Consider the following 56,586-nt stretch of genomic DNA (forward strand, 5'->3'; position numbering starts at 1 on the left):
CTGGGCCGCAGCCCTGGTCATGGCCGGCCTGGCAGCGGCCGGGCTCGTCGCGGGCGCGATCGGATACCGCCGCCGCGACCTGCACGCCTGAGCGCCTGCGACACGGTCTCGGCCCTGCGCCGACGGTTGCGGTGACGCGCGGGGCGGCCGGAGTCGGGCATCCGGCCGCCGGTGGGCAGCCGGCCAGGTCGTGCTCAGCGGACGGCGCCGCCGCGGGCCCGGCAGGTGTCCCGCACGTGCCAGAAGTCGCGCAGGTACTCGTCGTGCATGCCGCGCCCCATGATCCGCAGCAGGGTCTCGTCGGCCTGTCGCAGGGCCGAGACGGCGTAGTTGTGGCTGCCGGTGAAGACCCGCGGCACGATGTCGTCGTCGTACGCGCCGTCGATCAGCATGTACTTGTTGTGGGTCCGGATGTCGCGCCCCGGGCCGACGTTGAAGTTGCACCTGGTGAGCTGGATGTTGCCGCCGAGCGCGTTGAGCACGGCGGTGTTCGCCTCGGTGTAGACGACGTCGACCCAGCAGCCGGCGTTGCGCAGGGCGGTGAGTCGCTTGGCCACCTCGGGCCGGTTGAACGAGTACATGTTGACCCGGATGTCGGTCTGCCGGCGGGTGCCCGCGTCGTCGTAGCTGCACGAGGTCACGGCGTTCAGGATGCTGACCACGGTGTCGGTGGCGGGGTCGGAGAGCGGCTGACCGGAGCGTTCGCGGCGGGGGAAGAAGTGCGCCTTGTAGGTGCTGCCGGTCGGCGTCACCCAGTAGTAGTCGTTGTCGCCGGTCGAGCTGTACCGGTGGGAGCGCAGGTCCGCGAAGTACGTCCGGTAGGCGTTGTAGGTGGTGGCGTCGCTGAACGTCACCCCGTTGTTGTACGCCTCGTTCGCGTCCCACCACGTCAGGTTCGCCGAGCCCTGAAAGACCACGTTGGACACGCTCGCCCCGGTGCCGAGCACGATCCGCGAGGCGGTCAGGAACTTGTTGTGGTTGTACGCGGTGACCGTCGAGTCGGTGTACTGGATCGCCCGGGTGCCGATGCAGCCGCGGTCCTGGCTCGGAAAGCGGTCCGCGCAGTGCACGATGTACGAGCCGGCGGTGTCGGTCGAGCCGAGGACCGGTTGCAGCCGTTGGAACGGGCGCCCGGTCGCCGAGGACTGGTCCACGATGATCTTCACCCGGACGCCCCGCTGGTACGCGGAGACGAGGCGGCCGGGGATGTCCGGCGTGGTGGCGGAGTCCGTCACGTCCGAGAACGAGAAGTGGAACCACGACATCTGGATCTCCTCGCCCGCTGGAACCCGGTCGATGATCCCGGCCAACTGCATGAAGATCGTGTTCTGCTCGGCGACCGAGCCGAGCGGCCGGCTGAACACCGGCTTGTCCAGCACCGGGTCGGGCCCGGCGGCGCTGGCCGGCGCGGGGCGGAGGGCGGGGACGCCGCTGGCGGCGAGGACGGCCACGAGGACCAGCGCCGAACGGGTCGCGAGTCGCGTCATGAATCGATTGGCATCCATCAATGGAGGATCCCATCGGCGCCGGTCGGCGGGCTACCCCCCGCCGTAGCGGCCGGAAAGGGCGCGGACCGCCCTTCCCTGCTGCTCCCGCGAGCGTCCACGCGCCCACCGCCGTCCACGACGCCCAGCCAAGGTGTATCAGGACCTCCTGGACCCTGAAGCAGCCGGGCGACGTCCATGGCGTCCTGATCACCATGCGGGACTCCCGCGTTGGCGCTGTCGGTGCGCGGCGGCGGAGGAGGTGGACAGGCCGGTGGGCGGCCCGCGCCGTGCATCTCCCGTGGCAGCGCGGAGGCCCGACGAAAGCCGATGTCCTAGGACGCTTAAGGGGGTGTGCCGGCTGTCGCCGGCCTCACCCGACGACGCCTGCCACGCCCGCGCCATCCGGCGGTGGCGCACGGCGGTAGCGGCGCAGGTCGCCGGTGGGTGGGGGTGCCATGCGGACCCCACCGCAGCGCATTCGCCGGCAAATGCGATGGCCATGCCGAAACGGCGGGTGCGATGATCGACACCTGGGTCGCTAGCTCAACTGGCAGAGCATTCGACTGAGTAGCGCGTCCGCTCTCCGCCTGTGCGGGCATGGAGGCGCTTCCTTCTCCTTGTTGGATCGAAGGGTTCGGGGTTCGAGTCCCCGGCGACCCACTGTGCCGCGGCTGCGGGTTGGCAACCGCCGGAGTCGAGCGGAACGGGGGACCACGTGCTCGAGAAGCTGATCATCCAGAAGACACTGCGGGTACCGGCCAGCACCGGCGCGGCCGGCGACGGCGGGCCGGTGGCCCGGCAACTGGACGCGGCGCTGCTCGACGTCGGGTTCTCGGCGTCAAGGGCGCTGCTGGAGCACATCGGCGCCTTGGCGCCCGCGCCGGCGATGGACCTCGCCGCCACGGTCGTCGGGGCGGTGCGCGAGCTGGTGGGCGACCACGTCCAGCACAACGCCTATTTCATCGGCTTCCCCGACGACGTGCCGGACACCATCGAGTTCTGGACGGACCGCCTGCGGGCGGCCGTACTCACCGGCGGAGGCACGGCGAGCGACGCCCAGCTGCGCGACGCCGTGGCCTCGGGCGGCGTGAACCTGCTCGACCTGCCGGCCTACGGGACCTACCAGCACACCTGGGCCGAGCTCCTTGCCGCACACGACGATCTGATCAGCGCAGCCGGTGACCGGGTGACGGTGCTGCGTCTCGGCGACGCCGTCGACGTGGAGACAGAGCGGCTCTATCTTGCCCTCGCCGGCAGCGCGACGCCGCACGGCGAAGCGGACCTCGCGATCCTCAGCGAGCTGGCGGTCGCCTGCGTGGACGGCACGCAGCCGGCCGAGATCCCGGTACGCGAGAACCGGGCCGTGCTCAACGGGATCCGGCTCGTCCTCGGGCGGCCGCTGGTCGGCATCGACACGACGACCGACGTGCTGCGCCTCGCCTGCCAGGTCTCCGGCGGCGACGCCTCGCTCGTGGCACCCACGCGCTTCCGTGCGTTCCGGCGCCCGGAGCGGCGGATGCTGCTGGCCGCGCTGGACGAGGTCGTCGGCGCGAGCCCGGCGAAGCTCGCCGACGTCGTGCGCCACGCGGAGCGGTGGAAGCGGCTGGGGGAGCGGCTGCACCCGCACGAGTACGGCCAGTGGCCGCACGCGCAGGCGGTGTTCGCGGTCGCGCGCGGCGAGCGGCCGGTCCGCACCATCGCCGGCCGCGCGGAGGCCGCGATCCGCGCCGGAGCCGTCGGTCGGGCCGCATCGGTGCTGTCGGCCGCGCCGGGCCTGCTCCTGCGCTCCGCCGACCGGCTGTTGCGGCTGGCGCCGCCGGCGCAGCGAACCGCTGTGGTCGAATCGGTCACCGGTGCGCTCGCCTCGGCGTCGGGCCGGGTCCTCCTCTCCTTGCGCGAGCATGTCGACAACCGGCTGACGCCCGCGTCCGCCCGGATGTACGCGAGCCGCTCGCGCAACGCGTGGGTCGGGCCCGACGAGCGGCCACCGCTGCCGGCCGGGCTGGTGGCCGAGCTGTCGTCGTTGCTGGACGCCGAGATCAGCGCCCGGCTGCCGGAGCTGGAACGACCGCTGGTGGTGGATCCGGAGGTGCTCGACGTCGCACTGCCGCTGTCCGGCAAGGCCGCCGAAGGCGGTTTCGCGGTGCTGCCGAGGGGCTCGCGCGCGGCGGTCTCCGGCGAGCTGCTCCGCTTCTTCACGTACTGGCGTCAGAGCAGTCGTCGCACCGACTACGACCTGTCGGTGCTGCTGCTCGACGACGGGTTCCACAGCGCGGGCCAGGTGTCGTGGACCAACTACCACCACGACGGCGTGGTGCACTCCGGCGACATCACCGAGGCGGGGAACGGTGCGACCGAGTTCATCGACGTGCCCCTGACGGTCGGTGGGCGCTACGTGGTGCCGCAGGTCAACATCTACGCGGGCGAGTCGTTCGACGAGGTCGCCGAGTCGATGTTCGGGTACCAGACCCGTTCGCGCGACCAGCTCGGCGCCCCGTTCGACGCGCGCACCGTGCGGGCGCGTTCGCACCTGCGGGGCCAGGGCCGGGTCGCGCTGCCGATGGTGTTCGTCAGGGGCGAGGAGGGCTGGCAGGCCGTGTGGCTGCACCTGTACCTGCGCGGCCGGCCCTCGTTCAACCGGGTGGAGGGGAACACGTTCACCACCGCCGACCGGGTGCGAGCTCTGCTGGAGCGGCGATACCTCACGGTGTCGTACCTGGTCGACCGCTGGCGGGCTGGGGCGGAGGTGACGATGTGGGACGGCCAACTGCCGGAGGAGCCGGTCACCTTCGTCGGCATCGAGGCCCCCGAGGGGCTGCCGGACGGGTCGGAGGCCTATACGCTTGATCGGCTCAGTGAGTTGATCCCTGAGTAAGCGGCGAGAGCCGAGGCCATGCGGGCGCTTCCTGCTATCCCGTTCGATTCGGTACCTCCGCCACGCGGGGGATTGGTATTCAGCACCCGCGCTCTCCTCGGCCCTCGCCCGCTCAGGCGGTGTCCTCAGGCCAGCAGGCCCTCACGCATCCGCGCGCCCAGGTTGATCGCACCCACCGCCCGGGGGCTGGTCGGGTCGTACACGTCGTAGGTGTTGTTGCGGCGCATCAGCTCCCGGACGGCAGGCGGCAGCCGGGGCGGGTCGTCCATGGCCGCGAGGACCTGCGCGGTGCTCGAGATCAGGCGATCGGCCAGGGTGGCGGCGTCGGTGTCCAGCCGCACCCGGCCGTACTCCCAGCCGGCCGTGGTCAGGTCGAGCACCTCGAACATGCGGGTCACCAGCGGGTCCGGGTCGGTCACCCGGTCGAGCCGGGACGCCTGGCTGCCGAGCACCGTGACGGCGGCGGCCACCTGCGCGTACGGATGAAAGCCGCACGGCAGCGCGGACAGCGGCCATCGCAGGGCCTGGCCGGCTTCCTTCCACAGCGGCCGATAGTTGCGGCGGTTCACCAGGAGCCGCCGGCCGGTGCGTCGGTGCACCTCGTGGGCCTGGCCCTGCAGGTCCGCGTGGGCCTCGTCGGCGACCTGGCTCACGATCCGGGCCGCCACCACCAGGCCGTCGTCGTCGCCCAGTATCGCGGTGACCGCCTGGGCCTGCTCGCGGAACGGGATTCGCGCGTGGGCGCCGTAGCGGTGCTGGACGTCCCGCAGCAGCGCCTGCTGCCGACCCTCATCGAGTTGGATCCGCCCGCCACCGCCCAGTAACCCCCGGAGCCACCGCATTTCGCCTCGTTTCAGCAGAGCCGTCCCGGACCGCGGCAATGCTAGTGCGTCAGACCTTTCCCGTACGGATCGGGTGGCTTGATCGCCACGGCGCCCGTGATCCCCGCCCCGGGCGCCCGTCGTGGCCCTTCGCGCGGCGGGCCAGGAGCACCCGTGGCTCTTCGCGCGGCGACCATGAGCACCGTGGCCCTCCGCGCGGCGGGCCAGCGGCAGACGTGCGGGGACGCCGCCGTCGCAGCCGTGTTCGCGTGCCGTGGCCCGTCGCCGGCTGGCGGCCTGGCGACGTTACGGCTTGACGAACGGCATGTTATCGCTGACAGTCGATGACTAGGGACGGCGGCGGTGTGGTTCACCGGGCGGCCACGCTCGCCGCCTCGGGCCAGGCTTCACCAGGGCGTGCACGAAAAGTGTTAACGCTAACTAGCGCGCGCCCGGCGCGCCGCCACGCGTCGCGGTGCGCCCGTCCGTACGCCATTTCCCTGTGTTTGAGGAGGATCATGTCTGCCTTTCGTCAGGCTCCATCGATCGCGCCGCCGTCGCGGCGGCGCGGGCTGCTGCTGCGGTTCGTCGCCGCCGGCGTGGCCCTGTTGGTCGGCGGTGCCGCCGCGGCGGTGGTGTCGTCGACGCCCGCCGCCGCGGCGACGGTCGACACGAGCGCGTGGTACGTGTTGATCAACCGAAACAGTGGCAAGGCCCTGGACGTCTACAACCTGGCCACGAATGACGGCGCGCGCATCGTGCAGTGGGCGCGCAACGACGGCAACCAGCAGCAGTGGCAGTTCGTGGACTCCGGCGGTGGCTACTACCGGTTGCGGTCGCGGTTGTCCGGCAAGGTGCTGGACGTCTACAACTTCTCGACCGCCAACGGTGGCAGCATCGTGCAGTGGGCCGACAACAACTCGGTCAACCAGCAGTTCCGGTTGGCCGACTCTGCCGGTGGCTACGTCCGCCTGATCAACCGCAACAGCAACAAGGTGGTGGAGGTCCAGGGCGCCTCGACCGCCGACGGTGGCAGCGTCGTGCAGTACGACGACTGGAACGGCAACAACCAGCAGTGGCAACTCGTCCGCGTCGACGGTGGAGGAAACCCCACCACGCCGCCGCCTGGTACGTGTGCTCTGCCGTCGTCGTACCGGTGGTCGTCGTCGGGTGCGTTGGCGCAGCCGCGGGCGGGATGGGTGTCGCTGAAGGACTTCACCCACGCCCCCTACAACGGCCGCCACCTCGTCTACGCCACCACCCACGACACCGGCACCACGTGGGGTTCGATGAACTTCGGTGTCTTCACGAACTGGTCCGACATGGCCTCGGCCAGCCAGAACCCCATGCCCTTCGCCGCCGTCGCACCGTCACTGTTCTACTTCGCCCCCAGAAACATCTGGGTCCTGGCCTACCAGTGGGGCGGACCCGCCTTCTCCTACCGCACCTCCACCGACCCCACCAACGTCAACAGCTGGTCGTCGCCGCAGACGCTGTTCTCCGGCAGCATCTCCGACTCCGGCACCGGCCCCATCGACCAGGCGATCATCGGTGACAGCACGAACATGTACCTGTTCTTCGCCGGCGACAACGGCAGGATCTACCGGGCCAGCATGCCCATCGGCAACTTCCCCGGCAGCTTCGGCTCCACCTCGACGGTGATCATGAGCGACACGACGAACAACCTGTTCGAAGGCGTTCAGGTCTACAAACTCCAGGGCCAGAACCGGTACCTCATGCTCGTCGAGGCGATCGGCGCGCAGGGTCGCTACTTCCGCTCCTTCACCGCCACCAGCCTGGGCGGTACGTGGACACCGCAGGCCGCCACCGAGAGCAACCCCTTCGCCGGCAAGACCAACAGCGGCGCCACCTGGACCAACGACATCAGCCACGGCGAACTGATCCGCAGCAACGCCGACCAGACCATGACCATCGACCCCTGCAACCTCCAACTGCTCTACCAAGGCCGATCCCCCAACTCCGGCGGCGACTACGGCCTGCTGCCCTACCGACCGGGCGTGCTGACGCTGCAGCGCTGACGACGTGACACCGGTTCCGCTCGGCTGTTCCTGACGTCCGCGGGCGCCGGCGAGTGCCGGCGGTCAGCGTCAGGGTGCGGGGCCAGGATCGGAAAGTCGCCAGGGGCGGGCTCGGCGTGACGCCGAGCCCGCCCCGGGCCACGCAGAGGGTACGTGGCGCGTGAAACGATCGATCTCGTGCCGGACGCCCGGCGCGCGGGTTTCCTGCCGGCCAGCGGCATCCGCTTGACCCTGGCTTCGATGACACGACAGATGTCGACTGCTACCCGAGTTCGGATAGCGACATCGATCATCGCCGACAGGAGAGGGCCGCGCGGCGACGGTCGAGCGTCACCGCACAGCCCTCTCCCGAGGCCGACCCGGGCGCGGGACCACTGCACGCTGGCGGCGGAGGTCGCAGGTGCCGGAGGCCCCGCTGACCGCGCAGGTGGAGGTGGTCCACGTCTGCCAGCCGCCGGCACACGTGCCCGCGAGCGGGCCGGTGACGCTGTCGAGTCGTACCTCGATCCGACCGCCGGCCGCTCCGGAGGCCACCCGGGCGCGGAGGAACTCGCGTCGGCGCCGAATCGCCAGCGCCCCGGTCACCGTCGCCAGCACCCGGTCGCGGTACAGGCCCCGGCCGGAGGTCTCCGGCGGGCGGATCTGGGTGCTGGCCAACGCCGACATCCGACCCGGCTCGGGGCGGCAGGAGAGGTTCTCGTACAGCACCGACGGGGTCACCTTCGTCGCGCTGGGCAACGCGCTGACCCTCAACAACGCCTGGCAGTTCTTCATGGGATACCGGTTCGGCATCTTCAACTACGCCACCCAGTCCCTGGGCGGCGCGGTGACGGTGCGCCGGACCGGACGGCTCAGCCGCACTCTGGGCGACGGGACGGCTGGCGTAGACTGTCGACGTTCCAACCTCGGTCACCCGGCACACGTCGCCGTGGCGGATGGGAGGGCGGCTTCAGCACCACGAAGGCCGCTCCTGTCGACGTCGGCGTGCGCGATCGCCGACGGGCGGGCGGGGGAGGTGAGGTGGCCGTGCGGAGTCCCGCGATGACAGACGTTGCTCGCCTCGCCGGCGTCTCCCACCAGACGGTGTCCCGGGTGCTCAACGGGCACCCGAACGTGCGTGAGCAGACCCGGCTGCGGGTCCAGGCGGCCATCGCGGAGCTCGGCTACCGACCCAACCGGGCCGCGCGGGCGCTGGTGACCGGTCGGTCCCAGGTGATCGGTGTGGTCGCGCAGAACACCACCCTCTACGGTCCGGCGTCGTTGCTGGCCGCGTTGGAGCAGGCGGCCGCCGAGGCGGGGTTCGCGGTCAGCGTCGGCAGCGTGAGCGACCTGGACCACCGGTCCATCTCCGCGGCGGTGGAGCGGCACCTCGCGCACCGGGTCGCCGGCATCGTCGTGATCGCGCCGGTCGAGTCGGCCGGGGAGGCCCTCGAACGACTTCCTCAGGACGTGCCCCTGGTCACCGTCGACGGTGACCCGCGCCGACCGATCCCGCTGGTGACGGTCGACCAGGTCGCCGGCGCCCGGGCGGCCACGCAGCACCTCCTAGACGCGGGGCACCGGACGGTCTGGCACGTCTCCGGCCCGTCGGACTGGTTCGACAGCGCGGGGCGGATCGAAGGATGGCGGGAGGCCCTGCGACTGGCCGGCGCCGAGGTGCCGCCGCTGGTCCCGGCGGACTGGTCCGCGGCGGCCGGCTACCGGTGCGGTCAGATGCTCGCCCGGATGCCGGAGGTCACGGCGGTCTTCACCGCCAACGACCACCTGGCGCTCGGTGTGCTGCGGGCGTTGCACGAGCACGGCCGACGGGTGCCCGACGACATCAGCGTGGTCGGCTTCGACGACGTGCCCGAGGCGGCCTACTTCATCCCGCCGCTGACCACCGTGCGGCCCGACTTCGCCGCCGTCGCCCGGGCGAGCCTGGACATGTTGCTCGCCCAGATCGGGTCCCCGGACCTCGCCGGCCCGCTGCGGCAGACGGTCGCACCGAGCCTGGTCGCCCGCGCCAGCGTCGCGGCCCCGCCGCGCCGCTAGCCACCCCACCGCGCGTGGGCGCGGTGCGACGGGCTTGTGGCGTACGCCTTCGCGGCCAGCGGGCACGCCAACCACAGGTCGCGGCAGGCCGCGTCCCGACCGCCGGAGCGCCCTTCCGCGGCGTCGATTTTTCGGCGCGTGGCCTTGTCCCGGCATGCGGTCGTGGTGGGCGAGCGGGGTCGTCCGGTGGGTCGCGGGCCGGGTCGACTGACCTGCTGATTCTCGGCCGAATACTCCCTAATCGCCGCAGGCGCCACTGGTCGGGCTGTCCGGACCCAAGGTATGAGAAGTGGCTGAGTCCGACCAACCATCACTCTTGCAACCAATATGAGATCTATGAATACCGCGCTCTTCAGCGGAAGTACCGCCCTGGGCCTGACCTCCGGTGGCAGCGGCAACTGTTCCTCCGGCGGAACCACCTACTTCCAGCCGGTCACCGAGGCGCTGAGCGTCTACGGGGTGGAGATCGTCTGAGGGACGGCACACCAGCGGGGCCGCCGGGACACCGGCGGCCCCGCTGGTGTGCCCGCGCCCGAGCCGCCGACCCGGCCGGGGACGCCGGTAAAGGTCATCGATATTGACGTTCGGCGACGGCACGGACAGAATCACGGCACCCACCATGATCCCTCTGGGAGATGCCATGACCCGTCCCCGCCTGCCGTTGCTCCGGGCGGCCAGCCGGCTCGCCGCGTTCGCCGCGGCCACCGCCGGTGTGCTGCTCGCCTTCGCCGTACCGGCCACCGCCGCCGCACCCACCGGGCGCTACGTCGCGCTCGGTGACTCGTACACCTCCGCCCCGCTGGTCCCCACCCAGGTGGACCTGAACTGCCTGCGCTCCAACCGCAACTACCCGTCGCTGGTCGCCGCCTCCGCCGGTTCGTCGTCGTTCGCCGACGTGAGCTGCTCCGGCGCCACCACCGAGGACATCCTCGTCGGCGGCAGCGGCGCACTGGGCATCTCGCTGCCGCCGCAGCTCAGCGCCGTCACCTCGAACACGAGCCTGGTCACCGTGCAGATCGGCGGCAACGACATCGGCTTCTCCGGCATCATCAGCGACTGCGCGGAGGCGAGCCTCAAGAGCCCGCTCGGATCCCCGTGCAAGAACCGGTACACCGCCGGTGGCGTGGACCAGTTGCAGGCCAGGATCGCCGCCACCGCGCCGAAGGTGACCGCCGTGCTGCAGGCGGTCCGCCGGGCCGCCCCGGGCGCGCGGGTCGTGGTGCTCGGGTACCCGGCGATCCTGCCCGACAGCGGCTACGGCTGCTGGCCGGTGGTGCCGATCGCCTACCAGGACGTGCCGTACCTGCGCAGCGTCCAGAAGTCGCTGAACACGATGCTCGCCGCCACCGCGGCCGCGAACGACGCCAGCTACGCCGACGTCTACGCCCCGTCGGTCGGCCACGACACGTGCAAGAGCAGCGGCACCCGGTGGGTCGAGGGGCTGATCCCGCAGAACGCCGCCGCCCCGTTCCACCCCAACGCCAGGGGCGAGCAGGGCATGGCCAACGCGCTGCTGGCCAAGCTGAACAGCTGACCGACCCGTCGGCCCACCGGGCCGCGCTCTGCCCGGTCTCCGGACCGGACAGGGCGCGGCCGCCGCCTCACGCGCAGGGCCCGCGGACCCGACCGGTTTCGGGCCGGGGTCACGCGATGATGTGATGGCCCGCCTTGACGACCTGGTCGTACTCGCTGCGCCGGGCGTCGTAGGCGGCCTCCAGGAAGGTCTCCGAGTCCGGTCCCACCGGCAGCCGTAGCGGCGGCGACTCCATCTGACCGAGCCGCCAGACCACGTCCGCGAAGAGCGCGGGGGAGTTCACCTCGACCTTGGTGTTCATGCCGCGCAGCGCGCCGAGCAGGCCGTCGCTGATGGGCGTGTAGTCCGCGATCCGGTGCTCCGGCATGACCAGGTTGGCGCTGTAGCCGGTGGCGAAGCCGCCCGGCTGAAGGATGGTGACCTTCACCCCGAGGTGCCCGGCCTCGGCGGCCAGCGACTCGGCCGCTCCCTCCATCGCGAACTTGCTCGCCGTGTACGCGGCCAGCCCGGGAAAGGGGACCACACCGGCGACCGAGCTGACGAAGACCGCGTGCCCGCGGCGCTGCGCCCGCCACACCGGCAGTACGGCCCGGGTGAGCCGCCACGGCCCGAAGACGTTGGTGTCGAACTGCGCGGCGACCTCCGCGTCGGAGACCTCCTCGAAGGTGCCGAACTGCCCGTAGGCGGCGTTGTTCACCAGGACGTCGACGCCACCGAAGGCGTCCACCGCCCGCTCGACCGCCTCCGCGCACTGCGCCGGATCCCGTACGTCCAGGGCGGCGGCCACCAGGTTGCCCGGATGCCGGGCCACCAGTTCGTCGAGGGTCTCCGGCCGTCGGGCCGTCGCCACCACCTCTTCCCCCTCGGCGGCGAGCCGGGCCGCGAGGGCCCGACCGAGTCCGCTCGAACATCCCGTGATCAACCAACGCTTCGCCATCGCTCTCGACCTGCCCCATCCGAAGGGTCACCCATCGGATGCAGAGTGTCAGGATCGCCGACGCGGGTGAAGGGACACCGGCTGTCGCCAACCGGATTCGTCGGGTACCCGGCGCACCGTCCTGATCCATCAGCTGACTCGTTTGGATCGATCAGCTGCGCCCGTCAGGCGGCGAAGTCGCACGGGAAGCAGCCGTCGTAGGGTTCAGCGTCCGTTCGCCCGCGACCACGGCGGACAGCCAGCGATCCTCAGCAAGGAGCTCCGCCGGCGGGCCGTGCGCGACGACCCGGCCGTCCCGAACCACCGCCAACGCGTCCGCATCCAGTGCCCCCAACAGGTCGTGGGTCACGACGATCGTGGTGCGTTCGAAGCGCAGCAGGCGGGTGGCCTGCTGCACGGCTCGGTCAGTCTCGACGTCCAGGCTGCTGGTCGCCTCGTCCCAGATCAGCACCGCCGGGTCCGCCATCCACGCCCGTAGGATCGCGACCACCTGACGCTGACTCGCGGACAGCGCCGCCCCGCGCACGCCCACCTGAGTGCCGAGGCCACCGGACGTGGCGGACAGGACCGGCCAGATCCCCAGCTTACGGGCGGCCGCCTCGATGTCGGCGTCGGTGGCCGTGGGATCACCCCACCGGATGTTGTCCCCGACGGAACCGGTGAAGAGGAACCCCTCCTGCGGCACGTAGGCGACCGCCCGGCGCAGGTCCGCGTGGGTCAGCCGGCGCAGGTCCACCCCGTCGAGGGTGATCCGGCCCCGCCGCGGGTCGTAGAAGCGCAGCACCAGCTTCGCCAGCGTCGACTTGCCGGCGCCGCTCGGGCCGACGACGGCGAGGGTGCTGCCGGCCGGCACGGTGAGGTTCACCTCGTGCAGCACGTCGGGTCCGGTGACGCCGTCGGCGTCGGGGTAGGCGAAGGTGACGCCGGACAGGACGACCCCTCCACGCGGCTTCACCAGCCGTACCGGAGACGCCGGTTCGGCCACGGTCGCCGGTGTCGCCATGATGCCGTTGACCCGCTCTGCGCCCGCGACTGCGGCCTGCACCGTGTCGTACACGGTGGACAACTCGTAGATCGGGCTGAAGAAGCCGCGCAGGTAGAGCAGGAAGGCGGTGAGGGTGCCGATCTCCAGGCCGTCGGTGACGACGGAACGGGCGCCCATGGCCAGGACGGCGACGGTGGCGAGCGTCGAGCAGAGGTCGATGGTGGGGAAGTAGACGCCAGCGCTGCGGACTGTCGCGGCCTTGGCCAGCCGCTCCTCGGCGTCCACCGCGGCGAGCCGGGCCAGTGTGGCCCGTTCGTGGCGGAACGCCTGGATGACCGGCACGGCGGTGAGCATCTGCTGCACCTGAACGGTCACCGCCGTCGCGGTCTCCCGCACCTGTCGCCAGGCCACCGCGGACCGGCGGCGGAACCATCTGGTGGCCAACACCAGCACGGGCACCACGACCAGGCAGGCGAGGGCCAGCCCTGGATCAAGTAGTACGAGGACGACCGCCGTGCCGGCGAAGGTGAGCGTACTGACGAAGAGGGTGACGAATCCCTGGGTCAGCAGCCCCGTCATCGCCTCGATGTCGGCGGTGAGGCTGGCCACGAGCCGGCCGGGGCGACTGTGTTCGTGGTACTGCATGGGCAGCCGCTGGAGGTGCGAGAACAGCGCCACCCGGGCGGTGCACAGCATGCCGTGTCCCGCCCGCGCGACCGCGCGGACCTGGGTGCGGGCCGCGAGCACCTCGATACCAGCCAGCGCGATGCCGGCTATTGCCGCCAGGGACAACACCCCGGCGTTCCCGGTCAGGATCCCGTCGTCGATGGCGACCTTCACCAGGTACGGGATGGCGAGCGCGGCGGCGGTCTGGACGACGGCCGCCGCGACACCGAGCAGGACCTGCCCTCGGTGCGCCCGCGCCAACGGGCGCAGCAACGCGACCGTGCCCCCACGCCGCGCGGTCACCGATGACCACCGCCCGCCTCGGTGGCCTCGCGCAGAACGCCTGCGTCGGTCAGCGTCACCACCCGGCCGGCTTTGTGTCGCGCGGTGCCGGGTCGTGTCAGGTGCAGCACCGTCACCGTGCCGACCAGTTCGCCCAGCCGGTCGTGCACGCGGCGTCCGGACTCCATGTCGAGCTGGGTCAGCGCGTCGTCGAGGACGAGGATCCCAGGTTCCGTCAGGAGCGCCCGGGCGAGGGCCAGGCGTTGGCGTTGCCCGCCGGAGAGAAGGTGTCCCTGGTCACCGACCACGGTGTCCAGACCCTCGGGCAGCGATCGGATGACCTCGTCGGCAGCGGCGAGGCGCAGGGCCCGCTCAAGTTGCGCGTCGGTGGCCATGGAACGGCCGACGAGCAGGTTGTCCCGGATGGTGCCGTGGAACAGGGTGGCTTCCTGCGGCACGTAGCCCACCGTGCCGCGCAGGGAGGCGAGCGTGACGTCGGAGACGTCGACGCCGTCGACCAGCAGGCGGCCGGAGTCCGGCGGCCAGAGCCGTACCAGGAGCCCGGCCAGGGCCGACTTGCCGCAACCACCGGGGCCCTCGATCGTCACGTGCTCACCGGCCATCACGTGCAACCGGATCCGGCGCAGGCCCGGCCATGTCCCGCCGGGATGCCGGAAGCAGAGGCCGTCGAGGGTGACGGAAGCCCCGCCGGAAGGTCGGGGCAGGTCGACCGCGCCAGGACGGTCGGTCATCGTCGGGCGTTGGTCCAGCACCTCGAAGACGCGTACGGCGCTCGCGGCGGCCCGCCGGGCGGAGCCGAACAGCCCGACCATCGAGGCGACCGGCCAGACCAGCAGCGCCATGTAGGTGCTCAGCGCCACGAGGGTGCCCACAGTCAGCGATCCCCGGATCGTCAGGTACCCGCCGAACCAGACGATGAGCACCAGCCCGATCTCGGGCAGCCCGATCGTCCAGGGCAGGTAACGGGCCTGGAGAGCGGAGGCGGCCACGTTCTGCTCGCGAACCTCGATCGACCTGCGGGTGAACGCCCGGATTTCCTCGTCCTCCCGGCCGAGCCCCTTGACGACCCGGATTCCCGCCGCGTTCTCCTCGGCGTGCGTGGCCAGCGCGGCCACCCTCTCCTGAAGGGTGGCGGAGACGGCGAACGTCTTGCGGCCGTAGCCCACGGTGACCAGCCCGAACAGCGGCAGGACGCAGGTGGCGGCGAGTCCCACCGGCCACGACAGCACCCAGATCTGGGTCAGTGCGGCGGCCGCGGTCAGCGAGTTGAGGATAATGAACAGAGCGGAGTAGGAAACGAAGGCGCGGATGATCCGCACGTCGGATCCGACGAGGGAGAGCACCCGGCCGCTCTCGACGCGGCTGTGCCAGCCAACGTCGAGCGAGAGCAGGTGTCGGAACAGCCGGGCCCGCAGGTCGGCCTCCAGTCGCAGCCCGACGCCCCCGCTGGCCTCCCGACGGACGACGTCGCAGAGCCAACGCAGGGCGGCCAGGCTGAGCAGGAGCCACAGGCCGTCGATGGTGGCGTCGCTGTCACGGGGCACCAGTCCGTGATCGATGATGTGCCGGATCACCAGCGGCAGTGCGTTGGTGAGGAGGATGACCAGGACGCCCAATCCCACTGCCGCCGCGGCCGCCCGCCACTGGGGCCGCAACAGTGCCATTACGCGGAGCAGGCCATCCCGCTCGTCGACGGTGTCGGTCGGCATAGGACTGCTGGTCAGCCGCGCAGGGAAAGGGCCGGCCGGCGGGCCTGCTCCGTCATGAAGTCGAGCATGGTGAATCCGTCGGGCAGCACGCCCCGGTATCGGATGAAGATCTCCCGGTACAGGTTGAACACCAGCAGGTCGGACTTCTGGTCGAAGTACGCGCCGTACTCGTCGTCGCGCAGGTAGTCCGCCGGCAGCACCTGCTCGCAGAGGCGGATGAACCGCTCCCGGTGCCCGAGTACCGAGGTGGGTGCCCCGATCTTGCGGCGCAGCACGCTGCCCACCAGGTTGACCTCGTCGCCCCAGGTGGTCAGGACGGCATGCTTCAACAGTCGCTTGGCGATGCCCAACTCCCAGTCGACCCGGTACGCAAGCGGCTGACGGAAGGCGAACTCGACCACTCGGTGGTCGAGGAAGGGCACCCGCATCTCCAGGCTTGCCGCCATCGAGGAGGCATCGAGGAGCTCCAGGTGGTCCCGGGTGAGCTGTTCCCGCATGTTCTCGGCGAACAGCGTCCGCAGGTACTCGGGGAATGGCTGGTCGGCCGTGAGGGAGTCCAGGAACTGCCGGCCCCGACTGCTGACGCTGTGGCCCGACGTTTCGAGGGCGGCGAGTCGGTCGAGCATGCGACGGGTGCGGAACCGCCGGTCGACGTACTCGCCGTAACCACCGAAGACCTCGTCCGCGCCCTCGCCGTTGAGACACACCTTGACATCGCGGCCGATGCGTCGGCAGAGGACGTTGAGTGCGATCCCGCCAAGACCGGCGGGCTGCTCGGCGGCGGTGAGGTAGCGGGGGATGGCGGCGACGAAGTCCTGGAAGCTCAGGATCGACACATGGTGGTCCAGTCCGAACTGTCCGGCCAGCCGTCGGGCCTGCACCACGTCGGGATGGTCCGGACGGTCCCCGATCGTGTACGCGCGGATCGGGCCGTCGTGCAGCTCGCGCATGAGCCGTGCCAGGAGCGTCGAGTCCAGCCCGCCGGAGAGCGTGACGCCGACCTCGACCTCGGCCATCAGGTGCGATTGGACGGTGTTCCGCAGCAGGTCCATGAGTTCGGCGGCGGCCTCGGGTAACGGGACCGGATCGGGGTCGACGTCCGGCAGCGTGTGGTAGCGGGTGAGCGCGGTGACCAGCCGGCCCTCTGCCACGACCGCGCTGAGCACGTGGCCGGGCGGCAGGCTCACCACCCCGCGCAGCAGGGTGCCCGGGCCGGCGGGATGGCCGAGCACGACGGTGTCCACCAGCGCCTCGCCGTCGATCTCGGGCGTCAGCGAGGAGTTCTGTAGCAGGGCCTTGACCTCGGAACCGAACAGCAGGGCGCCGTCGACCTCGGCGTAGTGCAGCGGCTTGATGCCGAATCGGTCGCGGGCCAGCAGCAACCGTTCACCGTCGACGACCGCGAAGGCGAACATGCCCTGGAGATGATCGACGCAGCGGTCGCCGTACTCCTCGTACAGGTGCACGATCACCTCGGCGTCCGAGTCGGTACGGAAGTCGTGTCCCCGCCGCCGCAACTCGTCCCGGAGTTGTCGATAGTTGTAGATCTCGCAGTTGGCCACCACGTACACCTCGCGGCGGTCGCCGCGGATCGGTTGGGCGCCGTTGTCGATTCCTATGATGCTCAGGCGTCGATGACCGACGCCCACGACGCCCGCGTCGTACCGGCCCTCGTCGTCGGGGCCGCGGTGGCGCAGTACGTCCGTCATCGCCGTCAGAGCCGACCGGTCCTGACTGCCGAAGATTCCGGTGATGCCGCACATCCTCAGCACGTCCTTCCGGTCGTCAGCGCGATCGCCCCGAACCGGTGCAGGGCGCGGAGCGCCTCGACGACCGGGCGCGGGTCGGGATAGGCGGAAGCGATCTCGTCCACCGTGCGGACGCCGTCGCACCGGCGCCACACCGACTCCATCGCGACGTTGAGCCGACAGGTCTGTACGAGGGCCTTCAGCGGCCGCTTGACGAACAGGATCCGTACCGGCTCGGCCAACGGCGGCACGTGCTCGGGCACATCACCGGACTGCAACCTTGGCAGAAGGGCGGTCAGGTCGTGTCGGAAATGGTCGACGAGCACATGGGGGCCGGTGATCGGCACATGGTCGCCGAACGACCCTGGCGGGGTCGTCCGGTGCGCGAACTCGGCGGCGCTGGCACAGGATGCGACACCGAACCCCTGCACCAGCAGGTGTTTCTCGTACCGGAGCAGATCCCAGGCGTACGCGGGCCGCAACTCGCCCTCGGCGAACAGCTTCTCCGCGAACTCGCACAGCCGGGTGGTGGCCAGGATGACGGCGCTCTCCGCGACCGGGATCGGGGGATACTCCCGACAGAAGCGGACCAGGTGGCGGTCCAGTTGGGTGTGCAGGACCAGCGCCGACAACGGCGTCGACTTGAGCGCCAGGCCCAGCCGGGCGTGCGCGAGGTTGCCGGCGTGCAGCCGCAGTCGCTTCCGGTCCATCCGCCGCAGGCTGTCCAGCTCCCGTTCGGTGAGGTCGTATCCTGGCGGCCGGTCCGCGCCGTCGGCGAAGAACTCCCGCTGGAAGTACGGGTCGGTGAGTAGCCGGCTGAACACCCGTTGCATGTCGAGCAGGCTCATGAGCCGGCTTCCACCCGGTCGGGCAGCAGGTCACGTGCGCGGTCCAGGTGGTCGAGCAGCTCTGCGAACTCCGGCCAGTCAGAGTCCCACTCGAGCAGGATCGCCTTTACCGGCGCGCGTTCCACCACGTGGGCCGCCAACTGCCAGACATGCTCGTTGACGGGGCTGCTGTGGGTGTCGACGATCATCCCGGCCATCTCGACCCCGCCGGCGATGTGCATCTGCACCACCCGCTCCAGAGGTATGGAGTCGAGGAACTCGTACGGGTCGAAGGCCAGGTTCACCGAGTTGATCCACACGTTGTTCACGTCGATCAGTAGGCCGGTGTCGGTTTCCTCCAGCACCCGGGTGAGAAACTCGCCCTCGCTGAGGTCGTTGCCGGGGACGGGAAAGTAGTAGGTGACGTTTTCCAGCAGGAAGGGCGGATCCGGAATTCGCGCCTTCAATTGCCGGACATTCCGGCACACGGCGTCGAGGCTCTCTTCGGTGAACCATACCGGAGTGAGCTGCTCAACATCGACCTCGGGCACCTTGGTGAAGCTGAGGTGGTCGCTGAACCAGTGGCCCTTCGTGGCCTCCACGAACTGCGCGAGCCTATTCAGGTAATCGTCGTCGAGAGGCGCGGCCGTGCCCACGGAGAGGCCGACGCCGTGCGGAATCAACGGGAAGGTGTCGCTGAGTTCCAGAAGCCGAAGGAGCTTCTCCGGCGGGGCGTGGAGATATTGGTCGGAAATTACCTCGAGAAAGTCGATTCGGTCCGCGTTGGCGACAATGTCGTGGTGCAGCGCCGTGCGGTACCCCAGGCCGGCGCCGAGCCGTGGTAGAGCCTTGCTCATTGCATCCTCCTGTGGAAAATTGTGAGGAGTGCGGGCTGCGGTGCCGGCCTAGGGCATCAGCGGCTTGGGTCAGAAGGCGGTCAGGCCTCCATACCGCAGCCCGTGCACCCACCGCAGCTCGAGCAACTCGCGCAGCCGGGGGCGTCGGTGTCGGGGACGTTGCTGAGCGAGAGCTCCTCCATCTCGAACACGATGTCCTCCTTGGTCTCCATGTGGTTCACCTCCCTTCGTGGTCGAGTGGCCGACCGACGGTGCGGACGCACTGCCGGGGTCTCAGGGAGTGCCGTCTGGGGCGGCTTCCTCCAGCACCACCGCGCCCTCGCCGCGCAGGCGCACGAGGGCGCCGATGACGTCGGCCTCCGGGGCCGGGGCCAGCGCGGCGACGATGTCGCCCACGGTGCGGGTACCGTCGCAGAGGCCGAGCAGGCGACGGGTGCCGTCGTTGAGGCGCAACTCGCGGTGCTCGAGGTTGGGGTACCGGACGAAACAGACGACGCAGCCTCTGCCCGCCTCCCCGGCAGCGGCGCGGACCGGGTCGGAAGGCTGGCAGAACAGCTCGGTCACGTCGTGGTCGAACGACTCCACCAGGGTCGTGCGGGTGCGGCGCGGTACCATCCGCCGCAGGACCGGCGTCGGGAACCGGGTGCCGGCGTGCACGTCCCGGTCGTACGGGCCGTCCTGACTGGCCCAGAGCCGGCCCCGCTGGTAGCGCAGCACGTCGGCGAGGTAGGCCGGGGTGACGGCGGCAGCCGCCGCGGCCCGGTCCAGGTGCCGGGCCAGGTGGTCACAGAACGCCTCGGCGACGGCGAACTCGTCGGCCGGCGGTGTGGCGTCCCGCGTCGCCACGAACCCGGCGACGACGTCGGACCAGGCTGTGCCGAACAACGCGGCCAACTTCGGCGTGAGCTCGGCCAGCAGGTCGGGCAGGTGCGGGGGTGCGGGCATACCCCGGGCCGACGAACCGATGTCGACCAGCGATTCCCAGGCGTCGGCGAAGACGTCGAAGGTGTCGAACTCGGTGCCGAGCATCCCTCCCGCCGCGCCGATGCGGGCGGCCTTGTCGGGGTCGCGGATGACCAGCTCGAGTTGCGCAGCCAGCTTCTCGTGCTCCTTGGGGTCAGCGACAGTCAGGACGTTCTCCTGGTCGATCAGGCGGTGGGCGTACGACTGCTTCTCCAGGATCTCCCCGGACAGCACCAGGCAGGTGCCGCAGGAAAGCACCTCCCGCGGTACGACCGGACCATGGATGCCGATCGGAAAATCCCGCTCCAGGAAGCACACCGCCGTGCAGGTACGGATGAACCGGGCCACCCGCCACGGCGGCACGAACCCGAGGATCGTGCTCCGGTCGGCGAGACCGGCGGCGCGGATCTCCGAGCGCATCCGGTCGAGCTGGGACTCCCCGCTGAGGAAGAGCGCGTTGAAGCGAAGTCCCCGGCCGGCGAGGACGGCCATTGCCGCGATCAGGTCGAACGTGCCCTTCCGGTCGCCGGGTTTGCCGTACATGCCGATGGTCGGTAGCGCCGGGTCGAACTGGACGCCGAGACCGTCGATGGATGCGGCGGCGATCTCGGCGGGGCTCATCGGCTCGGCTTCGGGTGAGAACGCCGATCGCGGCAACGGGTAGGGCGGGCCGGCCCGCAGCGCGTTGCGCTCGACACCCATGCCGAGGAACCGGCGTACCAGGGAGGGTTTGGTCGCGACGGCGGTGGCCGAGCGCAGGATCTCCTTGTAGACCGCCGCCAGTTCGGGCAGGCGCATGAGCCGGTCGAGGTCGCTACCGGCATGCTCGACCAGCATCGGCGTGCCGGTGAACGTCGACGCGAGGTGTCCGGCCACCACGTACGGCTCGAAGTAGTAGGCGACGATGAGTTCGCAGTCGTGTTCGCGAATCGTCGCGGTGGCCAGGCCGGCGAGCTTCGAGACGAATGGGTTGCTCAATGGGATGTGTGTCATCCGGCGCGGCGTCATCGGTTCCGGGTTTAGCACCCTGACCCCGCCGCCCGAATCGGGGAATTGCGGTTCGTAGTGCTCCGCGTCCCCGTCGTCGAGGCGCTGCCGGAAACGCGCCTCGACCTCATTCGCGTTCGTTACCACGAATACTTGGTGACCACGGGACGCCAAAGCCCTCGCGGCCCAGTAGTTCTGGGCACTGACTCCGCCCTCGATCGGAGGATACTTGCCGATAAAACATATCCTCAAGGATCCGCTCCTCTGGGTGAGGGGAGTTGCGAAGCGAGCGTATGGGGAGGTCGAGTTTTCCGTCAACGGATCGGAGAATCCTGGGCCGGGTTGAAGGTGCATCAAATGGCGGGTAGACCCCGGAGGGGTGTCACGCTCGGTCATGTCTGGCCCAATGGATCAACAGTCTGGCTGCCGGAACGGGAAAGGCTCCTGAAACCGCCGGCCAACGGGAATCGCACAGCCTGTCGGGCATTCGCGTCGAGGCCGCCGGCCAGCTCCGCCCCGGGCTGCCTGTCCGACATGCGTGACATCGGCCAGTGATGCCTGGGCCACGCATCGTGACGGTCGTGGCTGGAGAATGCAAAGCATTGGTAAGCCGTTGACCAAACAGGTCATCAGGGAACAGGAGGAGCCATTCCCTGCTAGCCCGAGCCCATTTTTAGCCTGTTCGGCGCTCGTTGCGCAGTGCGGGATACCGGACAAGACGCCCCGCCGGACGGTGCGCCCGGGGGTCTTCCCACGTCCGTAGCGCGGCGCGACGCTGGAGAAAGCTGGGCCTTGAAGATCTTCCCGTACGAGGAAGCGGGACGACGAGCCAGGGGTGCGCGCCGATCGGACGGACCGCCGGGCGGCCCACCAGGACGCCGCCACCACCGTCGGCAGCCCGCCGATCCCGCCAGGGCGGCGTGCGTTCCGTGCCGACGAGACGGTCAGGTGGCGACGGTACGGTGCAGCCGGAGGAAGGACTCGGTGAATCCGAGGGCCGGCCAGGCGCGCGACGCGAGCAGGTTCGTCACCCGCCAGTCGGTCGCCACGCTGTCGAATCCACTGTCGGCGGCCCAGTCGATGACGGCCTCGCCGAGCGCCCGGCCCGCGCCCCTGCCCCGCGAGTGGGGGAAGACAGCAGCGAAGCCGAGGAATCCGGCGTTGTCCGGGCGGGCCAGACCCAGATGCGTACTCGACTTCTCCAGAGCGCATCCGATGGCCGAACCGACGACGTGGCCGTCCGACTCGGCCACGAACGTGACGAGTCCGGTGTCGGCGATGCCCTCCTCCCACTCGGCCAGGTTCTCCTTGACGGTCGACAGCACGCCGGGGGAGAACGTCGGGGACGATCCGTGCTGCCGGGGAAGTTCCAGGTCGAGCTCGGCGAGTGCCGGGATGTCCCCACGAACAGCCCGACGCACCGACAGCCCCGCGACGTCGACGGTCCGCGTCCTGACCGCAGGCCTGACGGCGTGCGCCTGCTGCTGTCCGAAACCGAGTCGGAACCAGGCCCGGACGAGGTCGGCGTCGTGCGCCGGCACCAGCACGTAGTGGGCCGTCCGGCCTTCTGCGACCCATCGGGTCGCCGCCGCCGCGTACAGGTCCCGTGTCACCTCTGCGTCGGTCACCGCCTGCCCCGCTGCTTCCACCCAGATGTTCGGCCCCCACACCGGTGACGATTTAGGCGATCCGAGGACGAAGCCGACCGCAACGGCGTCGCGCAGTGCCACCGCGCCTGACGCGCCGGTCGTCTCGAACGCGACGGTCAGCTCGCGCAGTGCGGCGTCGACCGCACAGAACCGCGCGGACAGCAGCGGCTCGGCCATCCGGTGCCGGCGGTGCCGTTCGGCCAGCAGCGCGCCGCACGCGGCCAGATCGGCGGACTCCATCGGCCGTACTCTGACTCGGGACATGTCCCGCAACGGTAGCCACCGGCCCGTCCGCCGGCATCGGATTTTCCGGGACGGGCAGCGACAGGCACGTCACGGGTCACGACTCAGGACCCTGCGTCGGATCCCGCCTACGCCGGTACCGCCTGCGGATCCTCGGCGGCGTCGTGCGTGGCCATGGTCTCCTGCCGCAGGGGTTCCTCGCGCAGGATGGCGCAGTGCAGCCACGCGTCCGGGATGCCGAAACCGTCGACGAGGGTCCGCATGTGCGGGCGCAGCTCCTTGAGCAGCCCGTTCACCACGCCGGTGATCGCCTTGCTGCGGGCCGGCGTGAGACGGCCGTGCTCCAGGAACCATCCCTTGTGGGCCTCGATGACGCTGAGCGCGTACAGGTCGCAGACCCGGGACAGCAGCGCCCGGACCGCCGGGTCCGGGGTGTCCTCGATGCCGGCGACGAACGCCTCCAGGGTGACCCGGTCGACGTGCGCGGCGGCGACGGCGAGGACGTGGTCCTGGACGTCGTTGAAGATGTCGAACGGGCGGTCCTGCTTCGTGGCCGCGCCGTTGCGCAGGCGCCGGACGGCGCCGTCGAGGAGGTGCCTCTCGCGGTCGTCGAAGACCTTGAGCTGCCAGCCGCGGTCGGTGACGGCGACCTCGTCGTCGCGGCCGGGCACCGCGCTGATCATCCGCTCGATGAGCGAGCGCGCGGCGGTGCGCTCGAGCACCATCTCGCGGACCTGTTCGGCGACGAACGAGGCGCGCCCCCAGCCGTCCAACGAGCCGAACTCGTCCCGGTAGCCGGTGAGCAGCCCCTTGGCCACCAGTTGCAGCAGCACCGTGTTGTCGCCCTCGAAGGTGGTGAAGACGTCGGTGTCGGCCTTGAGGCTGGGCAGCCGGTTCTCGGACAGGTAGCCGGCGCCGCCGCACGCTTCGCGGCACATCTGGATGGTGCGGGTCGCGTGCCAGGTCTGCGCGGCCTTGAGACCGGCGGCCCGAGACTCCAGCTCCCGTTGCCGGTGCTCGTCGACCGGCTCGTCGCCGCCCTGCGCCTCGCTCAGCGCGACCACCAGCTCGGCCTGGGCGAAGTGCAACGCGTACGTGGTGGCCAGGGCGGGCAGCAGCTTGCGTTGGTGGGCCAGGTAGTCGTTGAGCAGCACCTCCCGCTCCGCGTCGGGCGTGCCGAACTGGCGGCGGATGTCGCCGTAGCGCACCGCGATGGCCAGCGCCGACCTGGTGGCCGCCGACGCGGCCCCGCCCACGCTCACCCGGCCCCGGACCAGCGTGCCGAGCATCGTGAAGAAGCGCCGGGAGTCGTTCTCGATCGGGCTGGAGTACGTCCCGTCCTCCGCGACCTGACCGTAGCGGTCCAGCAGCATGTCCCGGGGCACCCGCACGTGGTCGAAGCTGAGCCGTCCGTTGTCGACGCCGAGCAGGCCGGCCTTGGCTCCGGCGTCGCCGATGGTCACGCCGGGCAGCGTGTTGCCCTGCGCGTCGCGGATCGGGACCAGCCACGCGTGTACGCCGTGCCGCCGTCCATCGGTGATCAGTTGCGCGAAGACCACCGCCATCCGCCCGTCCCGAGCCGCGTTGCCGATGTAGTCCTTGCGGGCCGCCTCGTGCGGGGTGTGCAGGTCGAAGGTCTGCGTCTGCGGATCGTACGTGCAGGTGGTGCGCAGCTGCTGGACGTCGGAGCCGTGGCCGGTCTCGGTCATCGCGAAGCAGCCGAAGATCTCGCCCGAGACGATGTCCCGCAGGTAGGCGTCGTGGTGCCGCCGGGTGCCGAGGGCCGCGACCGCGCCGCCGAACAGGCCCCACTGCACGCCCGCCTTGACCATCAGCGACAGGTCGACCTGCGCCAGCATCTCGCAGGCCACGATCGAGCCGCCGATGTCGCCCCTGCCGCCGTACTCGGTGGGGAAGGCCGACGCGATGCCCAGTCCGACGGGGAGCTCGGAGAGCAGCCGGGTGATCCGCTCACGTGCCTGGTCGCCGGTCTCGCCGTACACCGGGAGGAAGCGCGCGTCGAGGTGGTCGCGGTGCGCGTTGCGGACGTCGGCCCACGGCCCGTCGAGCGTTTCCCGCAGGCGGGCGGGGTCGATGCGGTCGGACGCGTGATCGGCCATGGTCACCCCTCGAAATGGCGGACATATCGGTACGTCTCTGCCCAATCAACACTACCCGCCACCTACCATGGCCCGGCGAGCGAGATCGCGGTGAGACGGGACACCATCGCCGTGTCGTAACGTCGGCGGCCCCCGCACGGTCGTGCTCGTCGCCGGCCGCTCCCGTCGTCCCCGACAAGGCACCTACCCGCACGACGGCAGGCGCACACGTCCGATCCTCCCGTCGCCATGGCTCGTCACCGTCCCGGGCGTGAATCGTCACGAGGCTGTCGTATTGCGGCGGAGCCTGCGGGGTAGGGCTCTCCGGGAGACGCCAAGACGTGAGGAGCGAGTCGTGACGTACCCCTGGTTGTTCCCCGACGGCCTGCCGTCGCAGTTCCGTGCCGAGCCCACCTCGGCGGACGCCCGGCTGGCCTGCCGGCTGCTCGACCGGATGCAGCGCGATCCGCTGCTGCGTCCCGAGCGCATCTGTATCGAGGTGCAGAACCGCGTGGTGATCCTAGAAGGAACGGTCGGCGAGCCCGACCTGAAAACTCGTGCCCACGCCCTCGCGTGGAGCACCCCTGGCGTGCACGACGTGAACAACCGGCTGTGCCCGCCCTCCGACGCGTGATCGCACAGACCTGAGAAGAATCTCCACGGCGATGTCGAGAATCCGGGACTGGCTCCGTCCCTGCCATGAACGCGACCACAATGGTCGGCGCCAGCACCGAGGAGAGACATCATGGCCAAGTACCTGCTTCTCAAGCACTACCGTGGCGCACCGGCCGCGGTCAACGACGTGCCCATGGACCAGTGGACGCCGGAGGAGATCTCGGCACACATGCAGTACATGGACGACTTCGCGACCCGGCTCGAGGGCACCGGCGAGTTCGTCGACGGCCAGGCCCTCGCCCCCGAGGGGACGTTCGTCCGGTACGACGGTGAGGGGCGCCCGCCCGTCACCGACGGCCCGTTCGCCGAGACCAAGGACCTCATCGCCGGCTGGATGGTGATCGACGTCGACAGCTACGAGCGCGCCGTCGAACTGGCCGGGGAACTGTCGGCGGCCCCGGGGGCCGGCGGGAAGCCGATCCACGAGTGGCTGGAGCTGCGTCCGTTCCTGACCGCACCGCCCACCATCACCGAGTGACCTGATGGACGAGGCGCTGCTCCGGAGCCTCACGCCGGCGGTGCTCGGCGTCCTCGTCCGCCGCGGAGCCGACTTCGCGGCGGCCGAGGACGCCGTTCAGGACGCGCTGCTCGACGCTGTCCGGACGTGGCCGGCCGACCCGCCGCGCGACGCGAAGGGCTGGCTGGTCGCCGTGGCCTGGCGCCGGTTCCTCGACGCGACCCGCTCCGACGTGGCCCGCCGCCGGCGGGAGGACCTGCTCGACGAGGAGCCGACGCCCGGGCCCGTGCCCGCGGTCGACGACACGCTCCAGCTCTACTTCCTGTGCGCCCACCCGACGCTGACGCCGTCGTCCGCGGTCGCGCTCACGCTGCGCGCCGTCGGCGGACTGACCACCCGCCAGATCGCCCAGGCGTACCTGGTGCCCGAGGCGACCATGGCGCAGCGCATCAGCCGCGCCAAGCGCACCGTGGCCGGCGTACGGTTCGACCAGCCGGGCGACGTCGCCACCGTGCTGCGCGTGCTCTACCTGGTCTTCAACGAGGGCTACTCCGGTGACGTCGACCTCGCCGCCGAGGCCATCCGGCTCGCCCGGCAACTCGCGGCCGCGATCGACCACCCTGAGGTGGCGGGGCTGCTCGCCCTCATGCTGCTGCACCACGCCCGGCGTCGCGCCCGGACCGCGCCCGACGGCAGCCTGGTGCCGCTGGCGGCACAGGATCGCGGCCGGTGGGACACCACGTCGATCGCCGAGGGCGTCGCCATCCTCCAGGCGGCCCTCGCCCGCGACCGGCTGGGCGAGTTCCAGGCCCAGGCCGCCATCGCCGCGCTGCACGCCGACGCGCCCACCGCCGAGGAGACCGACTGGGTGCAGATCGTCGAGTGGTACGACGAACTCGTGCGCCTGACCGACAGTCCGGTCGTCCGGCTCAACCGCGCCGTGGCGGTCGGCGAGGCCGACGGGCCGCGCGCCGGACTGGCGGCGCTCGCGGCGCTGGACGATTCGCTACCCCGCCACACGGCGGTGGCGGCCTACCTCCGCGAGCGCGACGGCGACCTGACGACGGCGGCCCGGCTGTACGCCGAGGCGGCCCGGAAGGCACCCAACCTCGCCGAACGCGACCACCTGACCCGCCAAGCCGCCCGGCTCAACACCCGCCGGTGCCCCTGACAGCCGGACCGGTGGTGACACCGGCAACGGTCCACCGGTCGCGCGGACAGCAGCGCCGGCCCGCCCCCTGGGGGGACGGGCCGGCGTACGCGCTGCGCGTCAGCGAATCCGACGGCGACCGTAGGCGCCCGCGACGACGGCCACACCGATCGCGGCGAAGATGACCTGGATGGCCAGCTCGATCCAGTCGATGCCCCTGGTGTCGTCGACACCGAGGGCGCCGGCGACGAGGGTGCCGAGGATCGCGGCGACAACGCCGATGAGCAGGGTCAGCCAGATCGGGATGTTCTGCTTGCCCGGTACGACCAGCCGACCCAGCGCGCCGATGATCAGGCCGATGATGATCGCGGTGAAGAAGCCGGTAACTTCCACGAGAGTCGTCCCTCCAGAGGGGTTGTCGTCGGTTCTGATCTTGCCCAGCCCCGTCGGCGTCGAAACCCTCGCCGTGTCGGCCGTCAGGCACCTCAGCAGGTACGGAGGACGCTCCGCACCGGCGGCCGGCGGCACATGATCACGGATAGTGAGTCAATGCCTACCTCACCGTAACCCGAACCGGACCCGGCGGGCCGGAACACGCGCAACGCCGCCACACCGTCCGCCGTCGGCGGGAACCCGGCCGGGTGCCGCGGTGCGTACGGCACCCGGCCGGGTTCCGCGTCAGGCCGCCTTGACCCAGTCGAGGGTGAAGCGGGCGAAGTGGATGCCTCCGGTGTTGCCGACCTCGTACAGGTTGCCGATCCTTCCGTCGGACAGCACGGCCATGGTCGAGTAGCCCGCCCCGCCCGGCTTGATCAGCGCCCGGGCCGGCCAGCTGGCGCCGTCGTCGGTGGACAGCCGGACGGTGAGGTCGTTGCGCGCGGTGGGGTGGGCGTTGTTGCTGAACAGCGCCGTACGGGTGCGCACCGGCGCCCCGTTCGCGCCCACGTCCGACGGGCGCAGGTAGGACAGTTCGTCTGCGTTACACAGCGGATCGGTCAGCGCGGCGCTGGCTGTCGCCGGGCCGAACGTCGCGCCGCCGTCGGTGGACGTGGCGTAGAAGCGGCTGCGGGTCGAGTTGTGGCGCATGTTCTGCACGACGGCTCCGGTGCCGCGCTCGATCGCCTTGCTCTCGTTGATGTTCCCGCCAGCGGAGCCGCCCCGCCGCCACGTCACGCCGTGGTCGTCGCTGTAGATGTTGCCGGCGTGGCTGGTGCCGGCCGCGTCCCGGTAGGCGATCGGCTGGACCAGGCGCCCGGTGCTGGTCTGGATGCCGTGGCCGGAGGAGAAGAACACCTGCCGCCACGCCGGGTCCTTGATGGCCGGGTTCAGCTCCACCGGCGCGCTCCAGGTGGCGCCGTCGTCCCGGCTCGTGATGTACCGCAGGTGCATGCTGTTCGGGTCGTCGGCGGTGTTGAGTCCGGAGCTGCCCGACCAGAAGCTGATGCCCGGCCTGGGGGAGTACGTGAAGAAGCAGTAGACGGTGCCGGTGGCGCGGTCGACCAGCAGGCTGGGATCGCCCGCCCCCTCACGGGTGGTGGCGGGGGCGTGGATGACGCGCGGCTGCTCGAAGGTGCGGCCGCCGTCGGTGCTGCGGATCATGGCGATCTGGATGTTGTTGGTGCCGCCGCCGAGGTCGTACGAGCCGTCGACCCGCGCGTCGGCCACGGCGATGACGGTGCCGCTGTTCGTGACGGCCATCCCGGGGATGCGGACCGAGGCGACGGTGCCGTCGTAGCGGCCGCCCGCGCCGTTGAGGTTGCGGATGACGGTCTGCGTGGTCAGCAGCGTCGTCGTGGTCAGCTGCGGGTTGCCGGCGGCCATGTCGCACGCGGTGGTGCCCCGCAGTGTGGTGTCGAAGCCCGGGGCGGTGACCCGCAGGGTGTACGGGGTGCCGCTGCCGACCGTCCAGTAGTGCAGGAAGTTGCCGCCTGCGGCGACCGTGCGGGTCCATGGCGAGCCGGTGCGCCCGGGCCACGTGACGGTGAAGTCGCGGGCGGTGGTGGTGCGGTTCTCCAGGATGAGCTGGAGACGGCCGGCGGTGCAGTCGAAGCCGGTCTGCGCGGACATGCCGGTGCCGCAGTGGAACACGCCGGCGGAGGTGTCGTCCAGACCCGTCGGGGTGGTCGTGCGCAGCGTGTAGGCCGTGCCGGCCGCCAGGGTCCAGTAGAGCTGTGCGCTGCTGCCGGCGGTGACCGTCCTGGTCCACGGGGAGTTGGCGCGCCCGGGCCAGGTGACGGTGAACGTCTGTGTGGTGGTGCTGCGGTTGTCCAGTAGCAGGAGCAGTCGGCTGGTCGTGCAGTCGGCGCTGACCGTCGCGCCCACTCCGGCGGGAGCGGCGTGGGCCGGCGTGGCGGGCAGGAGCGCGGCCAGGCCGAGGAGGGCGGCCACGACGGCTGTCACTCGGCGCGGTATGGCGCGGGCAGGAGGCACGGGGATTCCTTCCGGGGGAGGTGGGGAATCGGAGAGCCGAATCAGCCATAAGACGTCGGATGTCCGATGTCCTGACGCTAAGGGGCGCCGCGCCGGCCGTCAAGAAGTCGATCGATGGGCAGGCGTCGGCGCCGGCGCGGGAGGTGTCCACGTGCCACCGCCCCGGAGCTGTCCGGTCGACGGCGGGTGATGGCGGGTCTGGCCGCCGGGCGCAGGCCGGGCGGGCGCGGGAGCCGGCCGGACGGCACGCTCCGCCACGGCGGGCATCCTCGTGCCCGCCGGTGGGCCGGGGCCGTCGGCCGGCGCGGCGACGGTGCGGCGTACGCCATCGGTCGGGTCGCCCGCGAGCGCGTGCCGGCCGCGAGCCTGGTGCTGCGGGCGCCGTCGCGGGCGTGCGGGGTGGGGGGAGGTGGGCCGCCGTCTGCCGGCTCAGGGCTGTACGGCGCGCGCGATGCTCGCCCGGATGGGCGCGTAGTGCTCGGCGATGGCGGAGCGCAGGCCGGCGGGGTCGCCGGCCGCGACCGCGTCCACGATCGCCCGGTGCCGCTGCGCGGTGATCACCCGGTCCTCCGGCTCGGTGCGCAGCGTGGGGGCCACGATGGCCTGGACCTGCCAGAACGCCTCGGTGAGCTGGAGGATCAGGTCGTTGCCGAGGGGCTCCATCAACTTGAGGTGGAACGCCCGATCGACCTCGAGGAAGTCCTTGCCCTGGGCGGCCAGGTTCTCCATCTCGTCGGCGAGCGCGGAGAGTTCCGCGCGGTGCTCCTCGTCGAGGACGTCGATGGCCTGGGCCGCCAGCCCCTGTTCGAGGGTCTGCCGGACGTCCACGACCTGCCCCAGTACGTGGTGGTCCTCCTCGCCGCTCAGCAGGCCACGGAAGGCGAGGCTCTCCACGAGGGCGTTGAGGGACATGCGCCCGACGAAGGTGCCGTGACCGTGCCGCACCTCGACGATGTCGAGGGCGGAAAGGATCTTGACTGCCTCGCGGACGCTGGAGCGGCTGGCTCCCACCGCCTCGCACAGCTCGATCTCGGTGGGCAGGAGGTTGCCCGGCTTGAGGCGGTTGCGCAGGATGTACTCCTTGATCCTGGTCGCGACCTCCTGCCGGCGGGGACCCGGGCGCTCCGTGCCGCGTAGCGGAGTCGCGTCAATGGTCGTCATCTGCCCCTTGCCCTTCGTTCATGAATCTGACACGCTCAGCCTATCGGCATCAGACGTCAGACGTCATACCCATAACTTCGAATCCCCCAAGCGCGAGCGGTGACGCGAGCGCATGAAGAGCCTATGGAGGCATCTCCGTGAGCACCACTGGTAAGCCGCCGAGGAGCCGGCGCGTCCCCGCGCGCCGAGTCCGCCCACTGGCCATCGCGTCCGTCGCAGCGACCCTGGCGATCGGGCTGGCGGCGTGCAGCGGCGGCCCTGCATCGACCAACGCCGTCGGCGACGGTAAGGGGGGATCGTCGATCGAGACCACGTTGGCGTTCACCCTCTCCAGCGGGTTCGATCCCGCCAACGCCTCCTCGGCGGTGGCGACGGCGGTCAACCAGCACATCTTCGAAGGCCTCGTGGATCTTGACCCGGTTACCCGGGAACCCTACCGGGCGCTGGCCAAGGACGACCCGACGGCCAGCGCCGACGGGCTCACCTACACCGTGTCGCTGCGTGACGGCGCGAAGTTCTCCGACGGCACCCCCGTCACAGCGGAGGACGTGGCCTGGTCCTTCACCCGGGTGCTCAAGCCGGCGGACCCCAAGACGCCGCCGCTGATGCAGGGGTTCGTCTCGTTCATCGACTCGGTCGAGGCCAAGGACGCCACGACGGCCGAGTTCACGCTGAAGTACCCGTTCGCCCTGTTCGCCGAGCGCATCTCGGTCATCAAGATCGTCCCCAAGGCGAAGACGGCGGACGCCGCCGCCGCGAAGGCCTTCGACACGGCACCGATCGGCTCCGGCCCGTTCAAGATGGACAGCGCGTCCAAGGAGTCGGGCATCAAGCTGAGCAGGAACCCGAACTACGCCGGCCCCCGGCCCGCCAAGGTGGACACGATGACGTGGAACACCACCACCGAGGCCTCGGCCCGGGTGTCGGACCTGCAGGGTGGCCGGGTCCAGGCCATCGAGTCGGTGCCCTACCTCAACGTCGACGCGCTCAAGGGCAAGTACACCGTCGACGTGAAGCAGGCCTTCAACCAGGTCTTCCTCATGTTCAACTCGGCGGCGGCGCCGTTCAGCGACAAGCGGGTGCGCCAGGCCCTGCACCACGCGATCGACAAGGACGCGGTCATCAAGACCGCGCTCAACGGCTACGGCAGCCCGGCGACGAGCTACCTCGACGAGGGCAACAAGGACTACCAGAAGGCCGCCACGGTCTACGACTACGACCCCGAGAAGGCCAAGGCCCTGCTCGCCGAGGCCGGCGTCACGAACCTGTCCTTCCGGCTCGACACGACGGACAACTCCGTGGTGAAGGACGTCGCCCCGCTGGTCATCGAGCAGTGGAAGAAGATCGGCGTCAACGCCAGCCTCAACACGGTGCCAAGCTCGGCCATCTACGGCGACATCGTGCCGAAGGACACCTTCCGGGTGCTGATGGCCACCGGGGACCCCAGCGTCTTCGGCGTCGACACCGACCTGCTGATGCGCTGGTTCTACTACGGCGAGACGTGGCCGGGACAGCGCTACCGCTGGAGCGACGCGAACCGTAAGGCCATGGCCAACCTGCTCGACAAGGCGGCCCAGACGTCCGACGAGGCGGCCCGCAAGGCGCTGTGGAAGCAGGCCCTCGACCTAGCGGCCGAGGAGGCCGCGCTGTACCCCGTCCTGCACACCAAGGTCGTCACCGCGTACGACCCCGCCAAGCTCACCGGCTTCTCGGGCGCCGCGACCACCGGCCTGTACTTCCTGGGCGCCAGCCGGAGCGGCTGAGCCCGCCCCGGGGGCCCGGCCCCCGGCCCTGCGCGTCCCGCCCGGCCCACGCCACCCGCGGACCGGGCGGGACGCCTCGGCGGCCCTCGACGAGAGAAAGACACCATGCTGAGCGTTCTGAGCCTGGTCGCGCGACGACTCCTGACCCTGGTTCCCCTGGTGCTGGGCATCACGCTGTTCGTTTTCGTGATCATGCAGTTCTCCCCGATCGATCCCGCGCTGTCCGTGCTCGGTGACCAGGCGACCCCCGCGCAGGTCGCGGCGTTCAAGGCCGCCAACGGCCTCGACGACCCGCTTCCCCTGCGCTACCTGCACTTCCTGGGCGACCTGGTCCGGGGAGACCTGGGCATGACCTTCCCGCCCTCGGTGCCGGTCGCCGACAAGATCGCCACCGCGCTGCCGCTGACCATCCAGCTGACCGCCCTGGGCGTCGTCGGCGCGCTGGTCATCGCGTTGGCCCTCGGCATCCCCGCCGCGCTGTACCGGGACCGCTGGCCCGACCAGGCCATCCGGTTCGTCTCCATGGCGGGCATCGCCACGCCGTCGTTCTGGCTGGCGCTGCTGCTCATCCAGGAGCTCTCGGTGCGGCGCCCGGTCTTTCCGACGGGCGGCTACGTCAACCCCGCCGACTCGGTCGGCCTCTGGTTGCAGTCCCTCGCCATGCCCGCGCTGGCCCTCGCGGTTCCGGTCGGCTGCTCACTCGCCCGGATCGTGCGCACGTCGATGGTGGAGGAACTCGACAAGGACTACGTCCGTACGGCCGTCGGCGCCGGGCTGCCGCCCCGGGTGGTGATCGGCCGCAACGTGCTGCGCAACGCGCTGGTCAACCCGCTCACCGTCCTGGGCCTGCGGATCGGCTACCTCATCGGCGGCACGGTCGTCATCGAGGCCATCTTCTCGCTGCCCGGCATGGGCACCCAGATCATGAGCGCGGTGCAGCAGAACGACACCGCCCTCGCGCAGGGAACCGTCCTCACGATCGCCGTCGGGTTCGTCGTCGTGAACCTGGTTGTCGACATCCTCTACCTCTTCGCCAACCCTCGACTGCGCGGAGCCCACTGATGCGTCGCACCCTCACCGCCCGGCTGTCGCGTCCCGGCATCGCCTTCAGAAGGCTCACCGTCACCTCCCGGATCGCGCTCGGCTTCGTCCTGCTCATCGTCCTGGTCGGCATCTTCGCGCCCCTGCTTCTCCGGCACGATCCCGCCCAGGCAGGGCTCGGCCCGGCCCTGACGGGCCCGAACGGCGAGCACTGGTTCGGTCTCGACAAGCTCGGGCGCGACGTCTTCTCACGGCTGGTGGCCGGCACCCGGCGTTCGCTGATCGTCGGCTTCGGCGCCGCCGGCATCGCCCTGTTCGTCGGCGCGATCCTCGGCGCGCTGGCGGGAACCAGCCGGACCGCGGTCGACGAGGCGGTGATGCGCTGCCTCGACGTCGTCATGGCCTTCCCGGCCATCGTGCTGTCCGCCCTGCTGATCATCTCCTTCGGGAAGAACAGCCTGCTGGTCCTCGTGATCGCGATCGGCTTCGTCTTCACCCCGTCCGTCGCGCGGATCGTGCGCGCCAACGTGCTCTCGCAGTACCGGGAGGACTACGTGGCGGCCGAACGGATCATCGGCGCACGCCGGCTGCACATTCTCTGGCGACACGTCCTGCGCAACTGCGCCGCGCCGATCCTCGTCTTCGTCACCGTCATGGTGGCCGACGCCATCGTCTTCGAGGCGTCCCTCTCCTTCATCGGTGGCGGGCTGGCCCCCCAGGAGGCGGAGTCGTCGTGGGGCTCGGTCATCGCCTTCGGTAAGGAGATGGTGCAGATCGGCGGCTGGTGGGCCACGTTCTTCCCCGGCCTGCTGATCCTGCTCACCGTGCTCGCCCTGAACGTGCTCTCCGAGGGGATGTCCGACGCCTGGGCCGCCCCGGCGGCCCGGCGCGCCACCAGCTCGCCGGCCGCCGACCCGCTGGCACGGGCACAGCCCGGCTCCGGCGAGGTCGTGCAGCTGCCCGGCCTGCCGGAGGCGGCGCGGCGGCTGCGCGAGCGCGCCCGCCCCCTCCCGCAGGGCGAGCCCGTGCTGGAGGTCAGAGACCTGGCGATCGGGTTCGAGGGACGCCACCGGGGCGTCGACATCGTCGACGGCCTGAGCTTCGACGTGCGCCCCGGCGAGGTCGTCGGCCTGGTGGGGGAGTCGGGCTCGGGCAAGTCGCTGACGTCCCTCGCGGTCATGGGGCTGCTGCCCCAGGGGGCCAGGGTGCGCGGTGCGGTCCACTTCGCGGGTACGGACCTGCTCACCCTAGGCGCGAAACGGCGGCGTGCCCTGATGGGCCGCGAGATCGCGATGATCTACCAGGACGCCCTCTCGGCGCTGAACCCCTCGCTGCGCATCGGCCCCCAGCTCGCGCAGATGATCCGCCGCGGCGGCACCCGGTCGGCCGAGGAGCTGATGGGACTGGTGGGCCTGGACCCCGGGCGCACCCTGGCGGCGTACCCCCACGAGCTCTCCGGCGGGCAGCGGCAGCGCGTGGTGATCGCCATGGCCCTCTCCCGCGACCCGCGCCTGATCATCGCCGACGAGCCGACCACCGCGCTCGACGTGACGGTCCAGGCGCAGGTGATGGAACTGCTGCTGCGGCTACAGGAGCGGCTGGGCTTCGCCCTGATCCTGGTCAGCCACGACCTCGCGCTGGTCAGCGACGTCGCCGACCGGGTCGTCGTCATGTACGGCGGTCAGATCGTCGAGAGCGGTGTCACCGCCGACGTGGTCGGGGCCCCGGCGCACCACTACGCCCGGGGGCTGCTCGGCTCGGTGCTCTCGCTGGAGGCCGGCGCGCAACGGCTCACCCAGATCCGCGGCGTGGTGCCGTCCCCGGCCGACTTCCCACCGGGATGCCGCTTCGCGGACCGCTGCCCCATGGCGACCGAGGTCTGCCGCGACACGGCGCCCCGCCTGACGGGCACCGCCGCCCACGGGTACGCCTGCCACCACCCGGCCGTCACCGTCAGCGAAGAGGAGCTGGCCCGATGAGCGCGACAGCCACGCGACAGCCGATCGTCGAGCTGCGCGACGTGCACGTGGTCCACCGCACCCGCGGCGGCGGCATGTTCAACCGGGAGCGGGTGTACGCCCTCACCGGCGCGGACCTGACCGTCCGCGCCGGCGAGACCATCGGCGTCGTCGGTGAGTCCGGGTGCGGCAAGTCCACCCTGGCCAAGGTGCTGGTGGGGCTCCAGCGGCCGACGAGCGGCACGGTCACCTTCGCCGGCTCCGACGTGTGGTCGATGGCCGCGTCGCAACGGCGCCATCTCATCGGCACCGGCATCGGCATGGTCTTCCAGGACCCGGCCACGTCGCTGAACCGCCGGATGCCGGTACGCGACATCCTGCGCGACCCGCTCGACGTGCACCGCCGGGGCAGCAGGAGCCAGCGGGAGGAGCGCGTCGCCGAGCTGATGGCCCTGGTGGGACTGCCCAACTCGGTCGCCGACGTCCTGCCGAGCCAGCTCTCCGGCGGGCAACGCCAGCGGGTTTCCATCGCGCGCGCCCTGGCCCTGGAACCGGGCCTGGTGATCGCCGACGAGCCCACCAGCGCCCTCGACGTCTCGGTACGCGCGCAGATCCTCAACCTGCTCCTGGACCTCAAGGAGCGCCTCGGCCTGGCCATGGTCTTCGTCTCGCACGACATCCAGACCGTCAAGCGGATCAGCGACCGCGTGGTCACCATGTACCTCGGCCGGATCGTGGAGCAGGCGCCCGCCGCCGGGCTCCCCGAGGGCGCCCAGCACCCGTACACGCGCGCGCTCTTCTCCGCCACGCCGGGCCTGCTCTCGCCCATCGACCCCATCCCGCTCGTGGGTCCCGTCCCCCTGGCCACCCGGCCACCCAGCGGATGCCCGTTCCGCACCCGCTGCTGGCAGGCCACCGACGTGTGCGCCTCCGACATGCCACCGGTCGAGCCGGGCGCCGACGGCGGCGGCCACGAGTTCCGCTGCCACCACCCCGTGCCCGCCGGGTCCAGCAACGCCGAGTTGGTGGAACTCGCCAGAGCAGCGACGGGCCGCACCACCCCCCTACACGTCGAGGAGACAGCGTGACCACCCCAGCCCCGCGGATCGCCGGAGTCGTACCGCCGGTCGTCACCCCCCTGACCGAGGAGGGCACGGTCGACATCCGCTCCCTGGAGCGGCTCGTCGAGCGGCTGCTCGCGGCCGGCGTCGACGGCATCTTCGCGCTCGGCAGCTCGGGCGAGACGGTCTTCCTCACCGACAACCAGCGGGACCAGGTCCTCGAAACCGTCGTGAAGACCGTCGGTGGGGCCGTACCCGTCATCGCCGGCTGCATCGAACCGACCACCCGGCGGGTCCTGGACCGCGCGGAGGCGTCGGCGCGGCTGGGCGCCGACGGCCTGGTGGCGACCGCGCCCTTCTACGCCATCGTCGGCCGCCACGAGATCGAGCGGCACTTCCGGTCCCTCGCCTCGTCGGTCGAGCTGCCCCTGTTCGCGTACGACATTCCCGTCTGCGTGCACACCAAGCTCTCCACGGACCTGCTGACCCGGCTGGCGGCCGACGGGGTCGTGGCCGGCGTCAAGGACTCCAGCGGGGACGACGTCGCGTTCCGCCAACTGGTGCTGCGGATCGCCGAGCGGGCGCCGGACAGCGGCTTCAGCCTGCTGACCGGGCACGAGGTGGTCGTCGACGCGATGATGCTCGCCGGCGCCTCCGGTTCCGTTCCCGGGCTGGGCAACGTGGACCCGGCGGGCTACGTGCGACTGCACCGGGCCTGCGTCGGCGGCGACTGGGACACCGCCCGGCGCGAGCAGGACCGCCTGACCCGGCTGTTCCGGATCGTCGACGCGGCCGACCCCGCCACGACGGCGGGGGCGACGAGGGGTGTGGGCGCGTTCAAGACTGCCCTGGCCCTGCTCGGTGTCATCGACGGCAACGCCGTGTCGCTTCCCCTGCGGCCGCTCGACGCTGACGAGACGGCCCGTGTGCGTACGCAGCTGGAACTGGCGGGGCTGCTCTGAGCATGTCCGAGGCACGCGATCGCGGAGCCGGCGCCGACGAGGCGGTCGCCGCGCTCGACATCGGGGGTACGAAGACGGCAGCCGCCCTCGTGACGGGGCAGGGGCTCGTCCTCGAACGGATCACCGCCGCCACCCCGGGCAGGGCGGGCGCCAGCGCCGTCCTCGCCACCGCCGCCGACCTCGTCCACCGGCTGAGGGCGAGGGCGCCGGGGACACGCGTACGCGCCCTCGGGGTCGGCAGCGCCGGGGTGGTCGACAGCCGGACGGGCCGGGTGCTCTCGGCCACCGACGTGCTGACCGGCTGGGCCGGCACCGACCTGGCCGGGCGGCTGCGGGAGCTGACGGGCCTGCCCGTGGCCGTCATCAACGACGTGCACGCGCACGCCCTCGGCGAGGCGCGTCACGGCCCGGCGGCCGGGCACGAGACGATGCTCTTCGTCGCCGTCGGCACCGGCATCGGCGCCTCGTTCGTCGTCGGCGGCGGCGTGCTCGCCGGCGCCCACAGCGCGGCCGGCCACGCCGGTCACCAGCCCTCCCCGTACGCGGGGTCGCTGCCCTGCACCTGCGGCCGGCTCGGGCACCTCGAAGCGATCGCCGCCGGGCCCGGCCTCGCCGAGGAGTACGCGCGGCGCACCGGCCGGCCGGTCGACGACCTGCGGTCCGTGGCCGCCCGCGCCGAGGGCGGCGACGACACGGCCCGGGAGGTCGTCCGGCTGGGCGGGGCGGCCGTCGGCTCGGCCGTCGGCGGGCTGGTCAACGTGCTCGACCCGCACGCCGTGGTGGTCGGCGGCGGCGTCACCGGGCTCGGCGAGCCATGGTGGCGGGCACTTCGCGACGCCGTACGGCGGGAGACGCTGCCCGGCCTGGCGGACGTGCCCGTGCTGGCCTCGACCCTCGGCGCCGACGCACCCCTGCTCGGCGCCGCCTCGCTCGCCTGGGAGACCGTCGCATGAACGCGCTCGTCGCACAGCTGCGCCACCGCCTGGTGGTCTCCTGCCAGGCGTACCCGGGTGAGCCGATGCGCGACCCGGAAACGATGCGCCGGGTCGCCCTCGCCGCCGCCGCCGGCGGCGCCGCCGGCATCCGCGCCCAGGGGCTGGCGGACATCGCGGCCATCCGGGACGCGGTCGGCCTCCCGCTGATCGGGCTCTGGAAGGACGGCGACGACGACGTCTTCATCACCCCGACGCTCGACCACGCGCTGGCCGTGGCCCGCGCCGGCGCGCACGTCGTCGCGCTCGACGGCACGTCCCGGCCGCGGCCCGACGGCCGTACCCTCGGCGAGACCGTCGCCGCCGTCCACGAGCGGACCGGGGCCCTGGTGATGGCCGACTGCGCCACCTTCGAGGAGGGGGTGGCCGCCGCCGAGGCGGGCGCAGACCTGGTGGGCACCACCCTGGCCGGCTACACGGCGTACACCCGCAAGCAGCCCGGCCCGGACCTGGACCTGGTCGCCCGGCTCGCCCGCGAGGTCGACGTGCCGGTGGTCGCGGAGGGCCGCATCCACACCCCCGCGCAGGCGGCGCAGGCGCTGCGGGCCGGCGCGTGGGCGGTGGTGGTCGGCACGGCGATCACCCACCCCACCACCATCACCGGCTGGTTCGCGTCCGCCATGGCCGGCGCCCGATAGCGACCGGGGCGTACGGCGGCCGCCCCTCGGCCGTCGTCGCCGGTCGCACCCGCACGACGACACCCGACGATCCTGTCTGGCACGGAGGTCACACTGTGGCGCTGAGCGATCTGACCCTCGCCGACTGCCGGGCGTACCGGCCCGAACTGGCCGTTCCCGAGGACCTGGACGCCTTCTGGGCGCGGACGCTGGGTGACGGCGGGGCGGGACCGGCGGCGTACGAACCCGTCGACACCGGCCTCACCCAGGTCCGTACATTCTCGGTCACCGTCCCCGGATACGGTGGCGAGCCCGTGCACGGCTGGTTGCACCTGCCCACGAACGTCGCAGGGCCGCTGCCGTGCGTGGTCGAGTACCTCGGTTACGGCCGAGGCCGCGGCCTGCCGCACGAGAAGCTGTTCTGGGCGGCGGCCGGCTTCGCGCATCTGATCATGGACACCCGGGGCCAGGGCTGGAGCGCCGCCGCCGGCAGCACCGCCGACCCGCACCCTCATCCGGGCGGCACCGTGCCCGGCTTCCTCACGCGCGGCGTCACCGATCCCGACGACTTCTACTACCGCAGGCTGATCACCGACGCCGTGCGGTTCGCCCGCGCCGCGCGGGAACATCCCGCCGTCGACGCCGACCGCGTCGCCGTCACGGGCGTCAGCCAGGGCGGTGGCCTGGCGCTGGAGGTGGCGGCGCTGTTCCCGGGCGTGGCGGCGGCCATGCCCGACGTGCCGTTCCTGTGCGACTTCCGCCGTGGCGTGCAGGTCGCCCTCCGCGGCCCCTACGGCGAGATCGCCGAATACCTGAAGCTGCACCGCGACCGGGCCGGCCGGGTGTTCCGCACGTTGTCCTACTTCGACGCCGCCGTGCTCGCGCCCCGCGCGACCGCGCCCGCGCTGTTCTCCATCGCGATGCTGGACCAGGTCTGCCCGCCCTCGACCTGTTTCGCCGCCTACCACCGCTACGGCGGCGAGAAGGAGCTGCGCGTGTACGAGTTCAACGACCACGAAGGCGGCGAGGCGGCGCATCAGCTCGAACAACTCACCTGGCTGCACAAGGTCCTCGGCCGGCGGTGACGGGGGCGGTCCGCCGATCCGGTCGGCGCCGCGGCCACGGCTGCCCGCGCCGCGGCGCCCACCCCGTCCCGGCCGGTCGTCGCGGCGGTCAGCCGGTGCGCCGGGAGCGAACCATGGCGAGCCCGCCGAGGACCGTGGCGGCCAGCCCCAGCACCAGGGCCAGGTAGGCTCCGCCCCGCCCGTTGCCGGTGCCGATGCCGCTGTCGGCGGTGAGCACCACCACGGCGCCGAGGGCCATGCCGGTCAGCGCCGCCGCCAGGGCCAGGGTGGCGCCGAGCCGCCCGGCGCCGGTGCCGATCCGACTGGTGGGGCGGGCCAGGGCCAGCCCACCGACGATCACGCCGGCCAGCGCCAGCACGCCGGCGGCGGCCGCCGTGAGCCGTCCGGCGCTCATGGCGTACGCCTCGGCGGCCGCCGGTCGGGTCGCCACGTGTGCGGCCGCCGGCGCGGCGAGCCCGAGCCCGCCGAGCGGGGCGGCCACGGCGGCGGCCAGCATCAGCCGGGCCGACTTCAAGGTTCGTGACGAGCTCATGTCGTCTCCTCCTGCGTGCGTCTCGTTGCCGAGCTTCGGATGTCGCCCGATCATGTCGCCGGGCACGCCGCCGGTCGTCGTGCGTACGGATGCGGTTCGCGCTGCCGTGGCCGCCGCAGGCGGCTACCGCGGACGCGGTAGGCGACGGCGCGCGTACCGCGGGCGCGGCAGGCGGCCGCTCGGCTGCCAGGAGGAGTCGCGGGCGGCGGGATCTGGCTAAGGTGCGCCCATGCGCACAGGACGGTCCGGCGTTCCGGCCGGTGTCAGAGACTGGGCGGTCGCCGTCGGCGTGGCGGCGACGCTGCTGGTCGCGGGGCTGTCCGGGGACCGACCCGACGCCGACCCGCTCGGCTACGCGCTGTTGGTGGCCGGCGGCCTGGCGTTGGCTGCCGCACGGCGCGCTCCCGTCGCGGTCCTGGCCGTCACCGGGCTGTGCGCGGCGGGCCACCAGGCGCTCGGCCTCGACGTGCCCGCCGTCGCGTTCCTGTTCGCGGTGTACGCCGCCGTACGGGCCGGGCACCGCGTCGTCACGATCGTGGCGGCGGTGGCGATGCTGGCCGCTCTGCCGCTCGCGGCCCTCGCCCCGCCGTCGGACCTGTCCCTGGGCGAGGCGCTCGTCCGGTCCCGGGGCGCACTGGAGCTGGCCTGGCTGGTCGCCGCCGGGGCGGCGGGCGAGGCGCTGCGGCAGGCCGAGCGGCGCGCGGACGAAGCTGAACGCACCCGGGAGGAGGCGGCGCTGCGCCGCGCCGACGAGGAACGGCTGCACATGGCGCGGGAGCTGCACGACACGCTCACCCACCAGATCTCGGTCATCAAGGTGCAGGCCGAGGTGGCCGTCCACCTGGCCCGCAGGCGGGGCGAACCGGTGCCGGAGGCCCTGCTGGTGATCCAGGAGGCCGGCCGGGAGGCCGCCCGGGAGCTGCGAGCGACCCTGGAGGCGCTGCGCGACGACGGCAGGACCCCGCCGCACGGGCTCGCGCACCTACCGGACCTGGTGCGACGTGCCCGGGTGTCCGGTCTGGACGCGACGTTGACCATCGCGGGGCGGCGGCAGGACTTGCCCGTCGCGGTCGACCGGACCGCCTACCGGATCGTCCAGGAGTCCCTCACCAACGTCGCCCGTCACGCCGCTGCCGCCACGGCGTCGGTCCGCGTCGACTACCGGCCGGACGTTCTCGCGATCCGCGTCGACGACGACGGCAGGGCCACGCCGGACGCGCCCCCGGTGCCGGGCATCGGACTGCTCGGGATGCGCGAACGCGTCACCGCCCTCGGGGGCCGGCTGCGCGCGGAGCCCCGCAACGGGGGCGGCTTCACCGTCCACGCCGAGCTCCCCGTGGGCGGAACGGCATGATCCGCGTCCTGCTGGTCGACGACCAGCCGCTCCTGCGCAGCGGCTTCCGCGCGCTGCTCGACGCGGAAGACGACATCGAGGTGGTGGCCGAGGCCGCCGATGGCGAGGAGGGCCTGGCGCTCGCCAGGGAACGCCTGCCCGACATCGCGCTCGTCGACATCCAGATGCCGGTCATGGACGGCATCGAGACGACCCGCCGCATCGTCGCCGACCCGGCCCTGGCCCGGGTGCACGTCGTCATCCTGACCAACTACGGCCTCGACGAACACGTCTTCCACGCGCTGCGCGCTGGCGCGGCCGGCTTCCTCGTCAAGGACATCCAACCGGAGGACCTCCTGCACGCCGTACGGGTCGCCGCGCGCGGCGACGCGCTGCTGGCGCCGTCGATCACGCGCAGGCTGATCGACAGGTACGTCAGCGAACCGCTCCACGACGGTGCCGAGGCGGGGCTGCGGGGGCTGACGAACCGCGAACGCGAGACCGTCGCCCTGGTGGCGAAGGGCCTGTCCAACGAGGAGATCGCCGAGCGTCTGGTGATCAGCCCGCTGACCGCGAAGACCCACGTCAACCGGGCGATGGCCAAGCTCCACGCCCGGGACCGCGCCCAACTCGTCGTCCTCGCCTACGAATCCGGTCTGGTCGCCCCTCGCAACCGCTGACGTCGCCGGCCCGGACGCCCTCGGGGGTGCGGAGCTGCGCCGCCTCAGGCTTCCGTTCGACCCGTGTCGCGCCGGTTCAGTCGACGACCGCGGTGGCTTCGATCTCCACGAGGAGATCGGGGCCGGCGAGCGCGCTGATGCCGAGCCCCGTGAACGGCGGGGCCGAGGTGACGCCGAGTTTCGCGGCGGCCCGGGCGATCCCCTCCATCAGCGCGGGCATCTTGTCGGGCGTCCAGTCGACGACGTAGGCGGTCAGCTTCGCCACGTCGGCGAAGGTGGCGCCGGCCGCGGCCAGGGCGGTGGCCACGTTGAGGTAGCACTGTTCCGCCTGGGCGGCGTAGTCGCCCGCGCCGACCGTGTTGCCGTCGGCGTCGACGGCGACCTGGCCGGCGGTGAAGACCAGCTTCGTGCCGGTGGCGACGGACACCTGCCGGTAGAGGTCGACCGTCGGCAGTCCTTCGGGGTTCACCAGGGTGATGGCCACGTTTCTTCCTTGTCCTCGAAGCCGGGTGTCCGCCGAAACATAGCACAGCTATGTTATGTATCGTCGTGGCATGGCGAGGACGAAGGATCCGGCGGTACGCACCCTGCTCATCGAGCGCGCCGCGCACATGCTCCGCACCCGCGAACCCGTCACCCTCCGCTCGCTGGTCGCCGGGACGTGCGTGTCGACGATGGCCGTCTACACCCACTTCGGCGGGATGGACGGCATGTGGAAGGCCGTACGGCAGGAGGGCTTCACCCGCCTCGGGGCCCGACTCGCCACGGTGCCGACGTCCCAGGACCCGGTCCGGGACCTGACCGCCCTGGTCGCCGCCTACGTCCACAACGCGTTGGAGCACCCCGACCTGTACCGGGTCATGTTCGACGCCGACTTCGACCTCGAGGACGCCCAGGCGGCGGACGACACGCTGGAGTACCTGGTCCGGGCCGCCGCCCGGGGCGGGGCGGCCGGTCGGTTCCGCGCCGACGTCGAGCCGCTGGAGTTGGCCACCCAGAGCTGGGTCGTCGGCCACGGCCTGGTCTCCCTGGTCGCCACCGGTCCGCTGCCGCGACAGACCCTCGACCACGGCACCGACCTGCTGGCCGCCCTGTTCGTCAGCTCGGGGGACCGGCCCGACGCCTGTCGCCGGTCCGTCGAGGACGGCTGGCGGCAGGTGCTCCCCGTCGGCGGCTGACCCGGCCGTCCGGCCAGGCGCCGACCACGGTCGGCGCGCAGGATCTCGTCCAGCTCCGGAGGGCTCATGCTTCGTCAGCCGCTCGTCGTCGCCGTCGCCCAGCCGCACACCAGGGCGTACGACGTGGCCGCGAACGCGGTCGAGCACGCCGCCGTGGTCCGGGCCGCGCTCGCGCGGGTGGTGGTATTCCCCGAGCTCTCGCTGACCGGATACGAGCTGGACGCGCCCGCGGTCACCGCCGGGGACCCCGGGCTCGCGCCGATCGTCCGGGCGTGTGCCGAGGCGGGTTCCCTCGCGCTGGTGGGCGCCCCCGTTCGCGGCGAGGGGGGCCGCGAGCACATCGCGATGCTGGCCGTCGACGGGGCCGGCGCGCGCGTGGCGTACCGCAAGGTGCACGTGCACCGGTCCGAGGAGCGGTTCAGCCCCGGCGAGGGACCCGCGGTGCTCGACGTGGACGGCTGGCGGCTGGGCCTCGCGATCTGCCGCGACACCCGCTTCGCCGGGCACGACGCCGCCACGGCGGCGCTCGGCATGGACGTCTACGTCGCCGCCGTCCTCGAGCACGCCCGCGACGCCCAGGTGCCCGCCGAGCGGGCCCGGCGCGTCGTCGCCGACCGCCGGGTGTGGGTCGCCGCGGCGAGCTTCGCCGGGTCCACCGGCGGGGGCTTCGAGCGGGCGGCGGGCGGCTCGGCGGTGTGGGCACCCGGCGGCGGACTGCTCGCGCAGGCGGGACCCGACGCGGGGCGGTACGTCTCGGCCACGCTTCGCGACCCGGGTCCCTGACCCCTCGGGCGCGGGGGTGCTGCCGTGGCCGAGGGGCGCCCGTGCCGTCCCGGGAGCGAGGTCGGTCGGCGGGCCGGAGCCGCCTTCCAGATAGAGATACGCCGATTGACAAAGTTTGGAATCTAAACTTAACCTGCGATTCGCGATCGGGTGCCGGCCGCGTTCGGGCGGCACCGCCCGCCGTCCCGTCCCAGCGGTACCCACGCGAGGAGCGTCATGGTCGAGAAACGAGGCACGACGAGTGCAGCCCGATGGCGCCTGAGCCTGGTCACCGGCGTCCTCACGATGCTGGTGGTGAGCCTCGGCCTGACGTTCGCGGCGAGCGCGCACGCGGCGGCCGGCTGCCGGGTGGCGTACTCGGCCAACCAGTGGCCCGGTGGCCTCACCGCGAACGTGGCCGTGACCAACCTCGGTGACCCGATCGACGGCTGGCGTCTGACCTGGACGTTCCCCGCCGGACAGCAGGTGACCTCGGCGTGGAACGCCACCGTCAGCTCCGTCGGCGCCGACGTCACCGCGGTCAACCTCGGCTACAACGCCGCCATCGGCACCAACGCCACGGTGTCGTTCGGCTTCAACGGCACGTGGTCGGGCGCCAACACCGCCCCCGCGGTGTTCGCCCTCAACGGCGTCACCTGCACCGGCGGCGTGGGTCCCACCACGGCCCCGCCGACCACGGTCCCGCCCACCACGGTCCCGCCCACCACCCCGCCACCGACCACCCCGCCGCCGACCGGCGACCCGCTGGCCTACGTGGCCGCGATGCAACCGGGCTGGAACCTCGGCAACACCTTCGACGCGGTCGGCAGCGACGAGACCGCCTGGGGCAACCCGCGCGTCACCCAGGCGCAGTTGGACGCCGTCCGGGCGCAGGGCTTCAACAGCATCCGGATCCCGGTCACCTGGAGCAACCACCACGGCCCCGCGCCGGCGTACACGATCGACCCGGCGTGGTTGAACCGGATCAAGGAGGTCGTCGGCTGGGCCCTGGACGACGGCTTCTACGTGATGATCAACATCCACCACGACTCGTGGCAGTGGATCAACGCGATGCCGACCGAGCGGAGCACCGTCCTCAACCGCTACAACGCGCTCTGGACCCAGCTCGCGGCCGCGTTCCGGGACGCCTCGCCGAAGCTGCACTTCGAGAGCGTCAACGAGCCGCAGTTCGCCAACAGCTCCGGCGACGCCCAGAACGCGCAGCTGCTGCACGAGCTGAACGCGTCCTTCCACCGGATCGTGCGGGCCTCCGGCGGCAACAACGCCACCCGCATGCTCGTCCTGCCGACCCTGCACACCTCGGCTGACCAGGCCCGCGTCGACGAGCTGGCGAACACCTTCACCCAGCTCGACGACCGCAACCTCATCGCCACCGTGCACTTCTACGGCTACTGGCCGTTCAGCGTGAACGTCGCCGGCGGCACCCGGTTCGACGCCACCGCCCAGAAGGACCTGACCGACGCCTTCGACCGGGTGCACAACGCCTTCGTGGCCAGGGGCATCCCGGTGGTGATCGGCGAGTACGGCCTGCTCGGCTTCGACCGGCACACCGGCACCATCCAGCAGGGCGAGAAGCTCAAGTTCTTCGAGTTCCTCGGCTGGTACGCCAGGACGAAGAAGATCACCACGCAGCTCTGGGACAACGGACAGCACTTCGACCGCACCGCCCTGCGGTGGAAGGACCCCGAGCTGTTCGCGCAGATCAGGTCGAGCTGGACCACCCGCTCCGGGACGGCCTCGTCCGATCAGGTGTACGTGCCGCGTACCGGCTCCGTCGCCGCCCGGTCGCTGACGCTGAACCCGAACGGCACCACCTTCCAGGGGCTGTACCAGGGCGGCACCGCCCTCGTACGGGGCAGCGACTACACCGTGTCGGGCAACCAGCTCACGCTGACCGCCAGCGCGCTGACCCGGCTGGTGGGCAACCGGGCGTACGGGGTGAACGCCACCCTCCAGGCGCGGTTCTCCGCCGGGGTGCCGTGGCGGATCGACGTCGTCACGTACGACCCTCCGGTGCTGTCGAACGCGACGGGGAACACGACCTCGTTCGCCGTCCCGACCCAGTTCCGCGGTGACCAGCTCGCCACCATGGAGGCGAGGTACGCCGACGGCCGCAATGCCGGCCCGCACGACTGGACGCCGTTCAAGGAGTTCGACGTGGCCTTCGCCCCCGACTACCCGGGCAACCGCATCACGCTGACCGAGGCGTTCTTCGCGGCGGTCGACGACGGTGCCCGGGTGACCCTCACCTTCCACTTCTGGAGCGGCACGACCGTCACCTACCACGTCACCAGGTCGGGTGGGAGCGTCACCGGCGTCACCGCCGCCGCCGTCCGGGCGGGCTGACCCCGGCACCGGTGTCCCCGTCGGAACGGGCCGTGGCCGCGAGCCGGTCACGGCCCGTTTCCGCGTACCCGATGGATCATCCGCTGTGGTCGTTGCCAACCGGCGCTTCGCCGCGGCGCGCGCGGGCGGGGTCGCTGAAGGTGCTGACCCCGGGGACCAGCAGCGTGACGGCGCTGGCCGCGGCGGTCAGGACGGCCGCCGCGAGGAGCGTGGGCCGGATCCCGAACGCCGCGACGGCGGGCCCGGTGAGGGCGTACCCGACCGGCAGCAGGGCGAAGGCGCTGAGTTGATCCAGGGCGAGGGTCTTGCCGAGCACCTCGGCGGGGATCTCGCGTTGCAGGGCGGAGAGCCAGTAGAGGAAGTAGATCTCCACGACGAATCCGCCGACCGCGAAGCAGACGGCCGTGACCGGCAGCGGCAGGGCGAAGGCGAGGCTGCCGGGCAGGGCGGCGTACGTGGTGAGGGCGAGCATGCTGACCGTGCCGGGCCGGCGGGGCCGCCACCGGCCGGCCAGGGCGATGGCGGGCAGCGCGCCGGCGGCGGCAGCGGCGAGGACGAACCCGTAGGCGAGCTCGCCGCCGAGGCGGTCCGCCGCGATCAGCGGGAGCAGCGTCAGGCTCGGCGCGGTGCCGGCGAAGAGCTGGACCGCCACGGCGGCCATGACGGCGGCGACCCAGGGGCGGCGCCGGACGGTGGCGATGCCGGCCCGGGCGTCGGCCAGGACGCTGCTGCCGGGCCGGTTGCCGGCGGCGATGTCGCGTACGCCCAGCACCGCGAGGGCGCCGGTCGCGAAGAGGAGGGCGGCCAGGCCCAGCGCGGCGTGGATGCCGATGGCGGTGACGATCGCGGCGCCGGCGAGCGCCCCGAGCAGGGTCGCGGAGCGCTGTACGGCGGAGACCAGGGCGTTGCCGCGTTCCAGCAGGGCGGTGGGGAGCAGCGCCGGGACCAGCGAGCGCATCGCCGGCCGGGACAGCGACTCGGCCACGCCGGACAGCGCGGTGACGATGCCGAGCGCCGCCAGGGGCAGATCGTCGAGGGCGAAGAGCGTGCCGAGGACGATGGCGGTGCGCAGCGCGTCGGCGGTGAACAGGATCCGGGGCCGCGAGACGCGGTCGGCGAGGATGCCGCCGGCGAGCAGGCAGACCACCAGGGCGATCGCCCGGCCGGCGAGGATGACGGCGATGGTGCCGGCGCCGGCCCCGAGCTGCACGGCGTGCAGCGCGAACGCCACCGGCAGGATCTGGTCGGCGACCGCTCCGGCGGACTGGCTGGCCCACACCCGCAGGAACCGCGGATGCTGGCTCAGCTTCTCCACCGGCACGGTGGCCGGGCTGGTGGCGGCGCTCATGGCGTACGACGGGGGACGCCGGTGCGGTCGGTCGCGCTCATCCGAGCTGGTCCTCGCCGGCCGCCAGGTCGGCGGGTGACCGGTGCGTGCTGGCGGCGAGGCGGGCCGGAGGCGGGTACTCCGGCCCCACGGGGCGGATGCCGTCGCCGGGAGCGGGATTGCCGGCGGAGAGCAGGTAGGTGGCGAACTCGTGGTCGCCATCCACCCCGAGCATCGCCTCGACGCCGCTGTCGTGGAACGCCACCGTCTGGAACGGCGCCAGGCCCAGTGCGGTGCAGGTCAGCGCGAAGGTCTGACCGTAGTGGCCGGCGTCGAACATCCACAGCCGGTAGGCCCGCGGGTGCCGGTACTTCCAGGACAGGCGGGCGGCGACGGTGGTGGTGAGGCAGGTGAAGGCCCCCTGGTAGGAGGGCTCCTGCTCGTAGGCCAGGGCGGCGATGCGCTGCCGGTCGACGCTGGCGTCGAGCAGTTCGAGGCGGTGCACCTCGGGAGCGTAGTGGTAGAGGCCGGGCGGCACCCCGGTGACGTCGTAGACGGCCACGTAGCACTCGACCTCGTGCCGGCCGCCGGCGGAGGCGCTGATGCGCCCCTGCTGCGGGCCGAAGGCGCCGCCGTCGAGGAAACGCTGGGGCGCGAAGGTGCAGGCCAGCACGGTGGCGAGCGCGTCGATCCCGACCGGGGTCCCGGCGAACGCGCGGTGGGTGCGCCGGGCGGCGAACACCTCCTCGACGGGCGAACGCAGCGGCAGGGCGCGCCGGGGGAGGTGCACGGCCGGGGCGTGCGGGTAGCGCTTGAAAGGTGCCGGGGGCTCGCCGTCGGCGACGATCTGCGCGGCGGTGGCGTCCCGGCGCGGCGAATCCACGAGGTAGTTGGCGTCGCGGGCCTCGATGTGCATGCGGGACGCGACCGGACCCCAGTGCTGCCAGACGGGCGGGGTGGCGTCGTCGTCGGTGTCGGCCACGAGGATGCCGGCGTCGCGGAGCTGGTGGAGCGCCCGGGTGGCGGCCTCGGCAGCCTCGTCCCCGAAGTGGGCGGCGACCTCGTCGACGTCGGTGTAGTCGTCCAGGCGCTGCAACAGGGCGAACAGGTCGGGGGTGACGCGCAGCCATCGGCGCTGGCCGGGCAGGGCGACCATCAGCGCATCGCTGTCCCAGCGGCAGATGAGCTGGTCGCGGCGGCGTACACGCATTCCGATGCCTTTCCCACGCACGATGAACGGAAATGGTGCCGGACCCGCGTGCGGGTCCGGCACCGGGCTCGTCAGACGGCCCCGTGGTTCAGGACTTCCTCGTTCGTCTCGACGATCACGATGTCGAAGGCCATGGCTCGTACCTCCTCTCCGGCGCGGTGGGCTCGTGCACCCCTGGACGGGACCGTCTCCGCCGGCTTTCGAGACGGGCGTACGGGGGAACCTCAGTGCCGCGGAAACGCGTTCGGGATGGCAGCCGGTCGGCTGGCGCCTGCGGCAGGGGAGTCGTCTTCGGCGGCTTTCGTGGAGCCCGTCGAGAATGCGGAACAGGTCTGCGGTCGGCGCACCGTCATGACAACTCCTCCCATCCGTTCTCGCTTGCGACATAAAGAAGGTAGCGAATGCGTTGACGCCTTGCCAAGAGGTCGATCGCCGTTCATTCGCCGACGTGCAGCAGAAGTCGATGAGAATGCGAGGCGGCCGTGAGGAATCCTCCAGGAGGCGGCGTGGAACAGGCGCAAAGGCGGCAGAGAGCGGCCTCCGGGCAGGCAATTCCCGACCGGTGGGCGATGAATGGGCCATTGGTGTGCGCGACGGTTTATGGCGAGGGCGGACGCCGCGAAGATTCCGTTCGTGAAGCTCCGTCGCAATTCGGGGCCACGCTGCGCACCGACGCGTTCGGCCCGGAATTCGGCCGCTCGACGCCGTCGCCGGCCGCGTTGACCTGGCGACGCTAACCAGGGCCGGTGACCGGGTCGGAGGCGCAGGCCAGCCGGTCGCTCCGGCGCGGTGAAAAGCAGCCGGCCGCTGCCCACCCGGAGGGGGAAGCGGCCGGCTGCCGGGAGAGGCGGGGCGTCAGACCGCCCCGACGGCCACCGGCTCGGGGGCGGGAGCCGGAGCGGGGACGCTCGCGCCGACGGCGACGGGAGCCGGCGTGTTCTCGGGCAGGTACCTGCCGAGCTTGCGGATCCGCCTGGCGTTGTTCTCCATGACGTCGATCGACGGCAGGTCGGCGTCGATCCGCACCGTCGTCGGGTTCGACGCGGCGGTGTGGATGTTGTTCAGCAGGGTGTGGAACGACCGGGGGAACAGGGAGCTGACGAACTTCGACTGCTGCCGGCCGCGCCGGATGCTGGCCACCGGCTTCGACCAGTCGATCTGACCGGGCCGGAAGCGGTGCTGGCGGACCAGCTCGCGGCGGAACGTCGCCCACGGCACCAGCTTCAGCTTGAACCGCTCGGCGATCTCCTCGGTCGTCACGGGGGTCACCGGGTAGCTGATCACCCTCGGCGCGCTCGACAGGGCGTTGGCCACCACGGACCGGGCCAGCACGTCGCCCGCCACGACCGGGCTGGTGACCTCCGAGTCCCAGACCATGCCGAGCTGGAGGATGTGGGAGATCATGTTCCAGAACGAGTACTCCATCCCGGGGTCCTTGAACCCGGTGCCCGGGCCGCCCAACGCGAACGGCGCCTGGTAGATGTGGATCGGCACCCCGTCGCGGTTGGCCCGCAGGCTGATGTGCTTGACGACCCACTTCATCCGGCTGTAGCCGGTGTAGAAGAAGCTGTTGCGGTAGAAGTCGCGCCACTGCTGGTAGACCTCGCTGCCGACCGAGCCGATGACGTGCAGCGTCTTGAACCGCTTCTGCAGGCAGAACTCCGCGAGCCGCAGCGTCGGCAGAACCTTCTCCTCGCGGTACCGGGAGTAGGGGTAGTCGTGGGTCGTCGCCCCCGCGGCGTCGATGACCACGTCGACCTCGGTGAGCAGCTCGTCGTACGTGGCGGGGTCGAGGCCCATCGCCGGGTCCAGGTAGCTGCCCTCCAGGACGGACAGCTTCCCGCTGTCGGGCAGCTCCAGCTTGTACTTGCGCAGCTGCCGGGCGATGCGGTCCTCGCCGGACTTGTCGCCCTTGCGGCGTACCAGGGCGTAGACCGTCGCGACGCGGGCGTCGCCGAGGAGTTCGCGCAGCATGTGCATGCCGACGAAGCCGTTCGCGCCCAGCAGGAGCACGTTCTTCGGCTCGTCGTTGCCGCGACGCGGAAGTCTCTTCGCGACCGTCCGCGGGTCCTCCGAGTAGCCGAGCGAGATCCGGTTGGGGTTACCCATCGAGAGCGCGATGCGGTCGCTGTTGTGTCGCAGGAAGATGTGCATGGGTCCGCCTTTGCATGAAGGGTGAGGGTCGTGGAGCCAGAACGGGACCGGCGGGCCGTCAGGCCACGCGCCGCTCCAGGTGCTGCCAGAACCTTTCACGCAGCTCCCGGCGGAGGAGCTTTCCGCTGGGGTTGCGGGGCAGCTGGTCGACGAACTCGTAGCTCGCCGGGATCTTGAAGTCGGCGATCCGCCCCCGCAGGAACGGGGTGAGGTCGCGGGCGGTCACGGGTTGGTCGGGGTGGGTCACCACGAAGCAGTGCACGACCTCGCCCCAGTGCTCGTGCGGCACGGCGACAGCGGCGGCCTCGACCACACCCGGGTACGCGCTGACCGCGTTCTCGATCTCCGCCGGATAGACGTTCTCGCCGGCCACGATGATCGTGTCCTTGATCCGGTCGCGGACGAACAGGAAGCCCTCGGCGTCCAGGTAGCCGGCGTCGCCGGTGTGCAGCCAGCCGTTGACCAGGGTCGCGGCGGTGGCCTCGGGCAGGCCCCGGTACTCGATCATCCGCGCCGGGGTGGACAGGCAGATCTCGCCGACCTCGTACGGCGGCAGGACCCGGCCCGTACCGTCGATGATCTTCACACCGAAGCCCGGGTACGGCAGACCGGCCGCCTGCATGCGCGGCCCGCCGACGACGTGCGCCGACGGCGGCAGGCAGACCGCGGTGTTGCCGCTCTCCGACAGGCCGTAGATCTGCGCGAAGTCGCAGTCGAACATCTCGATGCTGCGCGCGAGCAGCGCCTCGGAGATCGGCGACCCGCCGTAGACGATCTTGCGCAGCGAGACGAAGTCCTCCCGCTTGGGCCGGGGCGGCGCGAGCATCATCTGCAACTGGGCCGGTACGACGCACGCCGTGGTGACGCCGTGCCGGCGGATGAGGCGGACCGCCTCGTGTCCGGCGAACACCCGGACCGACACGTTGGTGATGCCGGCGCTGAAGCCCTGGATCGACCACCAGAGCCCACCGATGTGGAAGCCGGGGATGCCGATCAGGCTCACGTCGTCGGGACGCCAGTCGATCCAGTCCAGGCCCTCGGAGGCGAGCGCGTCACGCACCGCGAAGAAGCTGCGGTGGGCCAGCACGACGCCCTTGGGATTGCCCGTCGTGCCGCTGGTGTAGACCTGCGCCAGCGGCTGCTCCTCGGTCCAGGACGGCTCCAGATCCCCGTCCTCGTCGCCCTGCCAGCCGGTGAAGTCGGCCAGCGACACCACCTCGCGCAGCTCGGGCAGGTCCGGCCGCAGCGCCTCGGCGGTGTCCAGCAGGTCCTCGTCACAGAAGAGGACCGTGCTGCCGGAGTCGCGCATGATGTGGCGGATCTCGCCGGCGCGCAGCCGCCAGTTGATGGGCACCAGCACGGTGCCGGTCTTGGCGCAGGCGAACAGGACGTCGTAGTAGTGCTCGGACTCCTTGCCCAGGTAGGCGACGCGGTTCCCGGCCGTCGCCCCCGCGCGCCGCAGGGCGTGCGCCGTCCGGTTGCTCGACCGGTGCAGCTCGGCGTAGCTGACCGTACGGTCCTCGCAGTGCACCGCCGGGTGCTCCGGGCGCTGCGCGGCGTGGAAGGCGACGACGTCGTGCACGGTGCGCAACTGCGGGTGGTACGCCCTCATCGGCTCGTCCCGTCCGGGACCGCCAGCGTCTCCTCGAGGTAACGCACGATCGCCGAACCCGACGCCAGGGCCGGCAGCAGGTTCGGGTCGATCTCGATGCCGAACGCCTTCTCCAGCGCCATCATGAGCTGGATCTGGCGCAGCGAGGTCCAGCCCGGCACGGTGTCCGGGTCCAGCCGCTCGGGCAACTCGCCCGGCGCGACACCGAACACCGAGGCCACCACCTCGCGGACACGGGTCTCCAACATTGCTACTCCTTGGGTGTCGCGCCGGGGCCCTGCCCCGGGGTGAAGAAACGTCGCGTGATCCGCGAAATCGTGCGGAAGTCGTCCGTGCTCACCTCGTCGAGGGAGATCTCCGTGCCCAGCTCCGCCTCTATCAGGTAGAGCAGCTCGACGAAGTGCATCGAGTTCAGGACGCCGGTGTCCACGAGGTCCTCGTCGACCCCGACCGAGTCGATGTCGGGGCATCTGGCGCGCAGGAACGCGGTGAGGAACTCGGGAACCGTCTCGGTCGTGCTCATGACCCCTCCTGGGGGCGCGTCGGTGCGGGGAGGATCTTCGTGGTGACCCGGGCCGCCGTCGGTCCGCCGGCGCAGCGGTGCGCGGCGACGGTCCCTCCGGTGGACAGGCCGGTCGGGATGAGGCGGTTGGTGCGCAGCGCGACGGCCGGGTCGCGCAGCAGCGGGTTGGCGTCGCGCACGGTGGCGGAGAAGAGCGCGAAGACCGGGTCGATGACCTTGGTCGCCCCGTCGTCGTCCTCGACCTCGACCCACGCGTGGACCAGGTCGAGCATGCCGACCACCCAGCCGATCCGGGTGACCGCCGCGAAGCCGGCCCGGTCGCAGAGCCCGGCCAGGTACCGGCTCGCCGAGTCGCAGCTCGCCACGCCGCGCGTGGTCACCAGGTCGACGTCGTCGCTCAGGGCCTCGGGCAGCTTGACCCAGCGCAGGTCCATGGCGGCGAACTCGGCGGCGATCGCGCGCAGCTCCGGTGAGCGCAGCTCGGCCCGCTCGCCGCGGGTGTGGACGGTGGCGGTGACGGCGAGCTGCGACGCCGTACGGGTGACGGTGTCGTCGTCCGGCCCGACCGTGCCGCCGGTGGGCTCGACCGTCAGGTCGTGCACCGCGCCGCCGCAGCGCTCGGGGCGCGGCAGGGCGAGCACGCTGGTCGGCTGCGGGCCGCACGCGTCGGCGGCGCACGCGACGCTCAGCGCGAACCGGGAGGCGCGGGGCGAGAGCAGCTCCTCGGTCGACGCGCGCATCCACCGCAGCGAGTAGGCGAAGGCCTGCTCCGGCACCGTCGTGCCGGTACCGGAGTACAGCGCCAGGTTGAACAGGTCGCGCGAGTCGAAGCGTTCCTCGCCCGCGTCGCCGCTGGCCGGGAGGCCACGGTCCAGCAGCTCGGACAGCGTGTGGTCGTCGCAACCGAGCACCTGCCGGGCCGTGACGCGGTCGACGTCGTCGAGCCGGTGCTCCGGCGGGACCGCGAAGAGCGTGTCGAGCCCGCGACACAATCCGGCCGCGGTCACGACGGAGCCGTCCTGTCGCGCCACATCGTCTTGATGACGCTCCCGGTGCTCAGCACGTACTCGTCGACCGAGGTCCAGCCGAGCATCTCGTTGATCTGCACCTGCTCCGGGCCGGCCGAGGTCTCCAGGTAGCCGGGCAGGCCGAGGGCGTCCGCCCGCGCCTGGCCGGCGCGGATGAGGACGTAGCCGACGCCGACCGAGTCGACCCGCCGGCCGAGCACCGCGAACCACACGTGCGGGCGGCTGGGGCGCATCCGGTCCAGCGCGTTGGAGATCCGGACGGCGTGCACCACGGCCCGCGGCCCGGCCAGCAGGCACGCCACCGAGCGCAGCGCCCAACCCCACCACGGCGTGGTGCGCTCGTCGCCGTAGAGGACGAGGATCCCGTCGAGCCGGTCGGCACGGTACGCGGCGAGGGTGATGCCCGAGCTCATCAGCTGGGCGATCACCAGTTCCGCCAAATAGAGGGCGGTCAGCGCCGACCGGCGCTGCCACCGGGGCAGCGAGCCGGCGGCGGCCCAGATGGCGCCGTCTTCGTACGCCTCGGCGAGCAGCCGCGCGCCCGCCCACAGCTGTCGCCACCGGAGATTCCGGACCTCGAGCCGGGGCTCCGGCCGGGCGATCGTCTGACTGTTCACATTGCACCCCACGTCCCGCACGCGAGCCCGCTGACCTGGGTGAATTTAATGGTCTTGGGTAATCCGCCAGTAACAAACGAGGTCTCTGCGACGGGCTGCGCGCACCCGGCCGCCCGCCCCGCGCGGGGCCCGGGGCAGCCGTCCCGGCACCCGCTGCCCGGGGCTGCCCGCCGGGCCGCTCCCTTCCCCGGGTCGGGTGCGGATCGGAGGCTGAGCCGTGTCGCGTGACGACGTCGGGAGCCCGCCCGAGCAGCACCGCGTCGAGTCGGTGCCGGCGTGATCGTCGGCCACTGGGAGGTCGTCATGGCCGGTGGCCGGAGCGTCCACCGCCTGGGCCCTCGCGCCGTACGCCGGGCGCGTCCTCGCCCTGGACGCCTCGCGGACCACCGCGATCTGGCCGCGGCAGTCCACCTGGGACCGCTCCGGCAACCTCGCGCGGGCCGAGCGGGGCCTGCTGGGGACGGTCCTGGCCTGCGGGGCCCCGCCCACCTACGACGACACCCAGCGCATCGGCGACGAGGTCGTCGAGCGGTCTACCCGCGCGAGGACGTCTACTCGTGCCGGATGGGCGTGCCCCGCGAGGTGCTGGACCCGGCGCTGTTGGCCGCGGCGCACAGCCGGGGCAACGTCACCGTGCTGCGCCCGGCCCGGGTGCGGGACCTCCGGGGCCCCGGCGAGGTGTTCCTCCGAGAACGCGTCGCCGGCGCTCGGGTCGCGCGTGCCCCACCGCCGCACGAAGTCCGCGTACGGCGGCCGGCGCGGCGGGTCGGGCTCCCGGCCGGCCCGGCGCGCGGCGTAGTCGGCGGGCGCGCGTCCCGCCGCCGCAGGTCCGACGCCACGGTGGGCGGCACGACCTGCGCCACGCCGTGCTCGCCGTCGACTTCGAAGGCCGTACGTTGCACGGCGAGGGCCGGATACCGCCGGAGGCTGCCGTTCCTGCGCCCTCGTCCGGTGCGGCGTCAGCCGGTCGCGGCGTGCTCGTCCATCCAGCGCCGCAACGACAGCGGCCGCATGTCCGTCCACACCTCGTCGATGTGGGCGAGGCACTCGGCACGTGTCCCGGTGGTGCCCTCGCGCCGCCAGCCGGCGGGCAGTTCCCGGTCGTCCCACCAGATCGAGAACTGTTCCTCGTCGTTCACGACCACCGC

49 protein-coding genes, 1 tRNA gene and 2 pseudogenes (2 of these 52 cut by a window edge) are annotated in these 56,586 nt (G+C 71.8%); 25 read left to right on the forward strand and 27 right to left on the reverse strand.

Annotated features, from left to right (window positions below; genetic code table 11):
- Positions 1-91 carry the 3' portion of an efflux permease Rv1217c-related protein gene (locus AC5L34_RS16100; protein WP_494825694.1) on the forward strand. 1,511 nt of this gene lie to the left of the window's left edge, so the window shows 91 of its 1,602 coding nt (coding positions 1,512-1,602); its start codon lies beyond the left edge, outside the window; it ends in the stop codon at positions 89-91.
- 103 nt (positions 92-194) lie between these two features.
- On the opposite strand, the gene AC5L34_RS16105 is transcribed toward AC5L34_RS16100, so the two are convergent.
- Positions 195-1,487: a phospholipase D-like domain-containing protein gene (locus AC5L34_RS16105; protein ID WP_494825696.1), complete on the reverse strand. Its 1,293-nt coding sequence runs from the start codon at positions 1,485-1,487 to the stop codon at positions 195-197.
- A 532-nt stretch (positions 1,488-2,019) separates the two neighbouring features.
- Between AC5L34_RS16105 and AC5L34_RS16110 the strand changes: the two genes are divergently transcribed.
- Both AC5L34_RS16110 and AC5L34_RS16115 read left to right on the forward strand, forming a co-directional pair.
- Positions 2,020-2,147 (forward strand) — tRNA-OTHER (locus AC5L34_RS16110).
- Positions 2,148-2,202: 55 nt separating this feature from the next.
- A complete protein-coding gene (locus tag AC5L34_RS16115) occupies positions 2,203-4,362 on the forward strand; it encodes a TerD family protein (RefSeq protein WP_494825698.1) in 2,160 nt (719 codons plus the stop codon).
- A 125-nt stretch (positions 4,363-4,487) separates the two neighbouring features.
- Here AC5L34_RS16115 and AC5L34_RS16120 read toward each other — a convergent pair whose 3' ends face one another.
- Entirely contained in the window at positions 4,488-5,204 is a 717-nt protein-coding gene (locus tag AC5L34_RS16120; protein WP_441175857.1) for a hypothetical protein, read from the reverse strand.
- Positions 5,205-5,701: 497 nt separating this feature from the next.
- Here AC5L34_RS16120 and AC5L34_RS16125 point away from each other — a divergent pair, with 497 nt between their 5' ends.
- A complete protein-coding gene (locus AC5L34_RS16125) occupies positions 5,702-7,222 on the forward strand; it encodes a non-reducing end alpha-L-arabinofuranosidase family hydrolase (RefSeq protein WP_441175856.1) in 1,521 nt (506 codons plus the stop codon).
- Positions 7,223-7,552: 330 nt separating this feature from the next.
- On the opposite strand, the gene AC5L34_RS16130 is transcribed toward AC5L34_RS16125, so the two are convergent.
- Positions 7,553-7,888 (reverse strand): carbohydrate-binding protein, encoded by a 336-nt coding sequence (locus AC5L34_RS16130; RefSeq protein WP_441176017.1) that lies wholly within the window; start codon positions 7,886-7,888, stop codon positions 7,553-7,555.
- Between AC5L34_RS16130 and AC5L34_RS16135 the strand changes: the two are divergent.
- The 4 genes and pseudogenes from AC5L34_RS16135 to AC5L34_RS16150 all read left to right on the forward strand — a co-directional run.
- Positions 7,848-8,063 (forward strand): annotated as a pseudogene (locus tag AC5L34_RS16135) (glycoside hydrolase); the annotation flags it as partial. The gene AC5L34_RS16130 and the pseudogene AC5L34_RS16135 overlap by 41 nt on opposite strands.
- A gap of 200 nt (positions 8,064-8,263) precedes the next feature.
- Positions 8,264-9,256 carry a LacI family DNA-binding transcriptional regulator gene (locus AC5L34_RS16140; protein ID WP_494825700.1) on the forward strand — a complete coding sequence of 331 codons (993 nt, stop codon included), beginning with the start codon at positions 8,264-8,266 and terminating at the stop codon, positions 9,254-9,256.
- A 345-nt stretch (positions 9,257-9,601) separates the two neighbouring features.
- A pseudogene (locus AC5L34_RS16145) lies at positions 9,602-9,730 on the forward strand (S1 family peptidase); the annotation flags it as partial.
- A gap of 166 nt (positions 9,731-9,896) precedes the next feature.
- Positions 9,897-10,790 carry an SGNH/GDSL hydrolase family protein gene (locus AC5L34_RS16150; protein WP_494825702.1) on the forward strand — a complete coding sequence of 298 codons (894 nt, stop codon included), beginning with the start codon at positions 9,897-9,899 and terminating at the stop codon, positions 10,788-10,790.
- Positions 10,791-10,899: 109 nt separating this feature from the next.
- Here AC5L34_RS16150 and AC5L34_RS16155 read toward each other — a convergent pair whose 3' ends face one another.
- From AC5L34_RS16155 to AC5L34_RS16200, 10 genes are all read right to left on the reverse strand, one after another.
- Positions 10,900-11,727, reverse strand: coding sequence for an SDR family oxidoreductase (locus AC5L34_RS16155; protein WP_441175854.1), 828 nt, complete (start codon positions 11,725-11,727; stop codon positions 10,900-10,902).
- Between the two features lie 151 nt (positions 11,728-11,878).
- Positions 11,879-13,681 carry an ABC transporter ATP-binding protein gene (locus tag AC5L34_RS16160; RefSeq protein ID WP_494825704.1) on the reverse strand — a complete coding sequence of 601 codons (1,803 nt, stop codon included), beginning with the start codon at positions 13,679-13,681 and terminating at the stop codon, positions 11,879-11,881.
- Positions 13,678-15,345, reverse strand: coding sequence for an ABC transporter ATP-binding protein (locus AC5L34_RS16165; RefSeq protein ID WP_494825706.1), 1,668 nt, complete (start codon positions 15,343-15,345; stop codon positions 13,678-13,680). The genes AC5L34_RS16160 and AC5L34_RS16165 overlap by 4 nt, the downstream gene beginning before the upstream one ends.
- Before the next feature lie 56 nt (positions 15,346-15,401).
- Positions 15,402-17,153, reverse strand: coding sequence for an asparagine synthase (glutamine-hydrolyzing) (asnB, locus tag AC5L34_RS16170; RefSeq protein ID WP_441175851.1), 1,752 nt, complete (start codon positions 17,151-17,153; stop codon positions 15,402-15,404).
- Between the two features lie 2 nt (positions 17,154-17,155).
- Entirely contained in the window at positions 17,156-17,986 is an 831-nt protein-coding gene (locus tag AC5L34_RS16175) for a hypothetical protein (protein WP_441175850.1), read from the reverse strand.
- Positions 17,983-18,822, reverse strand: coding sequence for an MbnB/TglH/ChrH family RiPP precursor modification enzyme (locus tag AC5L34_RS16180; RefSeq protein WP_441175849.1), 840 nt, complete (start codon positions 18,820-18,822; stop codon positions 17,983-17,985). The genes AC5L34_RS16175 and AC5L34_RS16180 overlap by 4 nt, the downstream gene beginning before the upstream one ends.
- Before the next feature lie 80 nt (positions 18,823-18,902).
- Positions 18,903-19,034, reverse strand: coding sequence for a hypothetical protein (locus tag AC5L34_RS16185; RefSeq protein WP_269458869.1), 132 nt, complete (start codon positions 19,032-19,034; stop codon positions 18,903-18,905).
- A 61-nt stretch (positions 19,035-19,095) separates the two neighbouring features.
- Positions 19,096-21,168, reverse strand: a complete 2,073-nt coding sequence (locus tag AC5L34_RS16190) for a glycosyltransferase (protein ID WP_494825709.1) — start codon at positions 21,166-21,168, stop codon at positions 19,096-19,098.
- Positions 21,169-21,716: 548 nt separating this feature from the next.
- On the reverse strand, positions 21,717-22,661 hold the full coding sequence (locus AC5L34_RS16195; RefSeq protein ID WP_494825711.1) for a GNAT family N-acetyltransferase: 945 nt from the start codon (positions 22,659-22,661) through the stop codon (positions 21,717-21,719).
- Positions 22,662-22,792: 131 nt separating this feature from the next.
- Entirely contained in the window at positions 22,793-24,784 is a 1,992-nt protein-coding gene (locus AC5L34_RS16200; protein WP_494825713.1) for an acyl-CoA dehydrogenase family protein, read from the reverse strand.
- 334 nt (positions 24,785-25,118) lie between these two features.
- On the opposite strand from AC5L34_RS16200, the gene AC5L34_RS16205 reads away from it, so the two are divergent.
- From AC5L34_RS16205 to AC5L34_RS16215, 3 genes are all read left to right on the forward strand, one after another.
- Positions 25,119-25,397, forward strand: coding sequence for a BON domain-containing protein (locus tag AC5L34_RS16205; RefSeq protein WP_494825715.1), 279 nt, complete (start codon positions 25,119-25,121; stop codon positions 25,395-25,397).
- Positions 25,398-25,508: 111 nt separating this feature from the next.
- Complete coding sequence (locus AC5L34_RS16210; protein ID WP_101410960.1) at positions 25,509-25,916, forward strand: YciI family protein; 408 nt, start codon at positions 25,509-25,511, stop codon at positions 25,914-25,916.
- 4 nt (positions 25,917-25,920) lie between these two features.
- Complete coding sequence (locus tag AC5L34_RS16215; protein WP_494825717.1) at positions 25,921-27,066, forward strand: RNA polymerase sigma factor; 1,146 nt, start codon at positions 25,921-25,923, stop codon at positions 27,064-27,066.
- Positions 27,067-27,165: 99 nt separating this feature from the next.
- Here AC5L34_RS16215 and AC5L34_RS16220 read toward each other — a convergent pair whose 3' ends face one another.
- The 3 genes from AC5L34_RS16220 to AC5L34_RS16230 form a co-directional block, all read right to left on the reverse strand.
- Positions 27,166-27,438, reverse strand: a complete 273-nt coding sequence (locus AC5L34_RS16220; protein WP_357720257.1) for a GlsB/YeaQ/YmgE family stress response membrane protein — start codon at positions 27,436-27,438, stop codon at positions 27,166-27,168.
- Positions 27,439-27,723: 285 nt separating this feature from the next.
- Positions 27,724-29,445: an exo-alpha-sialidase gene (locus tag AC5L34_RS16225; protein WP_441175844.1), complete on the reverse strand. Its 1,722-nt coding sequence runs from the start codon at positions 29,443-29,445 to the stop codon at positions 27,724-27,726.
- Positions 29,446-29,904: 459 nt separating this feature from the next.
- Positions 29,905-30,636, reverse strand: coding sequence for a FadR/GntR family transcriptional regulator (locus AC5L34_RS16230; RefSeq protein ID WP_088999715.1), 732 nt, complete (start codon positions 30,634-30,636; stop codon positions 29,905-29,907).
- A 137-nt stretch (positions 30,637-30,773) separates the two neighbouring features.
- Between AC5L34_RS16230 and AC5L34_RS16235 the strand changes: the two genes are divergently transcribed.
- The 8 genes from AC5L34_RS16235 to AC5L34_RS16270 all read left to right on the forward strand — a co-directional run bounded on the left by AC5L34_RS16235 (position 30,774) and on the right by AC5L34_RS16270 (position 40,115).
- On the forward strand, positions 30,774-32,399 hold the full coding sequence (locus tag AC5L34_RS16235; protein ID WP_441175843.1) for an ABC transporter substrate-binding protein: 1,626 nt from the start codon (positions 30,774-30,776) through the stop codon (positions 32,397-32,399).
- A 105-nt stretch (positions 32,400-32,504) separates the two neighbouring features.
- Complete coding sequence (locus AC5L34_RS16240) at positions 32,505-33,461, forward strand: ABC transporter permease (RefSeq protein WP_441175842.1); 957 nt, start codon at positions 32,505-32,507, stop codon at positions 33,459-33,461.
- Positions 33,461-35,419, forward strand: coding sequence for a dipeptide/oligopeptide/nickel ABC transporter permease/ATP-binding protein (locus AC5L34_RS16245; RefSeq protein WP_494825721.1), 1,959 nt, complete (start codon positions 33,461-33,463; stop codon positions 35,417-35,419). The genes AC5L34_RS16240 and AC5L34_RS16245 overlap by 1 nt, the downstream gene beginning before the upstream one ends.
- Complete coding sequence (locus AC5L34_RS16250) at positions 35,416-36,486, forward strand: oligopeptide/dipeptide ABC transporter ATP-binding protein (RefSeq protein ID WP_494825723.1); 1,071 nt, start codon at positions 35,416-35,418, stop codon at positions 36,484-36,486. Before AC5L34_RS16245 ends, AC5L34_RS16250 begins: the two co-directional genes overlap by 4 nt.
- Positions 36,483-37,421: a dihydrodipicolinate synthase family protein gene (locus AC5L34_RS16255; RefSeq protein ID WP_494825725.1), complete on the forward strand. Its 939-nt coding sequence runs from the start codon at positions 36,483-36,485 to the stop codon at positions 37,419-37,421. Before AC5L34_RS16250 ends, AC5L34_RS16255 begins: the two co-directional genes overlap by 4 nt.
- A 2-nt stretch (positions 37,422-37,423) precedes the next feature.
- Entirely contained in the window at positions 37,424-38,374 is a 951-nt protein-coding gene (locus tag AC5L34_RS16260; RefSeq protein WP_494825727.1) for an ROK family protein, read from the forward strand.
- Entirely contained in the window at positions 38,371-39,051 is a 681-nt protein-coding gene (locus AC5L34_RS16265) for an N-acetylmannosamine-6-phosphate 2-epimerase (protein ID WP_441175836.1), read from the forward strand. The genes AC5L34_RS16260 and AC5L34_RS16265 overlap by 4 nt, the downstream gene beginning before the upstream one ends.
- Positions 39,052-39,146: 95 nt before the next feature.
- Positions 39,147-40,115, forward strand: coding sequence for an acetylxylan esterase (locus AC5L34_RS16270; protein ID WP_441175835.1), 969 nt, complete (start codon positions 39,147-39,149; stop codon positions 40,113-40,115).
- 88 nt (positions 40,116-40,203) lie between these two features.
- Here AC5L34_RS16270 and AC5L34_RS16275 read toward each other — a convergent pair whose 3' ends face one another.
- Positions 40,204-40,647: a DUF6223 family protein gene (locus AC5L34_RS16275; RefSeq protein WP_441175834.1), complete on the reverse strand. Its 444-nt coding sequence runs from the start codon at positions 40,645-40,647 to the stop codon at positions 40,204-40,206.
- 229 nt (positions 40,648-40,876) lie between these two features.
- On the opposite strand from AC5L34_RS16275, the gene AC5L34_RS16280 reads away from it, so the two are divergent.
- Complete coding sequence (locus AC5L34_RS16280; RefSeq protein ID WP_494825729.1) at positions 40,877-42,001, forward strand: sensor histidine kinase; 1,125 nt, start codon at positions 40,877-40,879, stop codon at positions 41,999-42,001.
- On the forward strand, positions 41,998-42,660 hold the full coding sequence (locus AC5L34_RS16285) for a response regulator (protein ID WP_441175831.1): 663 nt from the start codon (positions 41,998-42,000) through the stop codon (positions 42,658-42,660). The genes AC5L34_RS16280 and AC5L34_RS16285 overlap by 4 nt, the downstream gene beginning before the upstream one ends.
- A 76-nt stretch (positions 42,661-42,736) precedes the next feature.
- Here AC5L34_RS16285 and AC5L34_RS16290 read toward each other — a convergent pair whose 3' ends face one another.
- Positions 42,737-43,144 (reverse strand): RidA family protein, encoded by a 408-nt coding sequence (locus AC5L34_RS16290; protein ID WP_441175830.1) that lies wholly within the window; start codon positions 43,142-43,144, stop codon positions 42,737-42,739.
- A 70-nt stretch (positions 43,145-43,214) separates the two neighbouring features.
- Between AC5L34_RS16290 and AC5L34_RS16295 the strand changes: the two genes are divergently transcribed.
- From AC5L34_RS16295 to AC5L34_RS16305, 3 genes are all read left to right on the forward strand, one after another.
- Positions 43,215-43,838 (forward strand): TetR/AcrR family transcriptional regulator, encoded by a 624-nt coding sequence (locus AC5L34_RS16295; RefSeq protein ID WP_494825731.1) that lies wholly within the window; start codon positions 43,215-43,217, stop codon positions 43,836-43,838.
- A 66-nt stretch (positions 43,839-43,904) separates the two neighbouring features.
- Complete coding sequence (locus AC5L34_RS16300) at positions 43,905-44,621, forward strand: carbon-nitrogen hydrolase family protein (RefSeq protein ID WP_441175828.1); 717 nt, start codon at positions 43,905-43,907, stop codon at positions 44,619-44,621.
- A gap of 216 nt (positions 44,622-44,837) precedes the next feature.
- Positions 44,838-46,967, forward strand: coding sequence for a cellulase family glycosylhydrolase (locus AC5L34_RS16305; RefSeq protein ID WP_494825733.1), 2,130 nt, complete (start codon positions 44,838-44,840; stop codon positions 46,965-46,967).
- A 76-nt stretch (positions 46,968-47,043) separates the two neighbouring features.
- On the opposite strand, the gene AC5L34_RS16310 is transcribed toward AC5L34_RS16305, so the two are convergent.
- Together AC5L34_RS16310 and AC5L34_RS16315 are read right to left on the reverse strand one after the other, a co-directional pair.
- On the reverse strand, positions 47,044-48,315 hold the full coding sequence (locus tag AC5L34_RS16310; RefSeq protein WP_441175826.1) for an MFS transporter: 1,272 nt from the start codon (positions 48,313-48,315) through the stop codon (positions 47,044-47,046).
- 37 nt (positions 48,316-48,352) lie between these two features.
- Entirely contained in the window at positions 48,353-49,504 is a 1,152-nt protein-coding gene (locus AC5L34_RS16315) for a SagB/ThcOx family dehydrogenase (RefSeq protein ID WP_441175825.1), read from the reverse strand.
- 506 nt (positions 49,505-50,010) lie between these two features.
- Here AC5L34_RS16315 and AC5L34_RS16320 point away from each other — a divergent pair.
- Entirely contained in the window at positions 50,011-50,241 is a 231-nt protein-coding gene (locus tag AC5L34_RS16320; protein ID WP_494825736.1) for a hypothetical protein, read from the forward strand.
- 118 nt (positions 50,242-50,359) lie between these two features.
- Here the strand turns inward: AC5L34_RS16320 and AC5L34_RS16325 are convergent, their stop codons facing one another.
- From AC5L34_RS16325 to AC5L34_RS16355, 7 genes are all read right to left on the reverse strand, one after another.
- Positions 50,360-51,658, reverse strand: a complete 1,299-nt coding sequence (locus tag AC5L34_RS16325) for an SDR family oxidoreductase (RefSeq protein WP_441175824.1) — start codon at positions 51,656-51,658, stop codon at positions 50,360-50,362.
- Positions 51,659-51,716: 58 nt separating this feature from the next.
- Positions 51,717-53,270, reverse strand: a complete 1,554-nt coding sequence (locus AC5L34_RS16330; protein ID WP_441175823.1) for a long-chain-fatty-acid--CoA ligase — start codon at positions 53,268-53,270, stop codon at positions 51,717-51,719.
- The gene (locus AC5L34_RS16335; RefSeq protein WP_357720293.1) at positions 53,267-53,518 is read right to left on the reverse strand and encodes an acyl carrier protein; all 252 of its coding nucleotides are present in this window, start codon (positions 53,516-53,518) and stop codon (positions 53,267-53,269) included. The genes AC5L34_RS16330 and AC5L34_RS16335 overlap by 4 nt, the downstream gene beginning before the upstream one ends.
- Before the next feature lie 2 nt (positions 53,519-53,520).
- Entirely contained in the window at positions 53,521-53,793 is a 273-nt protein-coding gene (locus AC5L34_RS16340) for an acyl carrier protein (RefSeq protein WP_101410912.1), read from the reverse strand.
- Positions 53,790-54,800 (reverse strand): hypothetical protein, encoded by a 1,011-nt coding sequence (locus tag AC5L34_RS16345; protein ID WP_441175822.1) that lies wholly within the window; start codon positions 54,798-54,800, stop codon positions 53,790-53,792. Before AC5L34_RS16345 ends, AC5L34_RS16340 begins: the two co-directional genes overlap by 4 nt.
- Positions 54,797-55,438, reverse strand: a complete 642-nt coding sequence (locus AC5L34_RS16350) for a hypothetical protein (protein ID WP_441175821.1) — start codon at positions 55,436-55,438, stop codon at positions 54,797-54,799. Before AC5L34_RS16350 ends, AC5L34_RS16345 begins: the two co-directional genes overlap by 4 nt.
- A gap of 959 nt (positions 55,439-56,397) precedes the next feature.
- Positions 56,398-56,586 carry the 3' portion of an MbtH family protein gene (locus tag AC5L34_RS16355; protein WP_088999746.1) on the reverse strand. The gene runs 33 nt beyond the window's last position, so the window shows 189 of its 222 coding nt (coding positions 34-222); its start codon lies beyond the right edge, outside the window; the stop codon is at positions 56,398-56,400.

This window comes from Micromonospora sp. ZG13, from assembly GCF_059359355.1.

What these genes read in the sequence shown, in the direction of transcription:
- AC5L34_RS16105 (WP_494825696.1), bottom strand. Translation starts at nt 1,487, where the DNA reads ATGACGCGACTCGCGACCCGTTCGGCGCTGGTCCTCGTGGCCGTCCTC.
- AC5L34_RS16120 (WP_441175857.1), bottom strand. Translation starts at nt 5,204, where the DNA reads ATGCGGTGGCTCCGGGGGTTACTGGGCGGTGGCGGGCGGATCCAACTC.
- AC5L34_RS16125 (WP_441175856.1), top strand. Translation starts at nt 5,702, where the DNA reads ATGTCTGCCTTTCGTCAGGCTCCATCGATCGCGCCGCCGTCGCGGCGG.
- AC5L34_RS16130 (WP_441176017.1), bottom strand. Translation starts at nt 7,888, where the DNA reads ATGTCGGCGTTGGCCAGCACCCAGATCCGCCCGCCGGAGACCTCCGGC.
- AC5L34_RS16140 (WP_494825700.1), top strand. Translation starts at nt 8,264, where the DNA reads ATGACAGACGTTGCTCGCCTCGCCGGCGTCTCCCACCAGACGGTGTCC.
- AC5L34_RS16150 (WP_494825702.1), top strand. Translation starts at nt 9,897, where the DNA reads ATGACCCGTCCCCGCCTGCCGTTGCTCCGGGCGGCCAGCCGGCTCGCC.
- AC5L34_RS16155 (WP_441175854.1), bottom strand. Translation starts at nt 11,727, where the DNA reads ATGGCGAAGCGTTGGTTGATCACGGGATGTTCGAGCGGACTCGGTCGG.
- AC5L34_RS16165 (WP_494825706.1), bottom strand. Translation starts at nt 15,345, where the DNA reads ATGGCACTGTTGCGGCCCCAGTGGCGGGCGGCCGCGGCGGCAGTGGGA.
- asnB (WP_441175851.1), bottom strand. Translation starts at nt 17,153, where the DNA reads ATGTGCGGCATCACCGGAATCTTCGGCAGTCAGGACCGGTCGGCTCTG.
- AC5L34_RS16175 (WP_441175850.1), bottom strand. Translation starts at nt 17,986, where the DNA reads ATGAGCCTGCTCGACATGCAACGGGTGTTCAGCCGGCTACTCACCGAC.
- AC5L34_RS16180 (WP_441175849.1), bottom strand. Translation starts at nt 18,822, where the DNA reads ATGAGCAAGGCTCTACCACGGCTCGGCGCCGGCCTGGGGTACCGCACG.
- AC5L34_RS16185 (WP_269458869.1), bottom strand. Translation starts at nt 19,034, where the DNA reads ATGGAGACCAAGGAGGACATCGTGTTCGAGATGGAGGAGCTCTCGCTC.
- AC5L34_RS16190 (WP_494825709.1), bottom strand. Translation starts at nt 21,168, where the DNA reads ATGACCGAGCGTGACACCCCTCCGGGGTCTACCCGCCATTTGATGCAC.
- AC5L34_RS16195 (WP_494825711.1), bottom strand. Translation starts at nt 22,661, where the DNA reads ATGGAGTCCGCCGATCTGGCCGCGTGCGGCGCGCTGCTGGCCGAACGG.
- AC5L34_RS16200 (WP_494825713.1), bottom strand. Translation starts at nt 24,784, where the DNA reads ATGGCCGATCACGCGTCCGACCGCATCGACCCCGCCCGCCTGCGGGAA.
- AC5L34_RS16210 (WP_101410960.1), top strand. Translation starts at nt 25,509, where the DNA reads ATGGCCAAGTACCTGCTTCTCAAGCACTACCGTGGCGCACCGGCCGCG.
- AC5L34_RS16215 (WP_494825717.1), top strand. Translation starts at nt 25,921, where the DNA reads ATGGACGAGGCGCTGCTCCGGAGCCTCACGCCGGCGGTGCTCGGCGTC.
- AC5L34_RS16230 (WP_088999715.1), bottom strand. Translation starts at nt 30,636, where the DNA reads ATGACGACCATTGACGCGACTCCGCTACGCGGCACGGAGCGCCCGGGT.
- AC5L34_RS16240 (WP_441175842.1), top strand. Translation starts at nt 32,505, where the DNA reads ATGCTGAGCGTTCTGAGCCTGGTCGCGCGACGACTCCTGACCCTGGTT.
- AC5L34_RS16245 (WP_494825721.1), top strand. Translation starts at nt 33,461, where the DNA reads ATGCGTCGCACCCTCACCGCCCGGCTGTCGCGTCCCGGCATCGCCTTC.
- AC5L34_RS16250 (WP_494825723.1), top strand. Translation starts at nt 35,416, where the DNA reads ATGAGCGCGACAGCCACGCGACAGCCGATCGTCGAGCTGCGCGACGTG.
- AC5L34_RS16260 (WP_494825727.1), top strand. Translation starts at nt 37,424, where the DNA reads ATGTCCGAGGCACGCGATCGCGGAGCCGGCGCCGACGAGGCGGTCGCC.
- AC5L34_RS16265 (WP_441175836.1), top strand. Translation starts at nt 38,371, where the DNA reads ATGAACGCGCTCGTCGCACAGCTGCGCCACCGCCTGGTGGTCTCCTGC.
- AC5L34_RS16275 (WP_441175834.1), bottom strand. Translation starts at nt 40,647, where the DNA reads ATGAGCTCGTCACGAACCTTGAAGTCGGCCCGGCTGATGCTGGCCGCC.
- AC5L34_RS16280 (WP_494825729.1), top strand. Translation starts at nt 40,877, where the DNA reads ATGCGCACAGGACGGTCCGGCGTTCCGGCCGGTGTCAGAGACTGGGCG.
- AC5L34_RS16285 (WP_441175831.1), top strand. Translation starts at nt 41,998, where the DNA reads ATGATCCGCGTCCTGCTGGTCGACGACCAGCCGCTCCTGCGCAGCGGC.
- AC5L34_RS16295 (WP_494825731.1), top strand. Translation starts at nt 43,215, where the DNA reads ATGGCGAGGACGAAGGATCCGGCGGTACGCACCCTGCTCATCGAGCGC.
- AC5L34_RS16300 (WP_441175828.1), top strand. Translation starts at nt 43,905, where the DNA reads ATGCTTCGTCAGCCGCTCGTCGTCGCCGTCGCCCAGCCGCACACCAGG.
- AC5L34_RS16305 (WP_494825733.1), top strand. Translation starts at nt 44,838, where the DNA reads ATGGTCGAGAAACGAGGCACGACGAGTGCAGCCCGATGGCGCCTGAGC.
- AC5L34_RS16310 (WP_441175826.1), bottom strand. Translation starts at nt 48,315, where the DNA reads ATGAGCGCCGCCACCAGCCCGGCCACCGTGCCGGTGGAGAAGCTGAGC.
- AC5L34_RS16315 (WP_441175825.1), bottom strand. Translation starts at nt 49,504, where the DNA reads ATGCGTGTACGCCGCCGCGACCAGCTCATCTGCCGCTGGGACAGCGAT.
- AC5L34_RS16325 (WP_441175824.1), bottom strand. Translation starts at nt 51,658, where the DNA reads ATGCACATCTTCCTGCGACACAACAGCGACCGCATCGCGCTCTCGATG.
- AC5L34_RS16330 (WP_441175823.1), bottom strand. Translation starts at nt 53,270, where the DNA reads ATGAGGGCGTACCACCCGCAGTTGCGCACCGTGCACGACGTCGTCGCC.
- AC5L34_RS16335 (WP_357720293.1), bottom strand. Translation starts at nt 53,518, where the DNA reads ATGTTGGAGACCCGTGTCCGCGAGGTGGTGGCCTCGGTGTTCGGTGTC.
- AC5L34_RS16340 (WP_101410912.1), bottom strand. Translation starts at nt 53,793, where the DNA reads ATGAGCACGACCGAGACGGTTCCCGAGTTCCTCACCGCGTTCCTGCGC.